The sequence below is a fragment of the Streptomyces sp. 891-h genome (genome assembly GCF_022760275.1).
GTDB classification, from domain to species: Bacteria; Actinomycetota; Actinomycetes; order Streptomycetales; family Streptomycetaceae; genus Streptomyces; species Streptomyces spirodelae.
In genome coordinates this window covers 4320188-4377858 of sequence record NZ_CP050693.1, presented here as the reverse complement: position 1 = coordinate 4377858, position 57671 = coordinate 4320188, and the positions used below count along the sequence as shown (strand labels likewise).

The window sequence follows — 57671 nt, the reverse complement described above, 5'->3', positions numbered from 1 at the left end:
GGGATGACCGGACACCCCGAGGCGATACTCGCCCGTGAACTGGAGCTGTGCTACTCCTCGCTGGCCCTGGTCACGGACCTGGACGCGGGCGCGGAGGCCGGCGAGGGCGTCTCCCACGAGGAGGTGCTGCGGGTCTTCGGCGAGAACATCGGCCGACTGCGCGAGGTCCTCTTCGACGCCGTACGGGAACTGCCCGCCCTGGACGAACGCAAGTGCGAGTGCGGGTCGGCGCTGGGCGGGCTGGAGCCCGGGATCACCCTGCCCTGACCGGGCCGGTCACCCTTCCGGGTGGCGGAGTTTTCCACAACTGCCCAGTCATCCACAGATTTCCGGGCGTCTCAGCGGGATTCCGCGACGGAGTTCACCGTAGTCATCGAAGGCCGCGACCAGGCGGTTCTTCTCCCTGTGATGGCTGGTGGTGAACGTCGTGGACCGATCCCGGAACCCGGTTCCCGAGGAGTTTCCTTCTCGGATGCGTTTGCGCTCCGCTGTTCCCGACTTCCCCCCGGTGCGTGCCGGAGGCGGCCGCCGACGACTGCGGCGGGGAGCTCCCGGGCGGCGCAGGGTCCTCTCTGTCGCGCTGGCCGTCTGCGCCGCCGGGCTCGCTGTCGCCGCCCCGGACAGCGGGGCGACAGCCGGAGGCGATGCCGCCTCGGGCGGCGGGGGCGGCAGGACCTCCGGGGCGGCGTCGGGCGGGCGAGGCGTTGAGAGATCCGTCACGCAAGAGGGTGCTCCGACGGCTCCCGTCTCCGCGCCCGTTCGGATCGCCGACCCCGCGACTGTCCGGCTGCTGAGCCCTGGCGACCGGATCGATGTCCTGGCGAGCACGTCCAAGACCGCTTCCGCCCGGGTCGTGGCCGCAGGTGTCCGAGTGGCCCATGTGCCGAAGTACCGCGACACTGTCTCGGGCGACGGAGCCGAGGGCGCGCTGATCGTTGTCGTTGTGCCCCGGCGGACGGCGGCGGCGCTGGCGGGCGCGGCGGCGAAGTCCCGGCTGGCGGTGACGCTGTGCTGAACCGCCTTCTGTCTCCGCCACGCCGGGGGCGCGGCGTTCCTGTGCACACGGAACCCGGTGGTCCGGGGCAGGTGAGCCGCCGGTCCCGGCCGTGGAGGCGCTGGGCAGTCCCCTGTGCCCTCGGTGTCCCGCTCGCAGTCAGCATCGTCACCTGGTTCTGGAAGAGGAAGTCCGTTGAGCAACGACGCGTCCCAAGTCGAGAAGAAGGGCGTCCTGGCCGGCTTCAAGGAATTCCTGATGCGCGGCAACGTGGTCGAACTGGCCGTCGCCGTGGTCGTCGGAGCAGCCTTCAGCAAGATCGTCGACGCCGTCGTCAACGGATTCATCAACCCGCTGGTGGGCGCCATCGGGACGAAGGACCTGGACAGGTACCGCTACTGCCTCAAGGACCCCTGCACCGTCGGTTCCACAGGCGAGGTGACCGGCGTCGCGATCAAGTGGGGCCCGGTGCTCAGCGCCACGCTCACCTTCGTCATCACAGCGGCGGTCGTCTACTTCCTGATGATCCTGCCGATGAACAAGTACAAGGAGCGCCAGCAGGCCAAGGCGGGCCCGGTGGAGGTGCCCAAGACGGAGGTCGAGCTGCTCACCGAGATCCGCGATGTACTGCTCGCGCAGCGCGCGGACGGGCACGGCTCCCCCGTCCCGGGTGGCTCCGCGCCGGGCGGCTCCGCACCGGGCGGCCCGGACGGATCGGTGGGGCCGCAGCGCGGCGGCGTCAGCACCAACGGCTGACGAGCCGGTCTCCAGGAGCAGGGGCCGGCCCGGGACCCGCACCTGCCGGAGGAGGCCGGGGGCGGGCGTGGCCGGGGCTGCCGGGTCGGCCTCAGATGTGGTGGGGCGGCTTCTCATCGAGGAAGCGCGCGAGGTCTGCGTCTCCTCCGCCGGAGGTGCCGCCCGCTCCCTCGCCCCAGCCCCAATCGGTGTCGTCGGAGGACGGGCGGCTCAGCGGGTCGTCGAAGACCAGCGAGGCCGCCACGTCACGCGGGGTGTCCGGCCGGGCGGAGGGCTGCGGGTCGACGCTCATGGCTCAAGCGTACGGCCGCCTCACGCGGCTGCTGGTATTGATGCCCCATGGACAATCACGACGCCCAGGAACCCCGCCCACCGCAGGGGCCGCCGCCGACCGGTACGCGGGACGCGCTGACCGATGTGCCTGGTCTGCGCGTGGGCCACGCGCAGCGGACCGAGAACGGCTGGCTGACCGGAACGACCGTGGTCCTGCCGCCGGCGGAGGGCGCCGTCCCGGGGGTGGACGCGCGAGGCGGAGCCCCGGGGACCCGCGAGACGGACGCTCTGGACCCGCGGAATCTGGTGGAGCGCGTCCACGCCGTCGTCCTCAGCGGCGGCAGCGCGTTCGGCCTGGACGCGGCCTCGGGCGTGATGAGCTGGCTCGAGGAGCAGGGCCGAGGCGTGCAGGCGGGCCCCGACCCCTCGCAGGTGGTGCCGGTGGTCCCCGCAGCGGTCATCTTCGACCTGGGGCGCGGGGGACGCTGGACGGCCAGACCGGATGCGGCGCTGGGGCGCGAAGCGGTGGAAGCGGCGGCTGCGACGGAACCGGGCGCACCGGTTGCGGAAGGCAGTGTCGGTGCCGGAACGGGTGCTGTTGTCGGCGGCCTCAAGGGCGGTATAGGCACGGCGAGCACCCGGCTGGCTTCGGGAGCGGTGGTCGGCGCGCTGGTGGTCCTGAACGCGGCGGGCTCGGCGACCGACCCGGCGACGGGCGTGCTCTACGGCGAGCTGGCCGACGGCCTGCCGCACATCCCGTCCGAGGACGAGCACGCCGAGGCCGAGATGCTGCGCTCGGAGGCGAAGGAGGAGACCGCCAGACGCACCGCCGGGACGCTGCGGCCCGCACTGAACACCACCCTGGTGGTGGTGGGAACGGACGCGGGGCTCACCCGGCCCCAGGCACAGCGGCTGGCGGGAAGCGCCCACGACGGGCTGGCGAGAGCGGTGCGCCCGGTGCACATGATGCACGACGGGGACACGGCCTTCGCGCTGGCCACGGGCGCAGGGGAGCTGAAGAGCGCCGAGTTCAACGAGGTGCTGGCGGCAGGGGCCGATGTGGTGACCCGGGCCGTGGTCAAGGCGATTCGGGCCGCGGACGGGGTGGACGGTCCCGGTGGGGTCTTTCCCTCCTACAGCGATCTCTACGGCGCCTCACTCTCCGGACGGGAAGGGGACGGCTCTCCGGAGTCGGACCGTGCGGAGGGCCGCGAGGAGGACGGGGAACACGGCGCCGACGGCTGACAGGAACCCCGCTCGCAGGACGGGAGAGGCGACGGCTCCCGAAGCACTCCGGCACGCGGCCTCGGCGGCACACAGGAGCGGAGCTCCGGGAGCGCACGGCACCGGCAGGCCCGGCAGGCCCGGCAGGCCCGGCAGGCCCGGCAGGCCCGGCAGGCCCGGCGGCGGACCGTGGAACGGTGCCGCCGCCGGGAGTTCCGCGGGGAAGTGCCGGCTCAGACGCCTGCCGGGACGCGCTCCTCGACGCCGTCCGCCACCGGGGCGCCTTCCGCCTTCGGCGCCTGCTTACGGGCGCCCTTCAGCAGCAGGGTCGTACCGGCTGTGACGGCGGTCCCGGCCGCGATCGCCACCAGGTAGAGCAGCGGGGACCCGATCAGCGGCACGACGAAGATGCCGCCATGGGGCGCTCGCAGCGTGCTGCCGAAGGCCATCGAGAGCGCGCCGGTGACAGCTCCGCCGGCCATCGAGGCGGGGATCACGCGCAGCGGGTCGGCAGCGGCGAACGGAATCGCTCCCTCACTGATGAAGGAGGCGCCGAGCACCCAGGCGGCCTTGCCGTTCTCCCGTTCGGTCTTGGTGAAGAGGGCGCCGCGCACGGTGGTGGCGAGCGCCATGCCCAGCGGCGGCACCATTCCGGACGCCATGGCGGCTGCCATCACCATCAGACTGCCGTTGCCGGGGTCGGCGCTGGCGATGCCTCCGGTGGCGAAGGTGTAGGCGACCTTGTTGACGGGGCCGCCCAGGTCGAAGCACATCATCAGACCGATGAGCAGCCCCAGCAGGACGGCGTTGGTGCCGGTCAGCCCGCCCAGCCAGTCCGTCATGGCCTTCTGCGCGGTGGCGATCGGCTTGCCGACGACGACGAACATCAGCGCGCCGACGATTGCCGAGGAGATCAGCGGGATGACGACAACCGGCATGATGCCGCGCAGCACGGCCGGGATGTCGACCTTCTGAATGGCCATCACAAGGGCACCGGCGAGCAGACCTGCCACCAGGCCGCCGAGGAAGCCGGCCTGGATCTCCACGGCGACGGCGCCGCCGACGAAACCTGGTACGAGGCCGGGCCGGTCGGCCATGCCGTAGGCGATGTAGCCGGCGAGAACGGGGACGAGGAAGCCGAAGGCGAGCACGCCGATCTGGTTGAGCAGCGCGGCCCAGCTGTGGGCCTCGGTCCACACGAAGTGGTCGGCGACGGACTTGGCGTTGGCGATCTCGTACCCGCCGATGGCGAAGGACAGGGCGATCAGCAGCCCGCCCGAGGCGACGAACGGAACCATGTAGCTGACGCCGGTCATCAGCCACTTGCGCAGCCTGGTTCCGAACCCGTCCCCGTCCTCTGCCCCCTTGTCCATGGGGGCGGCGGCCGACGGCTTGGAGGTGATCTCACCGCGCTCGGCCTTGGCCCGTGCTTCCTCGATGAGTTCGGCGGGGCGGTTGATGGCCGCCTTGACCCCGACATCGACGGTGGGCTTGCCGGAGAAGCGGTCCCTCTCCCGTACTTCGACATCGTGGGCGAAGATCACGGCATCGGCGGCGGCGATCACCGAGGGGTCGAGCCGCTGGAATCCGGCAGAGCCCTGGGTCTCGACGGTGATCTCGGTGTTCGTCGCGCCCTCTTCGGCCGCTCTCTCGAGGGATTCAGCGGCCATGTAGGTGTGGGCGATGCCGGTGGGGCAGGAGGTGACGGCCACGATCCGGAAGGGCTCACCGGCCGCCGCCCCGGGGCCTCCGGTACGGGATTCCCGCGAGGGGGCCGATGGTCCGCTCGCCTGGGCGCTCTCCGGCTCCGTCTGCTGCGGCTGTGGCCTGTCGTCGCCGTCCGCCGGGCCGTCGGCCGCCTCTCCGGACGTCTCGGACTGCTGGGCCGACGAGGAGGTGTCGGCCTCGGCGTCCCCGCGTATGAGCGCCGCCGCACGGTCCGGGTCCGACACGGAGCGGAGGGCCGCGGCGAACTCGGGGTCGGCCAGATGGCGCGCGAGCGAGGACAGGATGGACAAGTGGTCGCTGTCCGCGCCGTCGGGGGCGGCGATCAGGAAGATGAGGTCTGCCGGACCGTCTGTGGCACCGAAGTCGACGGGCGAGCTGGGACGGCCGAACGCGAGCGTGGGTTCGGTGACGTGAGTGCTGCGGCAGTGGGGTATGCCGATGCCTCCTTCGAGGCCTGTCGGCATTTGTGCCTCGCGGGTCTCGACATCGGCGAGAAAACCTTCGAGGTCGGTGACGCGGCCCAGCGCCACCATCCGCTCGGCGAGCGAACGGGCGGCGTCGGCCTTTGTGGTGGCGGACAGATCGAGATCGACCAGCTCGGCTGTAATCAACTGGCTCATCGGACGGCTCCGTTGACATCGGGGAGAAGGGGGAGGTCCAAGGGGACGTCGGTGGTCACGGTGACCGATTCCGGACGGATGTCGTCCGGGGTGGGCATCTGGCTGCCGGGCAGCTGGACGGCGGCAGCGCCGTGCGCCACGGCCGAGACGAGCGCCTGGGCCCGGGCGCCGCCGGCCGTCAGAAAGCCCGCCAGTGAGGCGTCGCCCGCGCCCACATCACTGCGGACGGTGGCGACGGGGGCGGTTGCGAAATAGGTGCCAGTGGCGTCCACGAGGAGTTGCCCCGTGGCGCCGAGGCTGGCCAGTACCGCTCCCGCTCCCGCGCCCCGTACCTCGTCGGCCGCCTTGACGGCGTCTCCGACGGTGGTGAGGGGGCGGCCGACGACCTCGGCGAGCTCGTAGGCGTTGGGCTTGACCACGTCGGGCTGCGCGGGGAGAGCTGCGGCGAGAGCGGGTCCTGAGGTGTCCAGCGCGACACGGACACCGTTCTCCCGGGCACGGGCGACAACCGACGCGTACCACTCGTGGGAGAGGCCACGCGGCAGGCTGCCGCAGCACACCAGCCAGCGGGCGTGGCCCCTGGCGGCTTCGGCGGCGAGCGTGTCCAGGAGTGCCTGGGACTCCTCGGCGCCGATGTCGGGCCCGGCGGCATTGATCTTTGTCAGGGTGCCGTCCGGTTCGGCCAGGGAGATGTTGACCCGGGTCGAGCCCCGAACCGGCACCCCGGCCACCGCGACACCGAGATCGCTGAGCAGCTGCGAGAGGAGAGCGCCTTCGGGGCCGCCGACGGGGAGCACGGCAACCGTGGGGTGTCCCGCCGCGGCCACCGCGCGGGAGACGTTGACGCCCTTGCCACCGGGGTCGACACGGTCGGCACCGGCCCGCAGCACGGCCCCTCGGTCGAGGCCCGGGATCTCGTATGTGCGGTCGAGGCTGGGGTTGGGGGTGACGGTGAGGACGGTCATAGGGGTTCCAGGTCGTTGCGGTACGTGCGCCGGAGCGACGGCGGGACGGAGGGGGGACGCGGTCGGGGAGCGGGGTGAGGCGGGAGCGGGCGGGCTCGGGGTCCGAGGGGGGAGCGGAGCGGGGGTGGAGGGGGTGGGGGGCAGGGGGCCGGGAGGGGAAGCCGGGGCCGGGCTGTCAGACGCGTTTGACGTTGGTGCCCAGGGCCTCGATGGCGCGCGTCTCGTCCGGGCTCAGGCCGGTGTCGGTGATCAGGAGGTCGACTTGTGAGAGGTCGCCGAAGCGGGCGAAGTGGTCCTGTCCCGCTTTGGTGGAGTCAGCGAGAAGGACCACGTGCCGGGCCGCCGCCATGATCGTGCGCTTGACGGCAGCTTCGGCGAGGTCGGGGGTGGTGAGTCCGCCGTCGACGGAGAAACCGTTGGTGGCGAGGAAGAGGACGTCGGCCTTGATCTCGCCGTAGGTCCGCAGGGCCCACGCGTCGACGGCAGCACGGGTGCGGTGACGTACTCGCCCACCGACGATGTGCAGCTCGATGCCGGAATGATCCGCCAGACGAGCCGCGGTGGGAAGGGCGTGCGTCACGACCGTCAGCGAGGCATCCACGGGGATGGCCGAGGCGAGCCGGGCGGTGGTGCTGCCGGCGTCGAGCACCACGCTTCCCTCGGGGGGCAGCTCCGCGAGGGCGGCCTGCGCGATGCGCTCCTTCTCCTCCGTCGCCGCGGACTCCCGGGCAGCCAGGTCCGGCTCGAAGTCGAGGCGCCCTGCGGGAATGGCACCGCCGTGGACGCGCCGCACGAGTCCGGCCCGGTCAAGGGCCTTGAGGTCACGGCGCACCGTCTCGGCGGTGACGTCGAACTCGGTGGCCAGGGACAGCACATCCACGCGGCCGTGTTCCTCCGCCATGCGGAGGATGGCCTGCTGGCGCTCCGGTGCGTACATGTGGGTTCAGGTCCGTTCCATGCCCGGTCGTGTGGGTTCTCCGTGAGACTACGACCGAGTGTCCGGAAAGTAAACACGTTCGGGCATCACATCGGGCACGAACAGACAACGGACGGAACGGGGGCGGTGGGGAGAGGGAGAAGGCCCTGGAGGAAGCCCCCTGGAAAGACTCCAGTAGGGAGCCCCGCACCCCCGGGCCCGCGGAAGGAAGCAGACAGCAAAGAGCCCCGGCGCTCGGGGGAAGGCACCGGGGCTCGTCTATGGGGGACGACGACGGGGCGGGCGCTGGGCGCCGGCCGTGCGGGTGTTACGCCGCTTCGTCGAAGCCCGTGTCATGGGCCATCTTCTTCAGCTCCAGGAGGGCGTGCTTCTCGATCTGGCGGATGCGCTCGCGTGTCAGCCCGTGCTGCTTGCCGACCTCGGTAAGCGTGCGCTCACGCCCGTCGACCATGCCGTAGCGGGCCTTGATGATCGAGGCCGTGCGGTCGTCGAGCCTGCCGATCAGGTCGTCGAGCTCTTCCCGGCGCAGCACCGTGAGCACGGACTGCTCGGGGGAGGCGGCCGAGGTGTCCTCCAGCAGATCCCCGAACTGGGTCTCTCCCTCGTCGTCCACCGACATGTTCAGGCTGACCGGGTCGCGCGCCCAGTCGAGCACGTCCGTGACCCGCTCCGGGGTGGAGTTGAGCTCTGCGGCGACCTCCGCCGGCTCCGGGTCGCGGCCGTGTTCGCGGTTGAACTCGCGCTGCACTCGGCGGATGCGGCCCAGCTCCTCCACCAGGTGGACGGGGAGCCGGATGGTGCGGGACTGGTCGGCGATGGAGCGGGTGATGGCCTGGCGGATCCACCACGTGGCGTAGGTGGAGAACTTGAAGCCCTTTGTGTAGTCGAACTTCTCCACAGCGCGCACGAGTCCGGCGTTGCCCTCCTGGATCAGGTCCAGCAGGGGCAGGCCGCTGCGCGGGTAGCGGCGAGCGACAGCCACCACGAGGCGCAGGTTGGAGCGGATGAAGATGTCCTTGGCCCGTTCGCCCTCGGCGACGATGGCCTCCAGTTCCTCACGGCTCGCGGCCGCGCTGGGCGAGTCGCTGGAAACCGGCTTCTCGAGGCCGTCGAGGATACGCTGGGCGTAGACGCCCGCTTCTATCGCGAGCGACAGCTCGACTTCCTTGGCGGCGTCCAGCAGCGGAGTGCGGGCGATCTCGTCGAGATACATGCCGACCAGGTCGCGGTCCGCGACTTCGCTGCCAGCGGCGCGAACACTGCTTGCCGTGTCGGAGACACCGGTCGTGTTCTCCTGACGACGGGCGACGGCACGGGTTGCCATGCGTGCTCCCTTGCGAGTGGTCTGAAACTTTGGCCTGGTGGCTGACTCGGACACTTCACGAGTGCCCGCCTTGCGTAGATGTCAACGGCTGGAATCCGGACTAAATTCCCAACACGCGCAACATTTTTCCGATCATGCAGTAGACTGCGCGGCTACCCATGCGGGCAGGACGGTGACAGCACGCACTCAGGTGCTGGTCGGAGCGGTGTGGAGCTGCTCTGAGCAGTCTCCCGGCCCCCTCTGCGGCTGCCGGACGGGCGTCGCCCTCGTCGCCCTTCACCCGTCTAGACGGCTGGCGTTTCCACTTGGTTGCGTGAGCGTTGAGTGAGCCCTTCCGGCACCGCGTTGCGGAGCGGCTCCGGAACGAAGCGGCTCGGGCCGCCCGAGGCCCGACAGGAGCCCCGTAACCCCAGCAGCACGAGAGCGGCCCCCGTACCCCTGCGGAAGGGGTACGGGGGCCGCCAGTGGCCCGGCCCCGTGACCGGGCCGTCATCGGGCCGCCGGCCGGGCCACTGGCCAGGCCGCTGTCCGTGCCGTCAGTGCATGGCCGCCAGGACCGGCTCCGGCTCGCCGCCGGGCGCGTCGCCGTCCGTCTCGCCGTCCAGCGTCTTGCCGGGGGCCTGGTTGCCGCCTCGGGCGTTCACCAGCACCGTCACGAGCGTGGCCGAGACGAGCAGGATGCCCACCGCCCACCAGATCGCCGAGGTGTAGCCGTGCACCATCGCCTGCAGCTTCAGCATCTGCTGTGCGGGCTTGCTGGTGGCCTCGGCCGCGTGCGAGGTGACGTACGAGGTGGTGGCGCTGGCCGCGATGGTGTTCAGCAGCGCCGTACCGATGGCGCCGCCGACCTGCTGCGAGGTGTTGACCATCGCGGAGGCGACACCGGCGTCACTCGGCTGGACACCGTGCGTGGCCAGGGACATGGCAGGCATGAAGGCCGTACCGAGGCCGAGGCCGAGCATCACCATGGCGGGCAGGATCAGCGCCGGGTAGGAGCTGTCCACCTCGAGCTGCGTCAGCAGCAGCATGCCCAGCGCCGCGAGCAGGAAGCCGGGCGCCATCAGCAGACGGGCCGGGACGCGGGTCATGAGCCGCGCTCCGATCTGCGTGGAGCCGGTGATCATGCCGACCACCATCGGCAGGAAGGCCACCCCGGTACGGACCGGGGAGTAGTCCTTGACCACCTGGAGGTAGTACGTCAGGAACAGGAAGAGGCCGAACATGGCGATGATGGCCAGGCCCAGCGACAGGTAGACCCCGCCCCGGTTCCGGTCGGTGACCACGCGCAGGGGCAGCAGCGGCGCCCGGACCTTGGACTCGACCAGGGCGAACGCGCCCAGCAGCGCGACCGAAGCGACGAACATGGCGATGGTGCCGCCGTCGCTCCAACCGTCCGTCTCCGCACGGGTGAACCCGTACACGAGCGAGACGAGGCCGAGCGTGGAGAGGACGACGCCGGGAATGTCGAGCGCGGAGCGGTTCCGGGTGCCGGACGGCTCACGGATGACGCTGATCGCACCGAGGGCGGCGACCGCCGCGAACGGGACGTTGACGTAGAAGGTCCAGCGCCAGTCCAGGTACTCGGTCAGCAGACCGCCGAGGATCAGGCCGATGGCGCCGCCGCCACCCGCGATGGCGCCGTAGATGCCGAACGCCTTGGCGCGCTCCTTGCCGTCGGTGAACATCACCGCGAGCAGGGACAGTGCGGCCGGCGCCAGCAGTGCGCCGAACGCGCCCTGCAGTGCCCGCGCCGCCAGCATCATGGCCTCTCCGGTCGCGGCGCCGCCGAGTGCCGAGGCTGCCGCGAAGCCGACGAGTCCGGTCACGAAGGCGCGCTTACGGCCCCACATGTCGGCTATCCGGCCGCCGAACAGCAGAAGTCCACCGAAGGCGAGGGCGTAGGCGGTGACGACCCACTGCCGGTTGGCGTCGGATATGCCCAGGTCGGCCTGGGCGGAGGGGAGCGCGATGTTCACGATCGTCGCGTCGAGGACGACCATGAGCTGCGCGATGGCGATGAAGGCCAGCGCCTTCCATCGCCGGGGGTCGAGCCCGGCCTGTGCGTCGGCCGGAGATGGCGTTTCTGGCATGGATGTGCCTACCTCACGGTGCGGAGTACGAAAAAAGGGACGTGGAAGAGACGACGCCGAAGCCGGTGATGTGACGGTCCGGCTCTGGCGGTCTCTACAGCTGGAGAAGTCGGTGGCGGAGGAAGTCTGGGCTCAGGTGCTGCGAGAAGTTGGGCTGGAAGATCTGGGGCGGGAAGGTCTGGGACAGGAAAGGCTGGCTGGGAGGCCTGGAGGCTGCGAAGCCGACAGGTGGCTGAGTCAGTGGCTGGATCAATGGCTGAGTCAGCAGCTGTGCGTCAGGAGTCCGGAAGGAGGGACTCGGGAGAGATGACTCCGCAGGGGCGAAAAACTGAGCGGTGTGACAACCGCTCGGCGCTGCGGTTACGGAGATCAGTTGTCCTGTCGCAGTTCCTCCAGTGTCGCGGCGTGGCCGGGTAGTTCGGATTTGGCGGGGGCGCGCAGCCCGTCCAGGAAGAGCTGCACATGACGCTCGACGAAGCGTTCGATGCGCTGGCAGCCGACGCCCGGCAGCGGCCGGGTGAGCTGGCTGAGCGCGACCATCACGTCGCCGACGTCGATGTCGGTACGCACTTCGCCCGCCTGTTGGGCCCGCCCGATGAGCTCCTGGGTGAGCCATTCGACCCGCGCGCGAGCCGCCAGACACCGCGGCTCCATGGGATCGAAACGCCCCGAGAGCATGGGACAGAGCGCACCGATGCGCTCTTCGACCGCACCGAAGACGAAGCGGCGCAGCGCTTCGAAGGAGTTCTCCTCCTCGGCAAGCGCCTGCTCCGCCCGCTCGGCGATTCGCTCGGTGACGGCATGCATCACTCCGTGCACGAGCGAGTCACGGTCGGGGAAGTGCCGGTAGAGGGTTGCATTTCCGACCCCTGCCGCGCGAGCGATTTCATCCAGGGAGGCGTCGGCCCCGTGGACGACGAACGCCTCGCGGGCAGCGTTGAGGATGCGTTCACGGTTCCGGGCCGCGTCAGCACGCCCCTTGGGCGCAACGCATTCAGCGGCGACGCTCTTGCCGGCGACGCGCTTGGTGGCGGTTGCGCTGCCCATCTGTGTTCCCTCGCTCCCCAGGCCGAACGGGCCGGTACGGCACCTACGCAGTACGGCGGTGCTTGTTGCTGTGGTGCTGTGGTGCTGCGGTTCGCGATCCGGGGAGTTGGTCCCCGTTTCATGAAGACGCATACGTAAACGGGGACGCGCTCCCCGGTTATTTCCCCTGACTGGTGTGACTCACATCACCGGAAACCTCAGTGGTCCCGCGGATAACACAGCCCTCATCCGGTACTCGGCCGACCTGCCGGACCGGGCTACCCGGCCCCACATCCCCGCCCCGCCCCTCACCCACCCGCACCCAGCCCTCACCCAAGAGACCTCACACAAGAGAACGGAGCGGCAATGTCCAACCCCACCCCCGTCAAGGTCGCGGTCATCTACTACTCCGCGACAGGCACTATCGCCGCCCTCGCCAAGGAGATCGCAGCCACGGCCGAGAAGGCGGGTGCAGAGGTCCGGCTGCGCCGCGTACAGGAGCTGGCGCCCCAGTCCGCGATCGACTCCAACCCCGCCTGGACCGCCAACGCCCGTGAGACAGCGGACATCCCCGAGGCCACCCCGGACGACATCGACTGGGCGGACGCGGCGATCCTCGGCACCCCCACCCGCTACGGCAATGTGACCTCGCAGCTCAAGCAGTACCTGGACACCCTGGGCCCGCTGTGGGCGGAAGGACGGCTGGCCGACAAGGTCTACAGCGGCTTCACCTCGTCCTCCACCCCGCACGGCGGCCAGGAGAGCACCCTGCTGGCGCTGTACAACTCGGCCCACCACTTCGGCGGCATCATCGTCCCGCCCGGCTACACGGACGCCTCGAAGTTCGAGGACGGCAATCCGTACGGCACCTCACACGTCGACGCGCAGGGCCAGAAGCCGGTCGACGGCACCGCGCTGAAGGCGGCCCGCGTCCAGGCCGAGCGAGTCGTACGGGTGACACGGGCGCTCAACGCGGGGCTCGCGGAGGAGTAGGCGGAGCCAGGGAGCAGGACCCTCAGGCAGACAGAGCAGGAACCCTGACGCGTCCCGCGCTCCCGCCCGCTCCACCTCCCCAAGGCCCCCAAGGGCCCCAGGGCCCCCAGGGCCCGAGGACCCCAAAGCTCCCAGGAGCCCCAGGGCCCCGAGCGAGTGCGCCGTACGCCACTGGACTGGACCCATGAAGTCCCGCGCGGCGTCTGGTCCGAGCCGTCGCCACGCTGGGACGATGCTGTTGCATCCAGCGGTGACCCCCACATGACCCACGTGCTCCACCCACACATGTGAGGAGCGTTCCGATGCAGCAGCCCTTCTCCGGCGAACCCGCCTCAGGCCAACCCACCTCCCGCAGAAACGTCCTCGCCGCTGCCGCCGGCACTGCGGCAGCGATCGGCGTCACGGCTTCCTCCGCGCCGGGCACCGCGCACGCCGCCCCACCCGAGCCCCGTTCCGGCCCCGGCCTGGAGCCGGGCACTGAGGGGGGCACGCAGGGGAGCGCCCCGGCGACCTCCTCCGCATCCGCCGTCCGCGCCCGGGCGGCAGCCCTGCTGCAGCGGATGAGCCTCGACGAGAAGATCGGACAGCTGTTCGTCATCGAGGTCTACGGCCAGACCGCGGACACGGAGCACGACGGAAACCGCAAGCTGTACGGCGTCCCGACGCCGACGGAGGTGATCCGGAAGTACCGTCCGGGCGGCGTCATCTACTTCGACGCCCGCCGGGGCCCAGACAACGTCCGCGAACCGCGCCAGATCGCACGCCTGTCCAACGGGCTGCAACGCGCCGCCGTACGCACCGGTGCGCGGGTACCGCTGCTGATCTCCATCGACCAGGAGGGCGGCAGCGTCGTCTACCGGATGCTGGAGCCGGCCACCCAGCTCCCCGGCAACATGGCGCTGGCAGCTACGCGCTCCACCCGCGACGTCTACGACAGTGCCGAGATCATCGGTACGGAGCTGGCCGCCGTCGGCATCAACCAGAACTACGCGCCCGTCGCCGACGTCAACATCAACCCCGCCAACCCCGTGATCGGCGTTCGCTCGTTCGGGTCGGACACCAACCTGTGCGCACAGTTCGTCTCCACCGCGGTACGCGGCTACCACCGGGGCGGCGTGGCGAGCGCGGCCAAGCATTTCCCGGGTCACGGTGATACGGACGTCGACAGCCACACAGGGCTGCCGGAGATCAAGCACACACGCACGGAGCTGGACCGCATCGACCTGCCGCCGTTCCGTGCCGCCATCCGGCGCGGTGTGGACACGATCATGACAGCGCATATCGTCGTGCCCTCCCTGGACCCCTCCAGGGTGCCCGCGACCATGTCACGGCCGATCGTCACCGGCCTGCTGCGCGAGGAACTGGGCTTCAAGGGCGTCATCGCGACCGACGCACTGGACATGGGCGGCGCCACCACCGACTTCCCACCCGACGTCGCCCCCGTACGCGCCCTCCAGGCGGGCTGCGACCAACTGGTACTGGCACCGCAGCTGGACAAGGCGTTCGCCGCCGTACGGAACGCCGTACGCTCCGGACAGATCACCGAGGCGCGACTGAACAGCTCCGTGCTGCGCATCCTCGAACACAAGCTGCACAGACGATTGTTCCCGTCCCCGTATGTGAGCGAACGGCGCGCCGCACGGATCGTCGGCAGCAGACGGCACCGGTCGCGGGCCCGGCAGATCACGGAGCGGACGGTCACCCTGATCCGCAACGAGAACGGTGCTCTCCCCCTCCCCCGTACCCCCGCGACCGTCCTCGTCACCGGCTGGGGCACCGGCCCCCTCGCCGCCCTGGCCCGCGCCATCGGCGAACGGCGCGGCCAGCGGACGACCACCCTGGAGACCGGCAGCCGGCCGAACACCGCCAAGATCGCCGAAGCCACGCAGGCCGCCCACAGCCACGACGTCACCGTGGTCCTCGCCAACGCCTCCGCCGCCGGCAAGGAGGACGGCGCCGCCCAGGCCCAGCTGATCGAATCCCTGACCGCCACCGGCCGCCGGGTGATCGTGACGGGCGTACGCCTGCCCTACGACCTCCGCCGCTTCCCCGACGTCCCCGCCTACCTGGCGACCTACAACTACGGCACCCCCTCCATGACCGCCCTGGCCCGGGTCCTCTACGGCGAGGTCGCCCCCCACGGCGAGCTCCCGGTCCCGATCCCCACCCTCGACGACCCCGACCGCCCCCTCTACCCCTTCGGCCACGGCCTGCACTACTGATCCCGACGACGTTGCCGACGGCGATCCCCCATCCGCTAGGCTAGGCGCGCGGATCATCCCGATCCGCGCGCCTCCGTAGCTCAGGGGATAGAGCACCGCTCTCCTAAAGCGGGTGTCGCAGGTTCGAATCCTGCCGGGGGCACCGAGGAGTACCTGGTCAGAGGCCCTGTCGTCCAGCGGACGGCGGGGCCTTTCGGCTGCGGTCGCCGGTCATCGTGAGGGCCGGTGGTGGTTTGACCTTGTCGTTGCGTCAACTTTTAGCGTCAGGGCCATGTCGATCACTGTTCTTGACACCTGCTCTGCCATGCGGCGGATTCTGACGGCCCCGGTCGCGGACCGCGTCGGCCTGCTGCGTTCGATGCTGGAGGCCAACAAGGGCATGTACCGCTATCACCCCCGCGAGGTCGACCTGGTGGCCACGCATCTCGAGACGTCCGGGTTCCCCGTCGACCGGGACGAGGAGCGTTGCCTCGACGCGCTCGACACGCTCGCCGAGGCCGGAGCCTGGGAGCGGATGCGACGTGCACTCGACGACGCGCTCACCGTGCTGCTGGAGGCGACGCCGGGGCTGGAGGTTCCGGACATCACGGTGCTGTTCGTGCTCGGCGACCCGGGTGACGAGCACTTCATGGGTCCCTGTCGAGGAGTCACCGGGTTCGGCGGCATCTCGGGGCACATCTCGATCACGTTCTGGCCCTTCCCCGAGAACGTGGAGCGGCTGGAGGCCACCGCCGTGCACGAGCTCCACCACAACCTGCGGTGGGCTCCGGGTGGGGTGGTGTGGGACCCGATGACCGTCACGGTCGGCGAGCACATCGTCGGCGAGGGCCTGGCCGACGCCTTCGCCCGCCAGCTCTACGGTGACGAGCTCGGCTACGCCCGTATCGGAGTACCGCATCTGCGCGACGACGAGGTCTTCGACAAGGTGCTCACCGGGCTCGATGTGACGGGCATGCAGAACTTCACTGCCTGGGTGCACGGCGACCCCAGCGCCGAGCGCTTCGGTCTCACCCCGGTGGGACTGCCGATGGGCGCCGGATACGCCGCGGGCAACAGGCTGGTCGACACCTACCTGGCGGCGACCGGGCAGACGGCGGCGCAGGCCCTGCATGCCGACAGCTCGGAGATCATCGCCGCCACGCTCGGCCGCGGGTGACACTGGGACGGTGGAGTGGACGATCCAGGAGCTCGCTACGAGGGCCGGCATCACCAGTCGCACCCTGCGTCACTACGACCGTGTCGGGCTCCTGTCCCCGTCCCGGGTCGGTGCGAACGGGTACCGCTACTACGACGCAGGCGCGGTCGCCCGGCTCCAGCGGATCCTGCTCATGCGCCGGCTCGGCATGGGCCTGCCGGCCATCGCCGCGGTCCTGGCCGAGGAGGTGGACACGTGTGACGGGCTACGCGCCCACATCGCCGCGCTGGAAGAGGAACGGGACCGCATCGACCGGCAGATCCGGTCGGTACGTCACACGCTCGAGGCCTTGCAGGCGGGGATGGAGCCTCGGATGGACGTCATGTTGGCGGGGTTCAACGACCACTACAAGGACGAGGTGATCTCGCGCTGGGGCGAGCGCGCGTTCCAGGTGAGCAACGACTGGTGGCACAGCAAGTCCCTTGACCAGCAGCGGGCCTGGAAGAAGGCCGCCGAGGATCTCGTCGCCGCGTGGGTCGAAGCGGCGAAGGGCGGTGTTTCTCCGACATCGGAACAGGCGCAGTCCCTGGCTGCCCGGCACGTCCGTTGGCTGAGCCGGATCCCGGGGACTCCCACGGCCGAGGGCGACCGGGAGTGCTCGATCGAGATGGTGAAAGGGCTGGGGGACATGTACGTCGACGACCCTCGCTTCGCCGGCATGTACGACGACGCCGCGGGGGCCGTGTTCGTCCGCGACGCACTGCAGGCGTATGCGCGGACCCGGATGTAGTTCGTGGGACGCCGACGAGTGCGGTGAACGCCCGGCGAACACCCCCCGGTCCCCCGGGCCCCGGCTTGGGCTGCCGTCCGCCGCTGTCCCTGGAGGACTAGGTGCGTCGTGCGGCAGCCGCGGCGCGGCTCGGATTCATGCGTCCCAGTCCGGGGGCAGGTTCCGCTGCATGAGCACCGTGTCGACCCAACGGCCCTGCTTGTGCCCGACGGCGGTGAGCCGACCGGCGTGAGTGAAGCCGAAGCGCTTGTGCAGCGCGGTCGAGGCGTCGCTTCCGGTGTCCGCGATAACGGCGACCATCTGGCGCATGCCCGCCTGCGCGCACTGGGTCAACACAGCGCCGAGCAGCGCGCTGCCCAGCCCTCTGCCTGTCACATCGGGGACGAGGTAGACCGAGTCCTCCACGGTGTACCGGTAGGCGGGTTTGGGGCGCCACGGAGCCGCGTAGGCGTACCCGGCCACTTCGCCGTTCAGTTCGGCGACCAGGAAGGGCAGGCCCCGGCCGGTGAGGTCGTCGAACCGGTGCCGCCACGTACGCCAGCGAGGGCTCGGAGCCGTGCACGTACTACGTCGCCGCCCTCATCATGCGCCCGCGCGCCGGTCGGCACACCGACGCCTGACGCCTGCCCGGGGGACCGTAACCGGGCCCGGGCCGGGGAGGTGTGGGGCGAGGGGTCACTGTCGTTCTCTCGGTGGCATCGTCCGGCGCGGACGGGGGCCGAGGTTCTGGATGATCGTGGTGTGCAGTGCGGCATGCAGGACGGGCGCGGGTGTCAGCGAGCCGGCCGGTGTGCAGGGCACCGCCCAGTGCGGGCCCGGAGGATGCAGACGGCTGCTGGGCGGTACGGTCACCCAGCTCGCCGTACTCAGCACTTGGACCGCTGCGAACTCGCAGAAGGACCAGCCCTGTGCGCTTCCCGACTCGATGAGCCAGTAGAGCCTGCTGCCGTAGGGGTCGCGGATGACCGCGCCGGACGAGGTGCCGAGCCGGGCCAGTACGCCTTCTCCCAGGTACGCGGGGACCCGTACCGCGTCCCACCACTCGCCGGCGGGTAACAGCACGGCATCCAGACCCTTCGGCAGCGGCCACCACACGGTCACGGCTTCTCCTGTGCGTCTTCTGCGGCGTCTTCTGCGACGCCTTCAGCTGCTTGTCCAGCTGCGTTCTCGGCGTCGTCGGCGGCTTCGGCCGCTCGGGCGCCGGCAGTTCGTGGCGTCGCGCGTCCCCGTGCTGTAGGGCGCATTTCACGGTTCCTCACGCTCTCCGCATGTCATCACCTGTTGGGACGCGACCCACTCTGCCGACAGTGGCAACCAGAAAGTGTCACCAATGTGTGACACCTCCGTCGCACACCGTGATCACCAGTCGTCCGCCTCCCGACGCGGTCCGCCGCACCCACGTCTGGCCGCCCGGGCGGTCACAGGGAGAGCCAGGCCGCCATGTTGTCCAGTGAATCGGGTGTCCGGCGGCGTTGCGCCACCAAGCCGTTGATGGTCTCGCGGGCTCCTGGGTGGTAACGGGTCTGCTCGGGCGCCAGTTTGCGTGCCGTCACAACGGACTCCAGTGCGGCGTCGCAGCGTCCGGTCTCCATCTCGGCCCGTGCCCGGTCGACGTAGAAGTGTGCCCGGCGCGACATCGGCCAGCCGTGCGGAAGGCGCACCCCTCGCGACTTCTCCAGCGCCATGCCGTAGCGCCGCATCTCCACCTGTGCGGACACTTCGTGGACCGCCACATTGGCCGGTCCGAAGCTCAGCCAGTACACCCGTTCCGCCTCACCGGTGCGCTCCGCGTAGGCGGCTGCCTCGCGCAAGTGGCTGTCGACAGCGTCCGCGTCGTGCGCGCGGGCCGCGATGACGCTCGCGCCCAGATGCAGCTGCCCCCGTACGACGAGTGCCGCACGGGCCTCCCGCTCGGCGCTGTCGGTACAGGAGAGCGCCCGGTGCCCCGCGTCGATGAGCCGCAGCCCGATGGTGTGCTCGCCCTCGCGGAAGTAGGTCAGGGCGCGCATGTACTGCCGTACGGCGGCCATCAGCGGGTCGGAACCGCGCTCGGCGGCCCAGCCGAGCCGGTCCAGGGCGATGGTGGCCAGGTCGTAGAAGCCGAGCTTGGTGGCGATGTCGTGGGCCGTGCGGTACGCGGAACCCAGCGTCTGCCACAGCCCGGTCGTCCCGCCGCGGTGGGCAGCCGCCGTGGCCTCGGCGATGAAGGCCGGCAGGGCGTGGGCGGCCTTGCTGAGCTGGGTGGCGCGCACCATGCGGCACAGTTCGTCGGCCTGGGCGGCGAGTTCGGCCGGAGTGCGGGGGCTGCGCTGCGGAGCCTGAGGCGTCGGCGCTGCTTGCGATGCCTCGGGCACCCGGTCGCCCGCCCGGCCCGGGTCGTGGACATGGACGTGGACCTGGTCGAGTTCGTACGCCTCGTGCCAGTCGTAGAGGTCGTACAGGTCGAGCGCCTCGCGGATGGGGCGGATGAGGGCGGCCAGCCGGTCCTGCTGGAGCTCGGTGACGTAGGGCTGGCCCGTCAGCACCGTCACATCGATACGCAGCACCCGCGCCACGGCCGAGACCAGATCGGGCGAGGCGTTTTTCCGGCCTTCCTCGACCTGTCGTAACAGGCTGTAGGAATAGGGGATTCTGGCGGCCAGGCCGCGCTGGGTCAGTCCGGCCAGCTTGCGTTGGTGGGCGATGCGGACGCCCGCGTGTTCTTCCTGCATACCGCGCATCCGCGACTCCGTTCCTCGATGCTCGGGCACCGTATGCGCGGTGTACGGCAGCGATGCATTTCGGCCGTGAGTGCCACTCGATCGAGTTCCGCGAGGTTGCGCGGCGGGGCGCCGTATGAGAAGCGACCGCACTGCGCGAGAGGCGGCAGCACTGAGCGCGAGGTGGCGACACGGCGTGCGAGGTGGCGACAGGGCGTGGAAGGTGGCGACGCCGTGAGCGGGGAGCAAAAGCGCCGAACCCTGCCAAGGTGCCCGCGAGGGGACGCGAGGGGCGCGGGCTTCGTGGTGGGATGCCCGTATGGCCTCACGCGTCCTGTATCTGCTCGGTTGCGCGGCACCACCCGTGCTGCGGGTCGCCGATGTCCTCGGCGACGCCCAACGCGCCGGCTGGGACGTGTGTCTGGGGCTCACCCCGACTGCGGCGCACTGGCTGTCCGGCCAGCTTCCCGAACTCGAGCAGCAGACAGGGCATCCGGTGCGCTCGCATTACAAGATGCCCGGCCAGCCGGACGCCTGGCCGCCCGCCACGGCCGCGCTGGTGGCCCCGGCGACGTTCAACACCGTCAACCAGTGGGCGCTCGGGATCACGGAGAAGTTCGTCGTCGGTTTCGCCGCCGAGGCGATCGGCAAGGGCATTCCCCTGGTGACGATGCCGTGTGTGAACGCCGCATTTGCCCGCCACCCTCAGTTCGGCAACTCCCTGGAGACGCTGCGGCGGGCCGGGGTGCGGGTGCTGTACGGGGAGGGCGGTTTCGTGCCCAACGCGCCGGGCCGGGGCCGCCCGGACGCGTTCCCCTGGGAGCTCGCGCTGGCCGCCGCGGAAGAGGCCGCAGGGGACGCCGGTCTCCCGGAGTGACGACCAGGCCGGGCGCGCCCTGACCACCAGGCCCGTCGCACCGTCGGCCACCAGGCCCGTCGCGGCCGGATCACGGCCCAACTTTCCTCTCGCGCTCACAGCGAGGTACCCTTTGGGCGTCCGCCTTGGTCAGTTGCCCAAGGCGGACGCCCAAAGCTATGCGCGCCCAGCCCGCGGGCACCCGGGCGCCCCACCCGAGAACCGCCCCTACGAGGAGGCTCCTCCATGGCCCCACCACCCCCTCCCACGGCTGCGGAGCGCGGCCACGAGGTGCGGCAGCGGCTCTTGCGGGCCGGTGCGGAACTGATCACCGAGCGCGGCTGGTCGGCGGTGAGCACCCGCGCCGTCGCCGAGCGGGCAGAGGCCGGACCGGGCCTGGTGCACTACCACTTCGCCTCGCTCGGCGCGCTGCTGCGGCAGGCGGCGCTGGGGGCCGTCGAGGCACTCCTGCACGAGCTGACGGTGCTGCTGAAGGCCGCCGCCACCCCGCAGGAGGCGCTGGAGCGCATATTGAGCACGCTGGACGCCTATTCGGGCACCGATACGACGTCGCTGCTGTTCACCGAGACCTATCTGGCAGCCACCCGCGACGAGGAACTGAAGAGCGGCCTGGCGCGCCTCCTCGCAGGAGCGCGCGAGGAGTTGGCCGGCCATCTGCGCGAGCAGCGGGTGCCGCAGCCGCAGGAGACCGCCGCCGTGCTGATGGCCGCGGTCGACGGGCTGATGCTGCACAGGCCCTTGTCGCCCTCGCTCAGTTCGGCAGCCGTCGGGCCTGTGCTGCGGCGACTGCTCACCGAGACGAATTCTGGAGGTGAGACAGCGTGAAGGCTGTCATCTGTGGCGCGGGAATCGCCGGACTCGCGCTCGCTCACCAGCTGGCCGCGCACGGCTGGCAGGTGGAGATCGTGGAACACGCACAGGGGCCGCGCGAACAGGGATACATGATCGACTTCTTCGGAGTCGGTTTCGAGGCGGCCGAGGAGATGGGGCTGCTGCCACGTCTGCGGGAGCTCGGGTACCTGATCAGCGAGGCGGCCTTCGTGGACGAGCGGGGGCGCCGTCGGGCCGGTCTGGACTACGGGGAGTTCTCCGCCGCGACCGGCGGAAAGCTGCTCAGCATCATGCGGCCCGACCTCGAACTCGCCCTCCGGGAGAGCCTGCCCGCCGAGGTGGAGCTGCGCTACAGCCTGACCGTCACGGACGCCGACGACCAGGACGACGGTGTCCGCGTCACACTGAGCGACGGCAGCGTGCGGGACGCCGATCTGCTGGTGGGCGCCGACGGCATCCACTCCACGGTACGCTCCCTGGCGTTCGGCCAGGAGGGGACCGACGAGCACTGCCTGCGCCAGTTGGGCTTCCATACGGCGGCGTTCGTCTTCGACGACCCGCAGGTGTACGAACAGGTCGAGGGGCGCTTCTGTCTGACGGACACGGTCGGCCGCCAGATGGGCTTCTACGCGCTGCGCAGCGGCAAGGTCGCCGCCTTCACCGTGCACCGGGTGGACGACCCGTCCGCACCGCTCCCCCAGGACACGCGCAGCGCCGTACGGGAGATCTACGGCTCGCTGGGCTGGGTGGTGCCGCGCGCGCTGGCGGCCTGTCCCCCCTCCGAGGAGATCTACTACGACCATGTGGCCCAGACGGTGCTGCCCCGTTGGAGCCGTGGCAGGACGGTGCTGGTCGGTGACGCCTGCTACGCCGTCTCCCTGCTGGCGGGCCAGGGCGCGTCCCTGGGCGTCGCGGGCGCCCATGTACTGGCCGCGCAACTGGCCGCCGCGGACGGCGACGTACGTGCCGGGCTGGAGCGGTACGAGCAGCTGTGGCGCCCGGTGGCCGAGGACAAGCAACGCGTGGCCAACCAGGGAACGCGCTGGTTCCTGCCCAACAGCGCGGCGCGGTTGCGGCTGCGCAGGGCTGCGATGCGGCTCACCGGGCTGCCCGGAGTCAACCGGCTGATCGCCTCGACGGTGACGGGGAAGCCGGCGGAGCTGTCGCAACTGACGAAGTGAAGCGACCTCCGGGACCGCCGGGTCCCCCGGTGGCGGCCCATGCGAGGTCCGCCGAAAATTCTTCCGGGGCAGCGATGAGTTCCGCCACCGGGCCCGGTCTACCCCTGCGAAGAGCTTTTCCGCCCCCGTAGGGAGCTTTCCGCGCCGCTACGGGAGCCATCAGCAGTCCCAGCAGAGCGAAGCGCAGCAGAGCGCAGAGAAGAGGCACACCATGTCCCGGAAGATCTTCGTCAACCTGCCGGTGAAGGACCTGGACCGCAGCGTCGACTTCTTCACCAAGTGCGGCTTCTCGTTCAACCCGCAGTTCACTGACGAGAACGCCACCTGCATGGTGGTCAGCGAGGACATATACGTGATGCTGCTGGTCGAGCCGTTCTTCAAGTCCTTCTCGCAGCGGGAGATCCCCGACACCGCCCGGACCAGCGAGGTGCTGGTGTGTCTGTCGGCCGACAGCCGCGAGGAGGTCGACGAACTGGTCGACGCCGCGCTGACCGCCGGGGCGGCGGCGCACGGCGACCCGCAGGAGGAGGGCCCGATGTACGGGCGCTCCTTCGCCGACCCGGACGGCCACATCTGGGAGGTCATGTGGATGGACCCGGCGGCCATCGAGGGCTGACCGGGCAGCCGCCCGCCGACGGGCCCGCAGCCGCCCACCGGGCCACCCACGGACCACCTGTGGACCACCCGCAAGCGGTCCAAGAGCCCGCCCAAGAGCCCACCGACGGGCAACTGCCGTCACGACTCCTCAGCGGAAGTCCTCCGCGTGGTCGCGGGCCCACTGGGCGAAGGTGCGGGCGGGCCTGCCGGTGAGTTCCTCGACTCCCGGGGAGACCTCGGCGGGAGTGTCGACGGAGCGGGCGGCCATGTCGAGCAGTACGTCGGCGATCCCGGCGGGGGTGCCGTCGGCGACCATGCCCGCGCGGGCCTCCTCCTGTGGGATCTCCTCGAACCGCAGGTTCCGTCCTGTCGCTTCGGCGATGAGGCGGAGCTGGTCGGCCTGGGTCAGCGACTCGGGGCCTGTCAGCACGGGTGTCGCACCGCTGCCGCCGAGCGCGCCGGTCAGCGCCAGGACGGCGACGGCGGCGATGTCGTCCTCGTGTATCGGCGTGGCGTGTGCCCGGGGGTGGGCGGCGCGCACCACACCGTCCCGCCGTACGCCCTCGGCCCACGCGAGGGTGTTGGTGGCGAACATGCCGGGTCGCACATGCGTCCACTCCATACCGGCCGCGGCCGCGGCGGTCTCCACCGCGTTCTCCAGCGACCGGTGATGCTCCGCGATGGGGTTGTGGGGGTCCACGGTCGGGATCGCCTGGACGACCGAGGACGACGAGAGGGTCACCATCCGCTTCACCCCGCGTTCGGCGGCGAGTTGCAGGAGGTCGCCGGGTCCGTGCCAGAAGGCGGCGGGGTTCAGGAAGACGGCGGAAGCGCCGTCCAGCGCGGCGCCCAGGTCGTCCGCCGCGACCGGTGTCGCGCCCTCGGGCAGCCGGGCGCGGTCGGGGTTCCGCGTCAGACCGCGGACCTCGTGGCCCTCGGCGGTCAGCCGGGCGACAAGCGGGCGGCCGACGTTTCCGGTCGCTCCGGTCACCAGAATCATGTTGTTCTCCCTCGTTGTGCGTACGTGCTGTGTTGTGACGGTGTGCTGTGTCGTGCGGGTGTGCGTGCCGTCGGAAAGGCCGTACGGGGCTGTTCGACGCGCGGCGCACCGGTTTCCGGCGTACGGCAGGACAGCCGGGCGCCGGGAGCGGCCAGATGCGAAGGACCAGATGCCGGAAGGACCAGACCGCATCTTTCAACCAGTTGGATGAAGAAGTCAACCGGATAGTTGAACCTGCCTTGCGGCAGCTACGCTGGGCACCGTGAGCGACAAACCCGCCCCCTCGCCCAGCACACGCTGCCCGCGCCGTACGCCCGGTCCCAAGGAGCGCAAACTCGACCCGGAGCGCTCCTGCCGCCTCCTGCTCGAGGCGGCGCTGGACGAGTTCGCCGCCAAGGGGTTCGCCGGGGCGCGGGTACAGGACATCGCCGACCGCGCGGGGCTCAACAAGCAGCTGATCGCCTACTACTTCGGCGGCAAGGAAGGGCTGTGGAACGAGCTGAGCCGCCGTTGGACCGAGAGCGAGGAGTCGTTCAACGAGCCGGGCGTGCCACTGGACGAGGTCGTGGCGCGCTATCTGACCCAGGCACTGGACGATCCCCGTGGCCCCCGGCTGAACGCCTGGGCAGGGCTCACAGGGGCCGGGCAGGAGGGTGACCGCGAGGATCTCTCGGACATGGAGCGCCGCAAGGAGGCGGGGGAGATCGCGGCTGAGCTCGACCCGGGCGCCGTCCTCCTGCTGCTGATGAGCGCGGTCGCCACCCCTGTGGTGATGCCGCACGCGGTCCGCTCGGTCCTCGGCCTGGACCCGGAGTCGCCCGAGTTCCGGGAGTTCTACACCGAACAGCTGCGCCGGATCGTCCGCCGCCTGGGCTGACGGCTGACGGCAGACGGCAGACGGCAGACGCGGCGGTCACCGACCGGTTCTGCGGTCGAACCGTCTGTGGCCGGGTCGTCTGTGGCCGGGTCGTCGGCCCTACGACCAAGGTCCCGACCCGAACCCGGCATTCCTCCCGCTGTCCGGTCGTTGTGCTGAACGAGCCGGGCCGGCCCCGGAGTCGGCCCGGATCCGGAGTAGAGCTCACATCCGGAGTCGAGCTCAGATCCAAGTTCAGAGTCGAGGGGACAGCGATGTCGATCCAGCTCAACCACACGATCGTGTACGCCAGCGACAAGAAGCGCTCAGCCGAGTTCCTCGCCGAGCTGCTGGGCCTGGAGGTCAGGCCGCAGTACGGCCCGTTTCTGCCGGTCGTCACCGAGAACGACGTGGCGCTCGACTTCGCGGACGCCGGGGAGAACCCGATCACGCCCCAGCACTACGCGTTCCTCGTCTCGGAGGAGGAGTTCGACGCCGTCTTCGCCCGGATCAAGGAGGCGCGGCTCACCTACTGGGCCGACCCGATGCGCACCCGCCCCGGCGAGATCAACCACAACGACGGTGGCCGCGGTGTCTACTGGGCCGACCCGGACGGGCACATGCTGGAGATCATCACCCGCCACTACGGCGGGTGAAGAGGGCGCCTGAGCGGTTGTGGGGGCGGGCGGCTCCTCAGCCGTCCGAGTCGTCCTCCTCCTCGGGGCAGGGCGTGCCGCGCGGCAGCTTGTAGGGAGCCGCGATCCGGTAGACGCCCGGGCGCGGCGCGTCCAGGACCGTCCAGGTGTCCAGGACCGGCTTGTCCTTCCCCTCCGGCGGCGGGCCGCCGAACGTGGGCTCCGCCTTGCGCAGACAGCCGTTGATGTTGCCGCTCTCGGCGGAGGGGGGCGCCACCCGGTCGCCGTCCTTGTCGACCAGCCCGAGCCACGGCGAGTACGGCACCCGCACCAGCACCCGTCCGCTCTCGCGTACGCGTACGGTCACGCTCTCGGCGTCGGCGCGCTCCACGGACGCCGAGGCGTCGACCAGCGGCACCGGGTCCTTGACCCGGAACAGCCGCCAGCTGTCGTCGGACCAGATCTCCTTCAGATAGGGCTGGCCCTCCCCCACCAGCTTGGCCTCGGCGACGCCGCCCGCGAGGTCGGGCGGGTCGGCGGGGAGGACGACGTAGTGCACGGCCCAGCGGCGCAGCCACGCGTGGTAGCGCTCGGGGCTGAGGTTCTCCTCGTAGAAGAGCGGATTGCGCTCCAGGTCGGCCTGCCGGTTCCAGCCCCGGGCCAGATTGACGTACGGAGCCAGCGCCGAAGCCTCCCGGTGGCTGTTGACGGGGACGACCTCCACCCGCGCCCGGTCCGCGTCGACTTTCCTCAGCTGGGCGAGCAGCGGCTTCAGTTCGCCGGCCCAGTTGGTGTCCGGCGTGGTGTGCAGCACGTCCCAGGTGGGCTTGCCGATCTGCCAGCCGAAGGTCACCAGCAGCGCCAGCGCCATGGCCAGACCACGGCGCGACTTCCAGGGCCGCCATCCGTGCCCCACCGCGATCGGCACGGCCGCCAGCAGCGCCACCCCGCCGAACAGCAGTCCGAGCCGTTCCACATTGGAGCCGACCTGCGAGGGGATCGCCCAGGTCAGCACGATGCCCAGGGCGTAGATGGCACCACCCACCCGGACGGCCATCCAGGACTTGGGGACCAGCAGTACGACCGCAACCGCGCCCAGCACCGGGAAGACCAGCGACCAGAACGGCATCGGCTGCACCCCCGTGAACGGGAAGAGCAGCGCCGAGGCGGCCACGACCACCGGCGGCGGGAGGGCGACGGCGAACATCGCGGCGGGCCTGCGTGCCAGCAGCAGCGAGGCCGCGACGACTTCCAGGAACAGCCCGGCGACGGGGCTGGCGGCCGTCGCCAGCGCGGCCAGCAGCACCGCGAGCGCCGCCCGCGTATACCGCGCGAGCCGGCTGGCGCGCCCCCCGCGCCAGCGCGCGGGCCAGGTCCAGACGACGGCGACGGCGCCCAGCCCGAAGAGCACGCCCAGCGCAAAGGTAACGCGCCCCGAGGCGGCGTTGCACGCGAAGGCGAAGGCCCCCCACAGCGAGGGCAGCAGGGGCTTGGGCACCGTCCGCGCCAGGAGCAGCGACAGCAGCCCCGCGGAGAGCACCCCGGAGACGATCAGCGTCGTGCGGACACCGATCACGGCCATCAGATACGGCGAGATGACGCTGTAGGAGAACGGGTGCAGCCCGCCGTACCAGGCGAGGTTGTAGGCCGAGCCGGGATGCTCGCCCGCGAACTCGGCCCAGGCGTCCTGCGCGGCCAGGTCCCCGCCGCCGCTGGCGAGGAACCACAGCCAGAGCAGGTGGAGCAGCGAAGCGACGGCCAGGGTGATGCCGACGACGGGGAGCGGCTTGGAGACCGCGCGCCGCAGCCGCGCCCGGCCCTCGGCATCCGCCGAGGCCCCGCTCCCGGCGGCGCCACTCTTGCCGGCCCCGTCCCTGGCGGCCCCGCTCTCGGCGGCCCCGCCCTTGCCGGCCCTCGTCGACTCCGGGCGCTGTCCGGGTACAGGTGTGCGAACGGCGCCCGTGGCGTCGTCCACGCCAGGACTTCCAGCTATCTCACCGGCGCCGGGGTCAGGGTCCGACTCCGGCGTCCGCGGTGGGTGCACAGTGGCCACTGCGCTCTCTCCCCGTCCTCCCCGTACGAATGTGCGGCTCAGATCCGCACGACGTTACCGGACGACACCACCGGACCCCCCACCACCCCGCGGGCCGGGCCGCCCGTGGGACGGGCGAGGCGCGCGGGGCGGGGCGTGAGCCGTGAACCGGACATGCCGACCGGGACGGTGGACGCACTGGGGCACGGAATGGTTCAGCCGACGCGGGTCAGCTTGGCCCCGAACCCGGGCTCGGTCAGATCGCTCTGGAGGGCGACCGGGACCTTCACCTGGCCAGGACCGTCACCCACCGTGAGGCTGCCGACCTTGGTGCCGGGCCCGGCCTCGTGCGGGATGGTCTTGCCGCTGTCGGTCAGCTTCAGCTTCACCTTCAGACCCGGCCAGCCCACTGCCGTCACGTCCTTGGTGGCCACGACGGGCGTCTTCCCGCCCAGCTTGTCGTCGACATAGCCGACGACCTGGCCCTTCTTGACCACCTTCGTGGCCTCGAGCGCGTCCTGGCCGGCGTCGATCAGCTTCTTGCTGGCGGCCAGCACGGTGTCCAGGATCGACGGCTGGTACTGCCCGAGGACGGCACCGATGATGAGCTGCTTCGTACCGGCGATCTCCTTCTCGGCAGCGAACAGCAGGTTGCCACCCGCCTTGGTCGTCGTGCCCGTCTTGATGCCGACCACGCCGTCCATCGGAACCAGCCTGTTCCAGTTGGACTGCTTCTTGCCGTTGGTGTCCACGTACTGCGGCTGCCGCACGACCTCGCGGAACAGCGGGCTCTCCATCACCTTCTTGCCCAGCTTGACCTGGTCGGCCGCGGTGCTGACGGTCGAGGCCGTCAGACCGCTGGGGTCGGTGTAGTGGGTGTTGGTCATGCCCAGGTCCTTGGCGGCTGCGTTCATCTTCTTCACGAACGCCTTCTCCGAGCCCGCGTCCCAGCGGGCCAGCAGCCGTGCCACGTTGTTCGCGGATGCGATCATGATCGCATCCATCGCCTCCCGCTGCGAGATCTTCTGGCCCGCCTTGACCTTGACGGTCGACTCGTTCTGCGCGCTCAGCCCGGCCTCGTCCTCCGCCTTCTGGTCGACGGGGATCATCTCGCCCTTCGTCCCCTTCTTCACGGGGTGATCCCGCAGGATGACGTAGGCCGTCATCACCTTCGCGACGCTGGCGATCGGCACCGGCTTCTGCTTGCCGTAGGAGCCGAAGGAGCCCAGCCCGTCCACGTCGATCACGGCCTGCCCCTCGGAGGGCCAGGGCATGGACGGCTTGTCGCCCTCGAAGGTGTACGTGCCGGCCGCCGTCATGGACAGTTCGGGGTCTGGCAGCGGACGCAGCGCCTGCACCACCACGAAGATCACCGCGAGCAGCAGCACCAGCGGCGTCCAGATCTTCACCCGGCGGGCTGCCGTACGCAGCGGCGTCTCGGGCGGCGGCGGGCTGTTGGTGAGCTGCGCCAGCAGATCCAGCGGCTGCGGCTGCGAGCCGCCCGCCTCCGGGCTGCCCGGCATCGGCTGCTGCCGCGTACGCTCCGGCTCGCTCTCGGCGGGGCTCGGCGCCGATGCCGGTGCCGATGCCGGTGCCGATGCCGACGGAGCAGCCGCTCCGGCCGACGCGCCCGGCGCGTTACCCGTTGCCGCCGACGACTCGGGGGCGCCAGTGGGGCGTGTCGGGGCCGCCGACCACGGGTTGGCGGTGGGCGCCGACGGGGACGACGACGCGGGCTTGCCGGGCGCCGCCGGGGGCGCGGCGGCCGCGCCCGTCGCGCCCGCTGCCGTGGACGGCGTCGACTTGGCGGGGGTGCGGGGCTCGTCGGCGGAGCGGAGCGGGACGAACTGGCTGGTCCGCTCGGCCTCCGACTCCTCGCTGCCCCCCTTGCCGCGGCCGCCCTTGACCTGGCCACCCTTGTCGCGGCCGTCCCACTTCCGGGGGTCGGGGGCGCCCGAGGGATCGGCTGAACCCTTTCTGCCGGACTTCTCCGGCTCGTCGCCGTCCTCCGGCTTCGCCGGTCCCTCCGCCTTGCCCGGCTTCTGCGGGCTCTGCGGGCCTTGCGGGCTCTTCGCCTGGTCCCGCTTGATGTCGGGCGTACGGAAGATCGCCGTCGGCTGGTCCGTGGCCTCGCCGTTCCTGCCGCTCTTGTCGCTCTTGTCACCCTTGTCGCTCTCGTCACCCTCGCCGGGGCTCTTCGCGTCCTTGGGTGCGCCGAAGAACGCCGAGGTCAGCCGCTCGGCGCGGTCGGCCGCCGCGACGTCGTCCTCCTTGCGGGAACGGTCGCTCCCGGGCCGTACGATCCCGAACATCGCGGTCGGCGCGTCGCCCTGCGGCGCCGAGTCGGCGTCGGGGCCGGCAGCGGCATCAGCTTCGGAGTCGGCGTCGGCCCGGGCGTCCTCCGGCTTGGGCCGCACAGGGAGATCCGAGGAAGCGGCGCCGTCGCCGTTCTTCCCGGCGCGCGCGTCCGCACCGGCACCGTGGGCACCGTTCGCGGGGGTCTTCGGCCCCTCGGCGCCGTCCGCGTCGGCAGGAGCGCCGTCGGGAGCGCCGTCGCCCGCGACCCAGGCGGCCACGGCCGACTTCAGGCGCGCGTCGCCCTCGTCCGCCGTCGCGGGCTCGTCGGCCGCTGCGGCCTCGTCCCGCTCCGCCGTGCCCTCCGGGTCAGCCGTCCTGCCACCCGTCTCGTCGTCCGGCTCCCCGGCCGGGGACGTGGGTGCGGGGATCTTCGACGGAGCGGTGTCCCGGGTCGCCGTACCGGCGCCGTTCTCCGCTCCGGAGCTCTTCGGCTGCTTCTTTTCGGCCGTCTCGTCGGGCCGTGCAACCGTCCCGCCGCTCCCCGTCGTCTCCCCCGACGACCTCTCCCGCTCCGACCTGTCGGGGGATTCGCCCGCCACCGATGCCTCCTGATGCTGCTGCTCGCCGCTCGCCATACCAGTTAACAGTGTCCTATGCACCGAGGGCGCCACCGGCGTGGCGGTGCTCCCCCGGAGGGCTGCCCGTGTGGCCTCCCCCAGCGCCAGACGAGAACGACATACCTGCTGGTTCCCACCCATAAGGTCCGGGCGCTCTCGACAGACCATTGTGAGAGGGGTCACCCTGTCATTCATCCACGCGGGGAGGCATGGATGGGCAGGAGCCGCAGAACAATTCCCGAGGAGCTGCTGTTGCTCGCCTTGGACCCGGCAACGGGCACCACGGCGCAGCCGCAGTCGCTTGACCTCGGCCTGGCCGGAGCACAGCTAGTAGAGCTGGCTCTGGCAGGACGGATAGCCCCTGATGGGGATCGTATCGCCGTGGTGCTGCCACGGCCGACCGGAGATCCGACCCTGGACTCCGCATTGGAACTGCTGCGCAGGCGCGGCAGCCCGGTGCGCGCTGTCCACTGGATCGGCGGGCCCCGGTTGGGGCTGCGCCAAACCTATCTCACACATCTGGAACGGTGCGGCATGGTGCACGCCGTTTCCGGCCAGATGTGCGGAGTTCTGCCGACGACGCGCTATCAAGCGACGGAGACGGCCATCAGCCGGGAGATCAGGGCCCGGCTGGACACCGCGATCCGCACCGGAGTCCCGCCGGACCCGCGGACCGCGGCGCTCGCCGCGCTGGCCCACGCGGTCGGTCTCGGCAAGCACCTCTACCCGGGCAACGAGGGGCGGTCCTGCCGTTCCCGGCTGCGGGACCTGATCAGGCACGACCCGATGGGCGGACTCGTCGCGCACGCGGTGATGGACGTCCAGAACGGCGTCGGGGCGCAGCCGAGGCGGGCCCAGGCCGGCACGGCGAACGGACCGCCCTCGGGCCGTTCGACCGCGCGGGCGACGGCGTCGGCCGCCGGTCCGACCCGGCATCTGCCGGAGCAGGCCCGGCATCTGGCGGGTGGCATGGTCCGGGCGGGAGCACGCTGAGGTCACGCACGCGTCCGCCGCGTCCGCCGCGAGCGGCGCGCGCAGGGCCTCACCGGATACGGGCCGGACCCGCCGCCCACGCGGGCTGAGGATCGGGCACGTACGCGCAGGACGCTACGCGCGTGGCCGACTGCCGCGGTGGTGTCGGTACGGCGACTGCTACGCCGCACCGAACACCACCCGGAGTCGGCCGCTGCGTGGCGGCCGCTCGCCGTACGTCGGCTCCCACAGCCCTGCGACTGCTGCGCCGCGCCGGTCGCCGTGGGACACCGACTGCCGGAGCACGTCTTCCACCGCCGCAACACAGCCGAACCCGAGCACAGCGGCAACTACGCCGCGACGGCATCCGCAGCGCCACGCCCGAAGCGCGGCCGTGGCCGCAGGGTTCGAGGCGTAGCAAGTGAGCGAGGCCAGCCGTTGGTGGGCGGATTTGGGGCTCGCTCGTGTGGTTTTCCTCGACTGCTGTACTCAACCCCGCACTCTCTGTTGCCATTTTCCAGCGCGAGCGCACATGTTGGTGGCAACCTGCTTGAGTAGTCGTACTTACACGGAGGTGCGGTCCCGTGGCGTCGAACGTCAACCCCACAGTCCGGCGTCGCCGACTGGGCCAGGAGTTGCGCCGTCTGCGCGAGCAGCGGGGCATGACGGCCGAGGAGGTCGCGGACCGGCTGCTGGTCTCCCAGTCGAAGATCAGCAGATTGGAGAACGGCCGGCGCAGCATCAGCCAGCGGGATGTGCGCGACCTGTGCGGGGTCTACGAGGTCGAGGACCGCCGGATAGTCGACTCGCTGATGCAGATGGCCAAGGAGTCGCGCCAGCAGGGCTGGTGGCACGCCTTCGGCGACATCCCCTACAGCGTCTACATCGGCCTGGAGACGGACGCCGCCTCGCTGCGCGTCTACGAGCCGCAGGTGGTGCCGGGGCTGCTGCAGACACGGCCGTACGCGGAGGCCGTCGTCGCCGGAGCGCTGCCGGAGGCCACGGCCGCGGACATCGAGCGCCGGGTGCAGGTGCGGATGCGCCGCCAGGACCGCATCAAGGACGAGCGCAACCCGCTGCGGCTGTGGGCGGTGCTGGACGAGTCGGTGCTGCGCCGCGAGGTGGGCGGCAAGCACACGATGGCCGAGCAGCTGGAATACCTCAACGAGATGTCGCAGCAGCCCCATGTGACGCTCCAGGTGATGCCGTTCTCGATGGGCGCGCACCCGGGCGTGAACGGGCAGTACGCCATCCTCGAGTTCCCCGAGGCCTCGGACTCGACCGTCATCTACCTCGAGGGCGTCACCAGCGATCTGTACCTGGAGAAGGCGAACGACGTGCAGAACTACAGCGTCATGTACGAGCATCTGCGCGCCCAGGCGCTGAATCCGGACCAGACGCGCGAGTTCATCGAGAAGGTCGCCAAGGAGTACGCCCGGGGCTGAGCACCCGGGAGCGGAGAACAGACCGCCACAAGAAGGCAGAACAGGACAGGACGGCCCGGCAGTTGCCGGGCCGTCTGGCATGTGCCGGAGGGCGATGCCGCAAAAGGCGGGAAGGCTACACCGCAGCGCACCGCGATGTGAAGAGCTGCTTGGAATATGCCATCCGGTTGAGTGAACGGGCACTTCCTGCGCCCGAATCGCCGCGTAATCTCGTTCGCACGTCAGGAACAACCCGGAACAACCGGAGCAGACATGCCGATTCAGCAAGGAAAAGCCCACACGTGGACCAAGTCCAGCTACTCGACCGGCAACGGTGCCTGCGTCGAGGTCAAATCACCGGCTGTGCGCACGGTGGCGGTGCGTGACTCCAAAGATCCGCAGGGTCCCGCGCTGAGCTTCCGGCCGGAGGCGTGGGGCGCGTTCGTGGCCCGCGTGGGCGCCGGGGACTCCGGTACCTGCGCGGTAGCCTGAGGCCCGGCGCGCGAAGCGGGACGCCCGTACGCAGCAGTGACGTAAGAGCCCTCTCGACTGGCCGCCGTCCCGGCCGAGGGGGCTCGGCGCTGTCCGGCCCCGCCTCACCCCAGGGGACCCGACAAAACCCCGTCAGCCCCTGTCAACCCATGTCAGCCCCCGTCAGCTCCCTTCAGCGCAGCTGGTCCACATAGGTGTCCGTTCCCGGGATCGTCGGGACGAAGGGGGCGACCAGTTCCGTTCTCCCCAGACCGGAGTCCGCGACGGCTTCGTCCAGGCCCGTGAAACATGCCTCCCAGCGTTCACGCGGGTCCTCCTGGAGGAACCACAGCAGAGTCAGCCGGGTGTCGACGCCCTCGACCTGCTTCACATACGACATCCGGTCGACGGGCAGCGGAGTGGGGCGGAAAACGGTGACCATGGCGGCGGGTGAACCCTTGAGGCGGGCCGGGAGATGGCGGGTGCGCAGCCACTCCAGCAGTGCGGCCCGCTCGCCGGAGCCGCCCGCGTCGACGACCTGGAGCAGCAGGCCCCGATAGGGGTGGTCGAGCGCGTGGTGGTCGCGGGGCCCGGCGGCACCGTCGCGGTAGACGGTCGTCTCGTGGTTCTGGAAGCTCGTGAAGACATGGGTGCGGTCGCGGTGGACGCGGCCGTCGTGGTTGAGCCGCTTGTTGATCGCGACTGTCCACCGCATGTGCTCCTCGTAGCGGCCCTCGGTGATCCAGTAGGTGGACAGATAGCAGCCTGTGGTGACCGGCTGCGCGACGGCGGACTCGGCTGGGTAGCGCAGCAGTTGGAGATCCCGGGTGGCCACCCAGCGGCGCCCGGCGTAGATCCAGGGCATGGCCATGGCGCCCGCGATGTAGTGGTCGTCCTCGTACCAGCGGTTGTAGGCGTACTCATGGCCCGGATGCGGCTCCACCATCGTGATCAGCGCGTGCCCGGGGCGCACGCCGTAGGGACCGACGGAGGCCAGTCGCGCGTAGGCGGCGGACGCGTCAGCCGTCACCTCGGCCGTCACCTGGGCCGGTGGCTCGACCGGTGGCTCGACCGGTTGTTCAGCCGCTCGCCCGGCCGCTCGCTCGGCCGGTGGTTCAGTCGGCCTCTCCATCGGGGTTCCTCCGGCTCCTCGGCTCCCGTACGGTGTCCCGGACCGGTTTAACTGACTGGGCGTCAGAAATCGAGACCTCGGGCGGTGCCGGCGCAGACGGCGTGCGGAACCGTACGGGAGGCGATCTGTCGTGCTGCTCGCGGACAGGACCGTGGTGGTGTCGGGAGTCGGCGCGGGGCTCGGCCACGAGGTGGCCGCCGCCTGCGTCCGGGAGGGCGCCAGTGTCGCGCTCGGCGCCCGTACGGAGGCGAACCTGGCCGCGTGCGCCGAGGCGGTCGACCCCGACGGGGCACACAGCGCCTACCGCGTCTGCGACATCCGGGACGAGGGGCAGTGCGCTGCGCTGGCCGCGCTGGCCCGCGAGCGCTTCGGCGGTATCGACGCGGTGGTGCATGTCGCGGCACTCGACACCGTCATGGGCGGCCTGGAGGACGCCGACCTCGCGGAGTGGCAGCGCGTACTGGACGTCAATCTGCTGGGGACGCTCCGGATGACCCGTGCCTGCCTCCCGGCGCTGAAGGCCGCCGGGGCCGAGCGCGGGGACGGTTCCGTCGTGATGATCGGCACCCAGTCCTCCGTCGCCCCACCCACCCAGGTCCGGCAGACCGCCTACGCCGCGTCCAAGGGCGCCCTCGTCTCGGCCATGTACTCCCTCGCCCGGGAACTGGGTCCGTACGGGATACGGGTCAACACCGTGCAGCCCGGCTGGATGTGGGGGCCGATGGTGGAGGCGTACGTGGCGTGGACGGCGGAGTCCGAGGGGGTGGCGCCGGAGGTGGTGCGCGGCCGGATGGAGGAGCGGATGGCGCTGCCACGGCTGGCCGAGGACGGGGATGTGGCCGAGACGGCAGTGTTCTTCGCCTCCGGCCGGGCGCGCGGGATCACGGGCCAGTGCCTGCTGGTGAACGCGGGCGAGCTGATGCGGTAGCCGGTGCGCGCGGGGTGTGCGGGCGCCGGTGACGGGGCGTGGGCGGGGCGTACGCGTGCGAGTGCGGGTGCACCTGACACATCGGCCTGGACGCCACGCCTCAGTCCGGGTCCTCGCCGGCCTCGCGGAAGTGCCGTACGACCTGGGCCGCGACCGCCTGGGCCGCACGGGAGGGCCGGCGGCGCCGGTGGTGTGCCAGGTGGACGGAGACGTGCGGCAGGGCGGGACCGCGCACCGCCGCGAGGCGGCCGTCGCCCAGCGCTTCGGCCACATTGGCGTGTGGCAGGACGGTCAGCCCGAGCCCGGCCGCGACACAGGAACGGGCCGCCTCGATGCTGCCGAACCGGGTCAGCCGGGGCCGGGCACCGGGGACCGCCCGTAGCCGTTCGGCCAGCCAGTCGCTGTAGGAGCAGCCCTGCTCGTGGAGGAAGAAGCTCTCCCGCGCCAGTTCGGGCCACTCCACCGGCCGTTCGCAGCCGGCGAAGGGGTGGTCAGCGGCGCACAGCAGCACCAGGGACTGACCGGCGACCCGCTCGGCCGCGATGCCGGAGAAGTCGGCCTGTTCCTCCAGCAGGAGAGCGCAGTCGAGCCTGCCGGCCCGCAGTCCTTCCACGGCACCGGCGGTTCCGCACGGTTCCAGGTGCACCTCCACACCGGGGTGGCTGCCGCGCAGCGCGGCGATCACACCGGGGAGGTGGGCCGAGCAGAGCGTCTCCCCCGCGCCCACCACCACCCTCCCGCTGACCGGGCCGTCCTCGGTGGCCGCCTCGAACAGCCGCGCCTCGGCCACCAGGACTTCCTCGGCGACGCCGAGCAGCCGCGCTCCCGCCTCGGTGAGCAGCGCCCCTCTGGCGAGCCGGTCGAAGAGCCGGGTGCCCAGCGCCTTCTCCAGCGCTCTGATCTGCACGGTGACCGTGGACTGTGCGAGTCGCAGTTCGGCGGCGGCCGCGGTGAAGCTCTCCGTTCTGGCAAGTGCGGTAAAGGTCTGGAGCAGCCTGGTGTCCATGCCAGGACCCTAACAACCCATCGAAAGCCATGATGAGTCTCATGCATAACAATCGTTGGTAATAATGCCGCGAGGGTGGAAAGGTGAAGCCATGACTTCCTCAGCGGCCGAAACGCCTACCCCAGCCACCACAGCGGCACCGGTTGCCGATGCCGAGATCCTCCGCTACACCGCCTTCACCTCCGACCCCGACGGCGGCAACCCGGCCGGTGTCGTACTCGACGCCACGCGGCTCGACGACCAGCAGATGCTGGCGATCGCCGCCGAGGTCGGATACTCCGAGACGGCGTTCGTCACCGCCGGGGACGAGCAGCAGCGCCGGTTCACCCTGCGGTACTTCAGCCCGCTGGCCGAGGTGGCCTTCTGCGGGCACGCCACGGTCGCCACGTCGGTGGCGCTCGCCGAGCGCATCGGCCCGGGCGCGCTGCTCTTCGACACTCCTGCAGGGGAGATCAGCGTCGCGACCGAGACCGACGACAAGGGCGCCGTGCGGGCGACGCTCACCAGCGTTCCCACCCGGTCCCGCGCCGCAGAGGACGCCGAGGTGGACGCCACGCTCTCCGCGCTGGGATGGGCGCGCGCCGACCTGGACGCGGCGCTGCCGCCGCACGTCGCCTTCGGCGGCAACGAGCACCTGGTGCTGGCGGCCGGTTCCCGGGCCCGGCTGGCCGACCTCGACTACGACTTCCAGGCGCTGGCCGACGTCATGAACCGGTACGGCTGGACGACGGTACACCTGGTCTGGCGCGAGAGCGACGACCGCTACCACGCACGCGACCCGTTCCCCGTCGGCGGCGTCGTCGAGGACCCGGCAACCGGGGCGGCAGCCGCCGCGTTCGGAGGCTATCTGCGTACGCTCGGACTGCTGCCCCCGTCAGGCGTGGTCGCCATCCGGCAGGGCGAGGACATGGGGCGGCCGAGCGATCTGCGCATCGAGGCGGAGCCCGGCGACGCGCGAATCCACGTCACGGGCCACGCCGTCCCGATCGCCGACCACTAGGGCCGGCCCAGTCACAGAAAACCCGCAGCCCGCCAACGACCGGCAGCGGCCGGCAACGGCCGGCAGCGGCCGGCAGCGGCCGGCAGCGGCACCCTCTACCCGGCCAAGCCCTCCAACCGCCGCTCGAACAACACCGGCACCGGCATCGAGGGCACGACCGCCACATGGCTGGTGGACCGGTGGTTCGCGGCCTGTGGGAGGTGAGGCAACTTGACGGCCTCGAGCGGGAGACGGGGTGAGGTGCGCTCGTGCCAGAGGCCGGGCACGAACAGACCTCGGCCTGCTCGGGAGCGGGCCGCCCTGCTCACCAGCGGCGTCGCGCCGAGCTGAGCTGCCGCCTCCTTGAAACGCGCCGGCTTCCAGCCGGTCCACTCCTTCACCTTCCGGTCCGTCGGATCCGGAAGGGCCAGCAGCATCAGGTGGAGCGCCGCCGCGTCCTCGCTCAGGCCGTACTGCTCCGCGCACCGGGTCACCAACCGCGGGGCCGAGCGGGCCGGGTGCTGCTCCCAGCCTGCGGGCACCTCGGCGTCGGCGGCCAGATGGGCGCCCAGCGCGGCGAAGTCCTCGCTGAGCAGCAGCCGCAGATCCGCCAGCGCCGGCAGGCCGGAGGGAGTGGGGAGCCACTGGGAGGGCAGGACGGAGTCCAGGTAGGTGTCCAGCGCTTCGAGCACCGGATCGTCCGCACCGGACAGCCGGTCCGGGTCCACGGACACATGGCGGACGTCGTGGTTGTCGTCCTCCGTCACCGTCACGGCCGGGTGCGCGGTGAGTCCGTCGGGGGACGGCGGGGCGCCCATCAGATAGTTGCTCTGCAGGGAGAAGACCCGCAGCGGACCGGGTCCCGCCGCCAGTTCCCGACGCAGCCGCGAGATGGCCGCTCCGAGTACCGGGCGCAGCGGATCGCCCGCGGGTGTGCGGTAGGCGGCCCAGGTGGCGAGGCGGGGCAGCGCCAGCAGTTCGGGCTCGGGGCTCAGTGGTATGCCGGGCTGCAGGCAGTCGGCACCGGCGGCGAGCCGCCCCAGGAGCGCGGATCGCCGCAGTGGCGGCCACCACAGCCGGTCGGCGGTCCCGGTGCGGGGCTCGTTCTCATGCCGACGGCGCGGTGTTGCCGACTCCCCGGTGGGCTGTGCCACTTCCTTGTGGGCCAGTGCCGTCAGCCCGGGCGGCGCGGGCAGCGGTCTGCCGATCTCGCGCAGCCACCACTCGGCGGCCCTCGGCACGTCCGGGCCCTGGGTCCACAGCAGTTCGGGGTCGTCGGGCAGCAGCCTGTCGTAGAGGGCTGCCAGCTGCCCGGGGGTGAGGAAGTGATGGAGCCCGTCCAGGGCCCGCTCGTGCTCCTTCTCCGTCACCTCCCAGCTCTTGAGGCCGTAGGAGCCCGCGGTCGAAAGGAGGCTCTGCGCGGCGCCCTGGTGCGGTGCGCAGGGCAGCACGCCACGCAGCAGGATCACCGCCTCGGGGAGCGAGAGGTCGAGCCGTCCGGCGAGGTCTGCGGCCAGTTCGGGGCGGGCGGGGGCCGCGCCGTGCTGCTGGTACGACTGGGCGAAGCGCGTGAACCAGCTGGCGGGACGCGCGGGCTCCAGCACATCGGCCCTGACTGGTTCGAGGCCCGCGGCGGCGAGCGGACCGGCCGCCGGGAAGTCGCCACCGGGTGCGTACTCCAGCACGCGCAGCGGAACCAGCTTCCGGACCGCCGAGCCGGTTCTGCGCTCCCTGAGCACCAGGGCGGCAGAGGTCCCGGTGCGGATCGGCCACGTGTACAGCGCGGGCAACTGCCGCTCCGTCGCGGTGGGCAGCGCGTACTCCACGATCCGCCACTCGCCCGAGGCGAAGGGGCAGTCCGCGTACTGGGCCAGTTCAGCCACCGTCTTGGAGGCGTCGCGGGTGAGGCCCATCGCGGCGCGGAGGGCCTCCAGCAGGGCGTACCCGTGGACGGGCGCGACCCGGAGCCGCTGCCAGGCGTGGTCCCGCTCCTGACTGCCCTTGCGGAGGTCGCCGTCCCAGGGCGGGGTCTCGGAGACCGCCAGCCGCATCAGCCGTTGGGCGAGGGACCGCCAGGAGGTTTCCTCTTCCGGGGCGGGCGCCGGGGCGGGGGCCCGCTCGGCGTCCGGGGTGAAGCGGCGCACCAGGCGGGCCTGGCCTTCGAGGCAGTTGGCGGCCATCACCAGCAGGTGGGTGACCCGGTGGAAGCTCAGGCCCGCTTCCTGCCAGGTGGTGCCCTGGGCGAGCTCGGGCAGTTCGTCGCGGAGCAGGACGAAGTTGTCGCCTCGTGCTCCGTCGCCCGGACTGAGGTGTTCGGGCTTCACCTTGGCGACGATCTTCTCGATCCGTTCGCGGTCCAGCTGAGGCGGCAGTTCGCGCATCAGCAGCCCGATGACGTCGACCGCGGCGAACTCGCGGGCCGCCTCGGGGTCCTGGAGCAGCTGGTCCACCACCCCGCCGACGTGCACGAACCGGCCGAGGATCAGCACCAGCCCGTCGAAGTCGACCCCGGCGCGCAGCAGCGCCCGCTCTCGCGCACACCAGGCCCGCAGTTCCTCGTGGCCGACCCAGGTGGCGTACAGATGGTCGATCCGGCCCCAGCCCTTGGTCTGATGCGGGTTGTACCAGCGGTTGGACGACATGGCGTCAGCCGCTTTGTCGCCCTCCACCGTCATATCGAGGTCGGCGCGCATCCACGCTCGCACCTCGCGCTCGAAGCGCGCGTCGGCCAGCAGGTGGCGCAGCTCGGGGCGGCGCGAGACCAGCAGGTCGTACGGGCGCGCTGTGGCCAGCCGTTCCGGTGGGTCGCTGACTGCGACGCCGTGCTCCAGGAGCAGGTCCATCAGATCGAGGGGGATGCGCTTGCGCTCTCTCCAGTTGCGGTACGTCCAGTGCCGGAACTCGACCGGGACGCCGTCGGCGGCTGCCCTCGGGGCGACGCGCTCGGCCAGCTCGTACACCATCGGCCACGGGCCGCTGTCCCGGACCGGAGCCGTGTTGACGCAGTCGGTCAGCCAGGCGGCGGCCGCTCCCCGCTCGAGCCCGGGGAGCTCTCCGGTGAGCTGGGCGAGCGCCCCGGTGCGCTCCAGCAGGGTGCGCCACAGCTCGGCCCGTCCCTCTGAGGCGTAGCCGCGGGGGCGCAGCCGCAGGACGGCTTCGCGTACGGCCTCCGCGCGGCGCCCGACCAGGATGTCGATGGCGCGGCCCTTGCAGCAGCGGGTCCAGAACTCGGTGTCGTCGAGCGAGAGCGCGCCGTCCTCGATCAGCTCCGCCATCATGGTGGCCAGCTCTTCGTCCGGGTCCTGTCCGGCCGCCTTGGCGAGCTTGCGGATGTCGGCCGCCAACTGCGGGTGGAGTTCGCCGTGACCGCGGAGCCTGGCCCGCACCACCTCGCGGAAGCGGGCCAGGTGCTCACCTGATCCGCTGCCCCCGGTGGCCAGTTCGTTCACCCACGCCCGCAGCACCGTCGCGGAGAGGGCTCCTGCCGCGGCGTAGCGCAGCTGGCGGGAGTGCAGCCAGGCGTGGTCGGGTGTGCGGCCGAGGTTGCGCTCGGTCTTGCGGGCCCGGCCGAACCAGGCGGCCGCCTCCGCCTCGCTGCCCTGCTGGAGGGCGAAGTCGGCCATCTCGTCCAGCAACGTGACCGCCAGTGCGGGGGCGGTCTCCTCCAGCCCGGCCAGCACGCGGTCCATGTCCTTCTTGAAGACGTACTCCCAGTCCAGGGTCTCGTGCTGGAGGGCGCGGATCTTCTCCAGGGCGAGGCGCTGCTGCTGCGGGTGGGCCGCCAGCACCCGTTCGGGGAACGGCAGCTGTCCGTCGTGATCCGGTGCCCCGTGCGGAATACCGGTGGTGAAGAGGCCGTCCGGCAGCCAGGCGTCCTCGCCCATCAGCAGGTCGCGGTAGGGGACCACGTCCTCGGGCAGCAGCTGGGTCAGGGTGAGCCCGTGCGGGCCCGCGTAGGTGCGGGCGAACAGGCCGTCCTCGCCGCGCTCCTCGGTCAGCGCCACGCAGGCGTCCTCCAGCGCGCGCCGCCACTCGGGGTCGGCTTCGGCCAGCGCGCGCGGGGCGCCTGTTCCTGCTTCGGCCCACGCCTGCGCGTACTCCTGGCAGGCCTTACGGTGTGCGCGCAGCGCCTTTCCCATGGCGATCAGTGAGATCAGCCCGGGGTCGCCGGCGAGCTGGGCCGGGACCGTCTTCAGCTTGCGGCCCTTCGGGTTGCGGTAGACCAGCTCCAGGCCGTCCTCCGTCAACTCGGCCGTGTAGCCGTCCTTCTCCACGCTCGCGGCCATGTGTTGCTGCCTTCCGTCGTCCCCGTTGCCCCGTTCGTCCCCGCACGGACCGCTGCCGCCATGGCACAGCTGTTCCCTGGGCGATCTGCCGTGCGGGGATCTTGCAAAACACCTTATGCGCGGCCACCGACAGCCGCGGAGCCCTGTGGAAAACCCGGTGCGGGCCAGGGCTTGCCCGGCGACGAGCGACCAGCGGCCGGCGACCGGCGACCGGCGACCATCTTGCGTGCCCCGCGCGGGGCTGCGCTCACGCCCGCGGGTAGCGGGCCAGCCACGCGGGAGACGCCGTGCCGGGGCCGTGCAGGGCGGGGCCCTGTGTCATCTCCATGGCGAAGTCGTCGGCCAGTTCCAGGATCGTCGCGCGGCCTTCCAGCTCGGCCACCCAGCCGGGCGGCAGCGAGGTCTCACCGTGCATTGCGCCCAGCAGATTGCCGCAGACGGAGCCGGTCGAGTCGCTGTCCCCGCTGTGGTTGACGGCGAGCAGCAGGCCGTGCCGGACGTCTTCGGCGACCAGCGCGCAGTAGACGCCGATGGACAGCGCCTCCTCGGCCGTCCAGCCCTCCCCCAGCGCCGCCACCCGTTCCGGTGAGGGCATGCCCTGGCGGACGGCGCCCAGGGCACGCTTGAGCGCTTCGGTGGTCTCCTGATGCCCCGGGCGGGTGGCCAGTTGCACCAGGGTGCGCTGGACGGCGGTGTCCAGGTCGTCGCCCCGGGCGAGCGTGTGGACGATGGCGGCGAACGCGCCTGCCGCCAGGTAGCCGGTGGGGTGGCCGTGTGTCTGCGCGGCACACTCCACGGCGAGTTGGAAGACAAGCCCCGGTTCCCAGCCCACCAGCAGCCCGAAGGGCGCCGACCGCATGACGGTGCCGCAGCCCTTGGAGTCGGGGTTCTTCGGCTGCTCGACGGTGCCCATCCGGGGGTCGGCCAGTCCGCTCAGGCACGCGTTCCCGGGAGCGCGGCGGGCGTAGAGCCACTCCTCGCGGGCGAGCCAGCCGTCGTTCTCCCGCCGCTCGTCGGGCCCCCAGTCGCGCTGTGTTGCCGCCCAGCGGAGGTAGGCGGCGTGCACATCGGTGGGCGGGTGCCAGGCGCCGGTGTCGCGGCGTACATGGGCGCGGATGAGGCCGTCCACGGTGAACAGCGTCATCTGGGTGTCGTCGGTGACCGCGCCCCTGCGGCCGTATGCGGGTACGTAGTCCGTGACCCCCTGCGGCCCCCACTTCTCGCGGATGGCGGCCAGCGAGTCGAACTCGACGCCGGCACCGAGAGCGTCACCGATCGCGCCGCCCAGCAGGCAGCCGCGCACCCTGCTGCGGAAGTCCTGCTGCTCGGCCCGTCCCCATATGGCCGTCGCGCCGCCGTCCCCGCCGCCCGCACCTGTCACGATTCGCTGCCCTTCCTTGCCTCCCTAGTGGCTCCCGCACTGTATTAAAGATCCGCCCGCGCGTAGCGGGGTCTGCGGGAGCCGTCGGGCCACAGGCGGCAGGATCGCGCCACGGGCGCCGGGGATCACACCACGGGCAGCAGATCCGGCAGGTGGCCGTCGGAGGCGTGCGCCACCTCGACGCGCTCCGGCGGAACCTCGCCGTAGCGCGTCGTACGCGGTCGTGCGGGGCGCCCCGCGGCCTCCGCGATGGCGACCAGGTCCTTGATGGAGCGGTAGGACCCGTAGGAGGAGCCCGCCATACGAGAAATCGTCTCCTCCATGAGGGTGCCGCCCAGGTCGTTGGCGCCCGAGCGGAGCATTTCGGCGGCCCCTTCGGTGCCCAGTTTCACCCAGCTGGTCTGGATGTTGGGGACCCACGGGTGGAGCAGCAGCCGGGCCATGGCGGTGACGGCCCGGTTCTCGCGGGCCGTGGGCCCCGGGCGGGCGATACCGGCGAGGTAGACGGGCGCGTTGGTGTGGATGAAGGGCAGCGTCACGAACTCGCTGAAGCCGGGCACCCCCTTCTCCAGTGCCGACCGCTGGATGTCGGCCAGCAGCCGCAGATGGCCCAGCCAGTGGCGGGGCTGGTCGACGTGGCCGTACATCATCGTGGACGTCGAGCCCAGGCCCACCTCGTGCGCCGTCTTGACGACCTCGACCCAGGTGGCCGTCGGGAGCTTGCCCTTGGTGAGGATCCAGCGGACCTCGTCGTCCAGGATCTCGGCCGCCGTGCCGGGGATGGAGTCCAGCCCGGCCTCCTTGGCCGCGGTCAGCCACTCGCGGATGGACATTCCGGTGCGGGTGGCGCCGTTGACCACCTCCATGGGCGAGAAGGCGTGCACATGGATGCCCGGCACCCGCTCCTTGACGGCGCGCGCGATGTCGAAGTAGGCGCTGCCCGGCAGGTCCGGGTGGATGCCACCCTGCATGCACACCTCGACAGCGCCCACCTCCCACGCCTGCTGCGCCCGGTCGGCGACCTGCTCCAGGGAGAGCGTGAAGGCGTCGGCGTCGGTGCGGCGCTGTGCGAAGGCACAGAAACGGCAACCCGTGTAGCAGACGTTGGTGAAGTTGATGTTGCGGGTGACGATGTAGGTGACGTCGTCGCCGACCGCGTCCCGGCGGACGTCGTCCGCCGTTCGGCACAGCGCGTCCAGTGCGGGGCCGTCGGCGTGCAGCAGGGCGAGTGCCTGCTCGTCGGTGAGCCGGGTGGGGTCGTCGGCGGCCTGGTCGAGCGCCTGGCGCACATCGGAGTCGACGCGCTGGGGCGCCATTCCCGGCGCCGCGCGCTCGCGCAGCTCGTCCCAGTCGCCGTACACCTCGTCGAAGTCGTCGCGGCGGTCGGCGGTGCGGCCCTCGGTGTCGATGGTGCGGTGCAGATCGGTGCGGCCCATGGGCGTGAAGCCCTCGTCGGGCTCCTGCCAGGGGCGCCCCTCGGGCCGTACGTCCTCGCGGGCCAGCCCCGTGGCCGGGTCGGCCAGCGCCCTCACGTGCGGCAGGACGCGCGGGTCCAGCCACGGTTCGCCGCGCCGCACGAACTCCGGGTAGACGGCGAGGCGCTCGCGCAGCTGGAAGCCGGCGGTCCGGCTCTTCCCGGCCAGCTCGTCGATGTGCGGCCAGGGGCGCTCGGGGTTGACGTGGTCGGGGGTGAGCGGGGAGACGCCGCCCCAGTCGTCGATCCCCGCCTCGATCAGCCGTACGTACTCGGCGTCCACCAGGTTCGGCGGGGCCTGCAGACAGCCGGAAGGGCCCATGATGTGCCGCGCGACGGCGACCGTGGCGACCAGGTCGTCCAGTTCGGCGTCGGGCATACCGCGCATCGCCGTGTCCGGCTTGGCGCGGAAGTTCTGGATGATCAGCTCCTGGACGCCGTGGTAGGCGCGCTGCACACGGCGCAGCGCGAACAGCGACTCGGCACGCTCCTCGTACGTCTCACCGATACCGATCAGCAGACCGCTGGTGAAGGGCACATTGGAGCGCCCCGCGTCCTCCAGCACCCGCAGCCGCACCGCGGGCTCCTTGTCGGGCGAGCCGTAGTGCGGGCCTCCCGGCTCGCTCCACAGCCGCTCGGAGGTGGTCTCCAGCATCATGCCCATGGAGGGCGCGACGGGCTTGAGCCGCTGGAAGTCGGTCCAGGACAGCACCCCGGGGTTGAGGTGCGGCAGCAGCCCGGTCTCCTCCAGGATGCGGATGGCCACGGCGCGGACGTACGCGAGCGTGTCGTCGTAGCCTTCCGCGTCGAGCCAGGCGCGCGCCTCAGGCCAGCGGTCCTCCGGCTTGTCCCCCAGGGTGATCAGCGCTTCCTTGCACCCAAGCTCGGCCCCCCGGCGGGCGATGTCGAGGACTTCGTCCATCGACATGTACATCCCGTGGCCCGCACGGCGCAGCTTGCCGGGGACGGTCACGAACGTGCAGTAGTGGCACTTGTCGCGGCACAGCCGGGTGAGGGGGAGGAAGACGCTCTTGGAGTACGTGATGACACCGGGACGCCCCGCGGCTGCCAGGCCGGCGTCCCTGACTCGGGCCGCCGAAGCGGTCAGGTCCGCCAGGTCCTCGCCCCGCGCCTGGAGCAGCACGGCGGCTTCCGTCACGTCGAGCGCGACCCCGTCCCGCGCCCGCTTCAGGGCCCGCCGCATCGCGTTGGCCGTCGGCGTCTGTCCGTGTGAGGTCATCCCCCGAGCGTAGCCCTCGGCGCGGGCGGCGCAGGTGGGGCGGGGTAGCGGTAACCATTGGCGGGCGCGCCACCGCGGGGACTTCTCGCGCTCACCGACCGCGCGTACAACTCCCCCATGGACTCCTCCAAGGACACGCATATGGGCAGACGTGACGCACTGCGGCTCTCGCTGGCCGCCGGAGCCGCGAGCGCGGTGACGCTTTCCGGAGTGAGGTTCGCCCGCGCCGAGGACGGTGCCGCAGTGAGCCGGAAACTGCGAGGGCACCTGCCCACCGGTGCTCCCGATTTCGTGTATCTGCCGGTGGAGATCCCCGCCGGGGTGCGGGAGATCGCGGTCTCCTACAGCTACGACAAGCCGGACGTGCCGAAGGGCACTCCGGGCAACGCGCTCGACATCGGCATCTTCGACCAGCGCGGCACGGCACTGGGCGGACGGGGTTTCCGCGGCTGGTCCGGCGGCTTCCGGGACTCCTTCGCCATCAGCGCCGAGAAGGCGACCCCCGGCTATCTGGCCGGCCCGGTCGAGGCGGGCACCTGGCATGTGGTGCTGGGCCCGTACACGGTGGCACCGCAGGGCATGGACTACGAGGTGACGGTCACCCTGCGGCACGGTGAGCCCGGCCGTACGCCGCGGCCCGGCTATCCGCCCGAGCGTGCCAAGGGGCGCGGCCGGGCCTGGTACCGGGGCGACTGCCATCTGCACACGGTGCACTCGGACGGGCGCCGTACGCCCGAGGAGGTGGCGGCCGCCGCGCGCGCCGCCGGGCTGGACTTCATCACCACGACCGAGCACAACACCACCTCCGGGCACGCCGCGTGGGAGGGGCTGTGGGGGGACGATCTGCTGGTGCTGTGCGGTGAGGAGATCACCACCCGCAACGGCCACTGGCTGGCGCTGGGCACCGATCCCGGCACCTTCCTCGACTGGCGCTACCGGGCCCGGGACGACGCCTACCCGAGGTTCGCCCGTGCCGTGCACCGGGCCGGCGGTCTGGTGGTGCCCGCGCATCCCAACTGTCCGTTCGTGGGCTGCCAGTGGAAGTTCGGCTACCGGCACGCCGACGCGGTGGAGGTGTGGAACGGCCCGTGGACGGCCGACGACGAGCTGGCGCTGGCCGCCTGGGACAACATGCTCGTCAGCGGCGACAGCCGGCTGCCCGCCATGGGCAACAGCGACGCGCACCGGGAGGGCCAGGACGTGGGGCTGCCGCAGACGGTGGTGCACGCGGACGACCTGGCGCGCCGCCCTGTGCTGGAGGCGATCGCCGCAGGGCGGTCGTATCTGGCCGAGTCGTCGAAGCTCTCGCTGCGGCTGAAGGCGACCACCCCGGGCGGCGGATACGCGACGCTCGGCCAGACGCTGCGGGCCGAGCCCGACACCCCGGTGGACGTCTCCCTCACCCTGCGGGGCGCGCCCGAGGGGGCCACGCTGCACCTGGTGACGGACCAGGGCACCATGCGCACCGGTACCGGCTCACGGCTCACCTGGCGCACCACGCCCTCGCTGGCCGCCTATGTACGAGCCGAGGTGCGGCACCCCGCGCAGGAGGGCTCCGGGCTGCCCGGCGCGATGGCGGCGATGACGAACCCGGTCTGGCTGGGCAGTGCCCCGGAAAGGGGCGGGCGGGGTCAGTGAGGGGCCGACGCGGTGGGCGTGCGGTCGGCGAGCCACCGCAGTGCTGCCTCGGAGGGGGAGCCGGGTTCGACGGTGTAGGTGCACAGCGTCTGGTGGTGGTCGACGGTGAGCTGGAACGTCTCGTAGGACACCTCCAGCTCGCCCGCCTCCGGGTGGTGTATGCGCTTGCGGCCGGAGAATTTTTCGCGCACCTGGTGGTCCTCCCACAGTTCACGGAACCGCGGGCTGCCCTCGAGCAGTTCGGTCAGCACGGCTTTGGCCCGCGGGTGGCACGGGTGGCGTGCGCAGTCGGCGCGCAGCGCGGCGACCGTCTCGGCGGCCATCTCCTCCCAGCCGGGGTGCAGGGTGCGGCTGTCGGGGTGGCGGAAGACCAGCAGAGGCGCGTTGCGCCAGCGGGGCGGCAGGGCCTCCAGATCGAAGGCGACACGGGCGCCGATCCGGTTCCAGGCCAGGAAGTCCAGACCGGGCCCGTAGACGAAGGCGGGGATGTACGGGTCCATGGAGTCCAGCAGCCGCTGGATCTCCGGCCGTACGGCGGTGCGGACCGAGGAGGCGTCGCGGAACTGCGGGTCGGCGAGGTTGCGCAGATAGGTGTGTTCGTCGGCCGTCAGCCGCAGGGCGCGCGCCAGCGCGTCGAGCACCGGGGCGGAGATGCTCTGCGCACGCCCCTGTTCGATGCGGATGTAGTAGTCGACGCTGATACCGGCGAGCTGGGCGACCTCCTCGCGGCGCAGTCCGGGTACCCGGCGCCGGTTGTGGACGGGCGGCAGCCCCACCTCGTCGGGGTCGAGCGCTGCCCTGCGGGACTTGAGGAAGGCGCCGATCTCCAGCGTCTCCTTCTTCTCCGTGACCGTCATACGCCCAGTATCCGCAAAGGGTGGTACTGCCGGACCCAGGTTGGGTCTGATCTGGTTGGGGTGCGCGGCCTGGACGAGGCTTGTCCCCAACACGAAGACAGCAGGACACGACACACAGGAGCGCAACTGTGCAACGGCGCATTCTCGGCGGAACCGGCATCTCGGTCAGCGACCACGCCCTCGGCGCCATGATGCTCGGCACCGCCAACACCGACGTCGACGACTGCGTCCGCATCGTCCACCGCGCCCTCGACGCGGGCATCAACCTGGTGGACACCGCCGACGTGTACGGCAACGGCGCGAGCGAGGAGGTCGTGGGGCGGGCGCTCAAGGGCCGCAGGGACGAGGTCGTACTGGCCACCAAGGGGCACATGCCGATGGGTGAGGACCCCAATCGGAGCGGCAACAGCCGCCGCTGGCTGACCCGGGCGCTGGATGACAGCCTGCGTCGGCTCGGCACCGACCATGTGGACCTCTACCAGCTGCACCGCCCCGATCCGCACACCGACATCGACGAGACGCTGGGGGCGCTGTCCGACTTCGTACGCGCGGGCAAGGTGCGTGCCGTGGGCACCTCCACGTTCCCCGCCGAGCTCCAGGTGGAGGCCCAGTGGGCGGCGCAGCGGGGCGGTCATGTACGGCCGCGCACCGAGCAGCCGCCGTACTCGATCCTGGCGCGTGGTGTCGAGGCCGCGCTGCTGCCCACCGCGCAGCGCTACGGTCTGGGCGTCCTGGTGTGGGGGCCGCTGTCCGCCGGCTGGCTGTCGGGGCGCATCCGCTCGGCCGACGACATCGACCTGAGCGCGGGCCGCACGGCAATCGAGCGGCACAAGTTCGATGTGAGCCTGCCCGGCAACGCGCGCAAGCTGGAGGCCGTGCTGGCGCTGAGCGAGCTGGCTGAGGAGGCCGGGATCGAGCTGCGGCACATGGCCACCGCTTTCGTCCGCAACCACCCGGCCGTCACCTCGGTGCTGCTGGGCCCCCGCACGATGGAGCATCTGGAGTCGCTGCTGACGGGTGCCGAGGTGACGCTCAGCACCGAGGTGCTGGACCGGATCGACGAGATCGTGCCCCCGGGTACGGATCTGAACCCGGACGACTTCTACTACACGCCGCCCGCGCTGGCGGACGCCGCACTGCGGCGGCGATGACGGGCCCGCCGGGGAGGGGAGCGCGCTACCGGGTGGAGACCGTCTCGGTGTCGCGGCCGGAGCGCAGGATCTTCCCCGGTACCGCGCCGGTCACCTTGTCGTCGCGGATGGTCTCCACCCCGTTGACCCATACGCCGACGACTCCGACAGCACGCGAGTCGAGCCGTGGACTGTCGCCGGGCAGGTCGTGTACGAGGGTCGCCTGGCCGGCGTCGATCCGCTCCGGGTCGAAGAGGACCAGGTCCGCGTGCCAGCCCTCGCGCACCCGACCGCGTTCGCGCAGTCCGAACAGCCGGGCCGGTTCGTCGGTGAGCATCCGCACGGCACGCTCCAGACCGACCAGCTTCCGGCCGCGCAGACAGTCGCCCAGAAAGCGGGTGGTGTACGGAGCCCCGCACATGCGGTCCAGATGGGCCCCCGCGTCCGAGCCGCCCAGCAGCACGTCCTCGTGCTCCCAGGTCTGCCTGCGCAGCTCCCAGCTCGCCGGGTCGTTGTCGGTGGGCATCGGCCACAGCACGGTGCGCAGTTCGTCGTTGGCGCAGATGTCCACCAGGCAGCCGAAGGGGTCCTGGCCCCGTTCGGCCGCGATATCGGCCACCACGCGGCCCGTCAGCCCCTCGTTGGCGGCCGAGTAGGTGTCGCCTATGACGTACCGGTCGAAGCGGGCCAGCCGGCGGAAGACGCCCGCCTCCTTGCTGTCCGCACGGCGCAGCATTTCGGCGCGTACGTCCGCGTCCCGCAGCCTGGTGATGCGTTCGGGCACCGGCAGCGCGAGGATCTCGCCCCAGCCGGGGATGAGGTTGAGCGCGCAGAAGGTGCCCAGCGACATGTTCATCGGCGTGAGGATGGGCATGGTGAGCGCGACGACGCGGCCGCCCTCCTTGCGTGCCTGCTCGCCGGCCGCCAGTTGCCGTGGCACCCGGTCGGGCACGGCGGCGTCGATGGTGAGCACATTCCAGTTGAGCGGCCGCCCGGCAGCCGCCGACATGTGTGCCAGCAGATCGATCTCCTCGTCGGAGAACTGGTCGAGGCAGCCGGCGACGATGGCCTCGATCTGGGTGCCCTCGTGGTCGGCGACGGCGCGGCAGAGCGCCAGCAGTTCCTCGGGCCGGGCGTGCCGGGAGGCGACGGGGTTGCCGTCGCCGTCGGAGTGGGTGGCGGACTGGGTGGTGGAAAGGCCCCAGGCGCCCGCCTCCATGGCCTCGTGGAGAAGCCGCAGCATCCGGGCGAGCTGTGCCTCGTCGGGCCGGCCGCCGATGGCGCCGGGGCCCATCACATGCCGTCGCAGTGCGCAGTGGCCCACCATGAAGCCCGCGTTGACGGCGATGCGGCCTTCCAGCGCGTTCAGATAGTCGCCGAAGGAGTGCCAGTCCCAGGGTGCGCCCTCCTCCAGCGCCACCAGGGACATGCCCTCCACCTTGGACATCATCCGCCGCGTGTAGTCGGCGTCCTGTGGGCGTGAGGGGTTGAGCGGGGCCAGGGTGAAGCCGCAGTTGCCGCCGGCGACGGTGGTGACGCCGTGGTTCATGGAGGGGGTGGCGTACGGGTCCCAGAACAGCTGGGCGTCGTAGTGGGTGTGCGGGTCGACGAAGCCGGGGGCCAGGACCAGGCCGGTGGCGTCCTGGCTGCTGCGGGCCTCCTCGCGGAGCGTCCCCGGCTCGGCGATACGGGCGATCCGGCCGTCCCTGATGCCCACGTCGGCCCGGTAGGAGGGTGCCCCGGTGCCGTCGACGACGGTGGCGCCCGTGATGAGGTGGTCGAGCATGCTGGGTGTCCTCCTTCGCGGAGCCTGCTCGCTCGCGAGCCTGCGGGGTGCTGGTCGGCGGTGCGGGCCGGGGCTGCCCGGCGGTCGTGTCCGGCGGTGCGGACCGGTGTCCGGCCGACGGGTCGGACAGTCAGCCGTTGCGTGCCGCGTCGCGGAAGCGGGTGGTGCGGTGCACCGGGTCGGTGTCGATCTGCGGGATCACGTGTTCACCGATGAGCTTGATCGTGTTCATGGTGTCCTCGTACGGGATGCCGATGGGCAGTCCGAAGGAGAGCTGGTCGGCGCCCGCCTGCTCCCAGCGCTTGCACTGGCGCAGCACTTCTTCGGGGTTGCCGCAGACCATCAGTTCCTCGGCGATCAGCAGGTCGACGACCTCCGCCGTGTACTCCGGGATCAGTTCGGGCCACTGCGGGATGCCCTCGGGCCGGGGGAAGGTGTCGTGGTAGCGGAAGAGCAGCGACTGCAGGTAGTTGAGGCCGCCGTGCACGGCGATCTGCTTCGCCTTCTCGGTCGTCTCGGCACAGATCGCCGTGGAGGTCACCATGACGTTGTCGTTGACGTAGCCGCCGACCGGCCGGGCGTCCTTGACGGCGCCCTTGTACGACTCGACGACCCACTCCATGTCGGAGACCTTCTGCACGCTGAAGCCCAGCACCCCCAGCCCCTTCTTCGCCGCCATCGCATACGAGGAGGGCGAGCCCGCCGCGTACCACATCGCCGGGTGTGAACCCCCGTACGGCCTGGGGAGGATCTTGCGTGGGGGCAACGACCAGTGCCTCCCCTGAAACCCCTGGTATTCGTCCTGCAGCCACATCTTCGGGAACTCGGCGATGGTCTCCTCCCAGATCTCCTTGGTGTGGTTCATGTCGGTGACACCCGGCAGGAACCCGAGGATCTCGTGGGAGCCGGCGCCCCGCCCGGAGCCGAACTCGAAGCGGCCACCGGTGAGGTGGTCGAGCATGGCGACCTTCTCCGCCACCTTCACCGGGTGGTTGACCTGCGGCAGCGGGTTGAAGATGCCGGAGCCGAGGTGGATGCGCTCGGTGGCGTGCGCGAGGTAGCCGAGGAAGACGTCGTTGGCCGACAGGTGGCTGTACTCCTCCAGGAAGTGGTGCTCGGAGGCCCAGGCGTATTTGAAGCCCGACTTGTCCGCCTGGATGACGTACTCGGTCTCCTCGACCAGCGCCTTGTGCTCGGCCTGCGGATCGGCCTGGGCCCGCGCGGCCGGCACGTACCCCTGAACAAAGAGCCCGAATTCCACGGTGTCATCTCCTTGGGCGGCTGTTTCCGGCTGTTTCCGGCTGGCCCGGCTGCTCCCGGCTGCCTCCGACGACCGTTTCTGACGGCCCGTCAGTTCACGCTGGGACCGACTGTGGCACCGCCTGGTGGGGCCGTCAATACGGCGGATACCCCCTGCCGCGGGCACCGGAGGGACCGGCGCACAGGTGAAGGAAGAGTGAAGAGTTGATCATGAATTGCTGGAGGACTTGCAAAGTCTTCCTGACGGAAATCAGCGCCCCCTCCCGCACGCCGGCGCTCTCGTCCCACAAGCGAAGGAGCAAACGCCGCGGCGACCCCGCCCGGGAGCGGCTCACAGCACAGGGACGCCCGCCAGCCAGCCGCCGTCGATGACGAACGGCTGACCGGTGACGTACGAGGAGTCCGCACAGCTGAGGAACAACGCCAGCCGCGCGACCTCCTCCGGGCGGCCCATCCTGCCCTGCGGGACGAGCTTGGCGTAAAAGGCGTCCAGGCCGCTCTCCCCGGCCCCGGCACCGGCACCGGCCCCGGCACCGGCCCCGGCCCCGCCCCCCGAGGCGCCGGACGCCTCTCCCTCGGGCCCCTCCTCGGGCGCCCCCGCCACATCCAGCCTGAGGCCGTTCTCCGCCGCCTGAGCGGGGTTCGACATCGGGGTGTCGATCGCGCCGGGGCACATCGCGTTGACGCGGACGCCCCGGCTCGCGAGCTCCATCGACGCGACGCGGGTCATCCCGACGATCGCGGCCTTGGTCGCCGCGTACGCGGTCAGAAACGCCATCCCGGCCAGCGCGGCGTACGAGGCCGTGTTGACGATGGTGCCGCCGCCGGCCGCCTCGATGCGTGGCGCGAGGGTCTTCATGCCGAGGAAGCAGCCCGTCTGGTTGACGTCGACCACCTCGCGGAACTCGGCGACGGGGGTGGCCGCCAGCTCGTTGAAGCGGAGGATGCCCGCGTTGTTGATGAGGCCGTCCACCTTCCCGAAGCTCTCCTCGGCGAGGTCGGCGGCCGACTGCCAGCCGGTCTCGTCCCGTACGTCCAGATGGACGTAGCGCGCCCGGTCGGCACCGAGCTGTGCCGCCACCCGTTCGCCTTCCTCGTCGAGCACGTCGCAGAGCACCACCTTGCCGCCCTCGGCGGCGAACAGCCGTGCCTCCGCCGCACCCTGGCCGCGTGCCGCACCACTGATCAGCACGACCCTGCCGTCGAGCTTCCCCATGTGTGCCTCCTTCTGCGGGGCCCTCCGGGGAGCCCCGCCCGTCCCCGCGAGCAGCAGCCCTACGCGTCGGCCAGGCGCGGGGCGACCTCGGCCATGAAGAGGGTCAGTTGGTCCACCAGTTCCGCCGCCGACCGGGCGCGGAAGCGCAGCTGGAGCTGGCCGACGCCCATGTCGCGGTAGGGGCGCAGCGCGTCGGCCAGCGACTCGGGCGTGCCCCGCAGGGTGCGGCGGCCCACGTCCCAGGTGGGGCGGCCCACATGGAGCGGTTCCGCGATGGCACCGACGGTGAAGGGTGTGTCCGCGAGTCCGGCCGACTCCCGCAGGCGGTGGATGCGCTCGATCTTGGGCGGCAGTGCGTCGCGGGGGTCGCCCTGGGGGAGCCATCCGTCACCGCGCAGGGCCGCACGGCGTACCGCGGGGGGCGAGGAGCCGCCGACCCACAGGGGTGGCCGTGGCCGCTGCGCGGGGCGTGGACGCTGTCCCAGACCGGCGAAGGAGTAGCGGTCTCCGGTGAAGGCGGGGAACTCCTCCTCGCCCAAGGCGGCCTTGAGCGCGTCGAGGGTCTCGTCCAGTACGGCGCCGCGGGCGCGGAAGTCCGCTCCGAGGGCGTCGAATTCCTCGCGCAGGTGTCCTGCTCCCACGCCCAGTACGAGCCGGCCCGCGGAGAGGTGGTCGAGTGTGGCGTACTGCTTGGCGGTGACCAGCGGGTGTCTCAGGCCGACGACGGCGACGTGGCTGAGCAGCGCGACGCGTTCGGTGGCGGCTGCCAGGAAGGACAGGGTGGCCACCGGGTCGTACCAGACGGTGCTCATGGTGCCGGCCAGCCGTCGCGGCACGGCCACGTGGTCGCAGCAGCCGATGTAGGCGTAGCCGTTCCGGTCGGCGGCGCGGGCCACGGCCAGCAGCTCCGCGGGCCCCGCTGCGGCTTCCCACGGTTCGGCGTAGAGGGTGCTCTGTGACTGGACCGGTAGCTGGATTCCATAGGCGAGCTGTCCGGGAGGGAAAGTCAGCACGGGCCCATGCTCGTACCTGACGCTCCGTCAGACAAGAGGGCGTCGACGACCCGGAGGTCGGCCCGGAGGTCGGCCCGGGCATCGGCCCGGACACCGCCGACGGCGAGCCGGGCGAACCACCCACCGCCCCGCATCCCCACCTGTCCGCACGGTGGCCCCCTCGGCTGACCCGTACTCAGGAGTGCTAGCCTCAGCGCCGCACCCGGCGCGTTTGCTCCCGGCAACCAGGAGCACGGATTCCGCATCCGGCTGCGCGCACGGCGCCACTGAGGGAACATGGCGGCACTGCTGTTTCCTGATCAGTTCGCGATCAGTCCGCGGACCGAACCAGACCGCACGACAATCCAATCGCTCAAGGACGCCGATGACCGAGATACCGGTGGCGCTGACCGTCATCCTGTCCGTGGGGACGGCGGCCGCCGTGGCACTCGCCCTCCTGCTGGCGCGTTCGGCGCGGGAGGCGAAGCGGTTGCGACAGCGCTCCGCCGCCACCGAGAAGGACTTGCAGGAGGCCCTGCGCCAGCAGGCGGCACTCGCCCAGCGCGCGCAGGCGACCGAGGCCGAGGTCCGGCACCTGGCGGGCGCCCGCGTCCCGGACCTGACGGCGGCGCTCGCCCATCCCAACGTCCCCGTACGCGGACTGCTCGACCCGGCGTTCCGTGGCACCGAGCTGGACCGTGCGCTCACCACGGTGCTGGAGCAGGTCAGCGACGCCGTCACCAAGGAGCGGCTGCGGGTGGACGGTGCGGCGCAGGCCGCCATGCGCGGTGCGACGACCACCATCCAGGCGCTGCTCTACCAGCTGCAGACGCGGCTGCAGACCATGCAGGAACGTTACGACGACCCGTTCGTCGCCGAGGACCTGCTGGCCGCCGACTTCCTCAACGAGCAGGCGCTGCGCCGTATCCAGTCCACCGCGATCGTCTGCGGTGCCTGGCCCGGACTGACCCGGCAGAACTCGCACCTGGGCGACATCGTCGTCGGCGCGATGTCCCGGCTCAGCGGCTACGAGCGCGTCCAGGTCACCAACCAGCTCCGCGACCCGGTGGGCGTGGTGGCGCGGGCGGTGGAGCCCGCGGCTGTGGTACTCACCGAGCTGCTCGCCAACGCGCTCCACTACTCGCACCCCGAACTCCCCGTGGCCGTCACGATCCAGCAGGGCAACCGCGGCGCCTCGGTGATCATCGATGACGCCGGCGTCGGCATGCACGCCGAGGAGGTGGAACGCGCCCAGCGGTTGATGGGAGGCCAGGACAACGTGCTCCTGACCGAGCTGGGCGACCCGCCCAGGACAGGTTTCGCGACGGTGGGGCAGCTCGCCAGGCAGTACGGCTTCACGACGTCCGTCGAGGCATCACCGTACGGCGGCGTGCGAGCCATCGTCCACATCCCCGGCGAACCGCTGCTGACGCTGCTCGACGAGGAGGAGCAGCCGATGTCCCCCATGGCCCCGGTGCCGCGGTCCACCGCGAGTGCAGCCGCGGTCCCCTCCACGATGCCAGGGCACGCGGCGACCCAGCGCCCGCCCCAGCCCCGGTCCGAGCCGGCCCGCAACGACACCGTCCACCTGGGCACAGGCGCCGGCCGTACGGCCGAGCGGCCGCGCTCCGAGCCGGCCGGTGACCCGCAGGCGCAGCCCCAGTCCGCCGAGGAGGAGCTGCCGCGCCGCCGGCGCCGCCGTCCGGGGCCGTATGTGGACCTGGGAACCTCCGGGGAGGCTGCGGCCCCCGCCCAGGGTGCGGACTCCGCCGCACCGACCGCCGAGCCCCCGCAGACGCCGGCCGCGTCACCGGAGGAGAGCGCCCAGCGCTGGGCCGCCTTCCAGCGCGGCACCAACTCGGGCCGCGCGGCGGTCGACGAGGCCGCAGAGACGGGCACGCTGCCCCGAGTGACGCCCGCGGCGCCGGGTTCCGACACCGATCACGGCAACGCGGTCGCCGACGACCAGCACGCCGATTTCCGTTCCGCTGAAGGGAATCCGCAGGCATGACAATCCCCGCACGCAGGTCGCTCCGGGACGACACCTCATGGGTGCTGGGCCCCCTCCTGGAGCTGCCGCACGTCATCCACGCGGCCGTCATCTCCGGCGACGGCCTCATCGAGGGGCGTTCGCCCAATCTGGAGCGGGACGCGGCAGAGGGTGTGGCCGCGATGCTCTCCGCGCTCCAGGGCGCGGCGCGCACGACCACGGCGGCGTTCGCCGGGACGTTCGAGGCGCGGCTGCGGCAGACCGTGGTGGAGTCCGACCACGGCTGGGTCTTCGCGATCCCCGCGGGCGAGAACACCACGCTGGCCGTGTTCGCGGGTCCCGACGTGAACATGGGCGTGGTCACCCACCAGATGCAGGTACAGGTCGCGTCGCTGGGTGCGAAGACCATGAGCACCCCGGCGAGGAACGACACGACCACATGACTCCGCCGCCCCGTGACGGCAGGCGCCTGGTGCCTGCGTATCTGGCGACGACCGGACGAGCACGGCCCAGCCGCAACACGCTCGACCGCCTCACCGTGCTGCACGGTGCCGCGGACCCCTCGACGGTCTCCGGGCTGCGCCCGGAGGAGATCCGGCTGTTGGAGCTGCTGCGCGGCGGTGCGCTGTCGCTCGCCGAGGCCGCCGCGCACCTGCGGCTTCCGGTCAGTGTGGTCAAGGTCCTGGTGGCCGACCTGGTGGACGCGGGCCGACTGATGGCCCGCGCCCCGATCCCCGACGCCGAACTGCCGGAGCGGCAGATTCTGGAGAAAGTTCTCAATGGACTCCGCACTCTCAAGTCCTCCTAGT

The 57671-nt window shown here is 71.4% G+C and carries 45 protein-coding genes, 1 tRNA gene and 2 pseudogenes (1 of these 48 cut by a window edge); 25 read left to right on the top strand and 23 right to left on the bottom strand.

Annotated elements, in window-relative coordinates; genetic code table 11:
• From HC362_RS19145 to mscL, 3 genes are all read left to right on the top strand, one after another.
• Positions 1-267, top strand: partial view of an S-methyl-5'-thioadenosine phosphorylase gene (locus tag HC362_RS19145; protein ID WP_243085217.1) — the final stretch only. The gene continues 570 nt to the left of window position 1, outside the view; the window shows 267 of its 837 coding nt (coding positions 571-837); its start codon lies beyond the left edge, outside the window; its stop codon occupies positions 265-267.
• A 205-nt stretch (positions 268-472) separates the two neighbouring features.
• Positions 473-1015: a hypothetical protein gene (locus HC362_RS19140; RefSeq protein WP_243085216.1), complete on the top strand. Its 543-nt coding sequence runs from the start codon at positions 473-475 to the stop codon at positions 1013-1015.
• Between the two features lie 174 nt (positions 1016-1189).
• Positions 1190-1750: a large conductance mechanosensitive channel protein MscL gene (gene mscL, locus HC362_RS19135; RefSeq protein ID WP_279240121.1), complete on the top strand. Its 561-nt coding sequence runs from the start codon at positions 1190-1192 to the stop codon at positions 1748-1750.
• A 91-nt stretch (positions 1751-1841) separates the two neighbouring features.
• Here the strand turns inward: mscL and HC362_RS19130 are convergent, their stop codons facing one another.
• Positions 1842-2042 (bottom strand): hypothetical protein, encoded by a 201-nt coding sequence (locus tag HC362_RS19130; RefSeq protein WP_243085214.1) that lies wholly within the window; start codon positions 2040-2042, stop codon positions 1842-1844.
• A gap of 47 nt (positions 2043-2089) precedes the next feature.
• Here HC362_RS19130 and HC362_RS19125 point away from each other — a divergent pair, with 47 nt between their 5' ends.
• Positions 2090-3268, top strand: a complete 1179-nt coding sequence (locus HC362_RS19125) for a P1 family peptidase (protein ID WP_243085213.1) — start codon at positions 2090-2092, stop codon at positions 3266-3268.
• A 212-nt stretch (positions 3269-3480) separates the two neighbouring features.
• Here the strand turns inward: HC362_RS19125 and HC362_RS19120 are convergent, their stop codons facing one another.
• The 6 genes from HC362_RS19120 to HC362_RS19095 form a co-directional block, all read right to left on the bottom strand.
• The gene (locus HC362_RS19120) at positions 3481-5595 is read right to left on the bottom strand and encodes a fructose-specific PTS transporter subunit EIIC (protein ID WP_243085211.1); all 2115 of its coding nucleotides are present in this window, start codon (positions 5593-5595) and stop codon (positions 3481-3483) included.
• Entirely contained in the window at positions 5592-6560 is a 969-nt protein-coding gene (pfkB, locus tag HC362_RS19115; protein ID WP_243085209.1) for a 1-phosphofructokinase, read from the bottom strand. The genes HC362_RS19120 and pfkB overlap by 4 nt, the downstream gene beginning before the upstream one ends.
• A gap of 175 nt (positions 6561-6735) precedes the next feature.
• A complete protein-coding gene (locus tag HC362_RS19110; protein WP_243085208.1) occupies positions 6736-7497 on the bottom strand; it encodes a DeoR/GlpR family DNA-binding transcription regulator in 762 nt (253 codons plus the stop codon).
• A gap of 307 nt (positions 7498-7804) precedes the next feature.
• Complete coding sequence (locus HC362_RS19105; protein WP_243085207.1) at positions 7805-8821, bottom strand: sigma-70 family RNA polymerase sigma factor; 1017 nt, start codon at positions 8819-8821, stop codon at positions 7805-7807.
• Between the two features lie 536 nt (positions 8822-9357).
• Positions 9358-10911, bottom strand: coding sequence for an MFS transporter (locus tag HC362_RS19100; protein ID WP_243085205.1), 1554 nt, complete (start codon positions 10909-10911; stop codon positions 9358-9360).
• Positions 10912-11280: 369 nt separating this feature from the next.
• Positions 11281-11958: a TetR/AcrR family transcriptional regulator gene (locus tag HC362_RS19095; protein ID WP_243085203.1), complete on the bottom strand. Its 678-nt coding sequence runs from the start codon at positions 11956-11958 to the stop codon at positions 11281-11283.
• A gap of 345 nt (positions 11959-12303) precedes the next feature.
• Between HC362_RS19095 and wrbA the strand changes: the two genes are divergently transcribed.
• The 5 genes from wrbA to HC362_RS19070 all read left to right on the top strand — a co-directional run bounded on the left by wrbA (position 12304) and on the right by HC362_RS19070 (position 17077).
• Positions 12304-12930, top strand: coding sequence for an NAD(P)H:quinone oxidoreductase (wrbA, locus tag HC362_RS19090; protein ID WP_243085202.1), 627 nt, complete (start codon positions 12304-12306; stop codon positions 12928-12930).
• Positions 12931-13232: 302 nt separating this feature from the next.
• Positions 13233-15152 carry a glycoside hydrolase family 3 protein gene (locus tag HC362_RS19085; RefSeq protein ID WP_243085200.1) on the top strand — a complete coding sequence of 640 codons (1920 nt, stop codon included), beginning with the start codon at positions 13233-13235 and terminating at the stop codon, positions 15150-15152.
• A 69-nt stretch (positions 15153-15221) separates the two neighbouring features.
• Positions 15222-15294 (top strand) — tRNA-Arg (locus HC362_RS19080).
• A 129-nt stretch (positions 15295-15423) separates the two neighbouring features.
• Positions 15424-16308, top strand: coding sequence for a DUF2268 domain-containing putative Zn-dependent protease (locus HC362_RS19075; RefSeq protein ID WP_243085198.1), 885 nt, complete (start codon positions 15424-15426; stop codon positions 16306-16308).
• A gap of 10 nt (positions 16309-16318) precedes the next feature.
• On the top strand, positions 16319-17077 hold the full coding sequence (locus tag HC362_RS19070) for a MerR family transcriptional regulator (RefSeq protein WP_243085196.1): 759 nt from the start codon (positions 16319-16321) through the stop codon (positions 17075-17077).
• A 135-nt stretch (positions 17078-17212) separates the two neighbouring features.
• Here the strand turns inward: HC362_RS19070 and HC362_RS19065 are convergent.
• The 3 genes and pseudogenes from HC362_RS19065 to HC362_RS19055 form a co-directional block, all read right to left on the bottom strand.
• Positions 17213-17599: pseudogene (locus HC362_RS19065) on the bottom strand (N-acetyltransferase family protein); the annotation flags it as partial.
• A 153-nt stretch (positions 17600-17752) separates the two neighbouring features.
• On the bottom strand, positions 17753-18178 hold the full coding sequence (locus HC362_RS19060; RefSeq protein ID WP_243085195.1) for a hypothetical protein: 426 nt from the start codon (positions 18176-18178) through the stop codon (positions 17753-17755).
• Between the two features lie 317 nt (positions 18179-18495).
• Entirely contained in the window at positions 18496-19797 is a 1302-nt protein-coding gene (locus tag HC362_RS19055) for a helix-turn-helix transcriptional regulator (protein ID WP_243085193.1), read from the bottom strand.
• A 298-nt stretch (positions 19798-20095) separates the two neighbouring features.
• Between HC362_RS19055 and HC362_RS19050 the strand changes: the two genes are divergently transcribed.
• From HC362_RS19050 to HC362_RS19035, 4 genes are all read left to right on the top strand, one after another.
• Entirely contained in the window at positions 20096-20653 is a 558-nt protein-coding gene (locus HC362_RS19050) for a flavoprotein (RefSeq protein WP_243085191.1), read from the top strand.
• A gap of 225 nt (positions 20654-20878) precedes the next feature.
• Entirely contained in the window at positions 20879-21478 is a 600-nt protein-coding gene (locus tag HC362_RS19045; RefSeq protein ID WP_243085190.1) for a TetR/AcrR family transcriptional regulator, read from the top strand.
• Positions 21475-22665, top strand: a complete 1191-nt coding sequence (locus tag HC362_RS19040) for an FAD-dependent monooxygenase (protein ID WP_243085188.1) — start codon at positions 21475-21477, stop codon at positions 22663-22665. Before HC362_RS19045 ends, HC362_RS19040 begins: the two co-directional genes overlap by 4 nt.
• Before the next feature lie 211 nt (positions 22666-22876).
• Positions 22877-23281 (top strand): VOC family protein, encoded by a 405-nt coding sequence (locus HC362_RS19035; protein ID WP_209265338.1) that lies wholly within the window; start codon positions 22877-22879, stop codon positions 23279-23281.
• A gap of 129 nt (positions 23282-23410) precedes the next feature.
• Here the strand turns inward: HC362_RS19035 and HC362_RS19030 are convergent, their stop codons facing one another.
• Positions 23411-24262: an NAD(P)H-binding protein gene (locus HC362_RS19030; protein ID WP_243085187.1), complete on the bottom strand. Its 852-nt coding sequence runs from the start codon at positions 24260-24262 to the stop codon at positions 23411-23413.
• Positions 24263-24524: 262 nt separating this feature from the next.
• Here HC362_RS19030 and HC362_RS19025 point away from each other — a divergent pair, with 262 nt between their 5' ends.
• Together HC362_RS19025 and HC362_RS19020 are read left to right on the top strand one after the other, a co-directional pair.
• The gene (locus tag HC362_RS19025; protein WP_243085185.1) at positions 24525-25139 is read left to right on the top strand and encodes a TetR family transcriptional regulator; all 615 of its coding nucleotides are present in this window, start codon (positions 24525-24527) and stop codon (positions 25137-25139) included.
• A 254-nt stretch (positions 25140-25393) separates the two neighbouring features.
• Positions 25394-25774: a VOC family protein gene (locus HC362_RS19020; RefSeq protein WP_243085183.1), complete on the top strand. Its 381-nt coding sequence runs from the start codon at positions 25394-25396 to the stop codon at positions 25772-25774.
• Between the two features lie 37 nt (positions 25775-25811).
• On the opposite strand, the gene HC362_RS19015 is transcribed toward HC362_RS19020, so the two are convergent.
• Together HC362_RS19015 and HC362_RS19010 are read right to left on the bottom strand one after the other, a co-directional pair.
• A complete protein-coding gene (locus tag HC362_RS19015) occupies positions 25812-27728 on the bottom strand; it encodes an MFS transporter (RefSeq protein ID WP_243085181.1) in 1917 nt (638 codons plus the stop codon).
• 272 nt (positions 27729-28000) lie between these two features.
• Positions 28001-30718: a serine hydrolase gene (locus tag HC362_RS19010; protein WP_243085180.1), complete on the bottom strand. Its 2718-nt coding sequence runs from the start codon at positions 30716-30718 to the stop codon at positions 28001-28003.
• Between the two features lie 195 nt (positions 30719-30913).
• Between HC362_RS19010 and HC362_RS19005 the strand changes: the two genes are divergently transcribed.
• The 3 genes from HC362_RS19005 (at position 30914) to HC362_RS18995 (ending at position 33588) form a co-directional block, all read left to right on the top strand.
• Entirely contained in the window at positions 30914-31693 is a 780-nt protein-coding gene (locus HC362_RS19005) for a GPP34 family phosphoprotein (protein WP_243085178.1), read from the top strand.
• A 563-nt stretch (positions 31694-32256) separates the two neighbouring features.
• On the top strand, positions 32257-33117 hold the full coding sequence (locus tag HC362_RS19000; RefSeq protein ID WP_243085177.1) for a helix-turn-helix transcriptional regulator: 861 nt from the start codon (positions 32257-32259) through the stop codon (positions 33115-33117).
• 252 nt (positions 33118-33369) lie between these two features.
• On the top strand, positions 33370-33588 hold the full coding sequence (locus tag HC362_RS18995; protein ID WP_243085175.1) for a DUF397 domain-containing protein: 219 nt from the start codon (positions 33370-33372) through the stop codon (positions 33586-33588).
• 172 nt (positions 33589-33760) lie between these two features.
• Here the strand turns inward: HC362_RS18995 and HC362_RS18990 are convergent, their stop codons facing one another.
• Positions 33761-34699 (bottom strand): hypothetical protein, encoded by a 939-nt coding sequence (locus HC362_RS18990; RefSeq protein ID WP_243085173.1) that lies wholly within the window; start codon positions 34697-34699, stop codon positions 33761-33763.
• Positions 34700-34829: 130 nt separating this feature from the next.
• Between HC362_RS18990 and HC362_RS18985 the strand changes: the two genes are divergently transcribed.
• Positions 34830-35627: an SDR family oxidoreductase gene (locus HC362_RS18985; protein ID WP_243085170.1), complete on the top strand. Its 798-nt coding sequence runs from the start codon at positions 34830-34832 to the stop codon at positions 35625-35627.
• A 100-nt stretch (positions 35628-35727) separates the two neighbouring features.
• On the opposite strand, the gene HC362_RS18980 is transcribed toward HC362_RS18985, so the two are convergent.
• A complete protein-coding gene (locus tag HC362_RS18980; protein WP_243085169.1) occupies positions 35728-36633 on the bottom strand; it encodes a LysR family transcriptional regulator in 906 nt (301 codons plus the stop codon).
• Positions 36634-36724: 91 nt separating this feature from the next.
• On the opposite strand from HC362_RS18980, the gene HC362_RS18975 reads away from it, so the two are divergent.
• Positions 36725-37633 carry a PhzF family phenazine biosynthesis isomerase gene (locus HC362_RS18975; RefSeq protein WP_243085168.1) on the top strand — a complete coding sequence of 303 codons (909 nt, stop codon included), beginning with the start codon at positions 36725-36727 and terminating at the stop codon, positions 37631-37633.
• A 95-nt stretch (positions 37634-37728) separates the two neighbouring features.
• Here the strand turns inward: HC362_RS18975 and HC362_RS18970 are convergent, their stop codons facing one another.
• From HC362_RS18970 to HC362_RS18960, 3 genes are all read right to left on the bottom strand, one after another.
• Positions 37729-41898, bottom strand: coding sequence for a hypothetical protein (locus tag HC362_RS18970; RefSeq protein ID WP_243085167.1), 4170 nt, complete (start codon positions 41896-41898; stop codon positions 37729-37731).
• A gap of 247 nt (positions 41899-42145) precedes the next feature.
• On the bottom strand, positions 42146-43279 hold the full coding sequence (locus tag HC362_RS18965; protein WP_243085166.1) for an ADP-ribosylglycohydrolase family protein: 1134 nt from the start codon (positions 43277-43279) through the stop codon (positions 42146-42148).
• Positions 43280-43404: 125 nt separating this feature from the next.
• Complete coding sequence (locus HC362_RS18960; RefSeq protein ID WP_243085164.1) at positions 43405-45993, bottom strand: bifunctional FO biosynthesis protein CofGH; 2589 nt, start codon at positions 45991-45993, stop codon at positions 43405-43407.
• Positions 45994-46134: 141 nt separating this feature from the next.
• On the opposite strand from HC362_RS18960, the gene HC362_RS18955 reads away from it, so the two are divergent.
• Positions 46135-47631, top strand: coding sequence for a CehA/McbA family metallohydrolase (locus HC362_RS18955; protein WP_243088699.1), 1497 nt, complete (start codon positions 46135-46137; stop codon positions 47629-47631).
• On the opposite strand, the gene HC362_RS18950 is transcribed toward HC362_RS18955, so the two are convergent.
• Complete coding sequence (locus HC362_RS18950) at positions 47625-48488, bottom strand: helix-turn-helix transcriptional regulator (RefSeq protein WP_243085162.1); 864 nt, start codon at positions 48486-48488, stop codon at positions 47625-47627. The two genes, HC362_RS18955 and HC362_RS18950, sit on opposite strands and share 7 nt — an antisense overlap.
• 128 nt (positions 48489-48616) lie before the next feature.
• On the opposite strand from HC362_RS18950, the gene HC362_RS18945 reads away from it, so the two are divergent.
• Positions 48617-49639 carry an aldo/keto reductase gene (locus tag HC362_RS18945; RefSeq protein WP_243085160.1) on the top strand — a complete coding sequence of 341 codons (1023 nt, stop codon included), beginning with the start codon at positions 48617-48619 and terminating at the stop codon, positions 49637-49639.
• A 25-nt stretch (positions 49640-49664) separates the two neighbouring features.
• On the opposite strand, the pseudogene HC362_RS18940 reads toward HC362_RS18945, so the two are convergent.
• The 4 genes and pseudogenes from HC362_RS18940 to HC362_RS18925 form a co-directional block, all read right to left on the bottom strand.
• Positions 49665-51422 (bottom strand): annotated as a pseudogene (locus tag HC362_RS18940) (D-aminoacylase); the annotation flags it as partial.
• A gap of 112 nt (positions 51423-51534) precedes the next feature.
• Positions 51535-52665 carry an LLM class flavin-dependent oxidoreductase gene (locus HC362_RS18935; protein WP_243085158.1) on the bottom strand — a complete coding sequence of 377 codons (1131 nt, stop codon included), beginning with the start codon at positions 52663-52665 and terminating at the stop codon, positions 51535-51537.
• Positions 52666-52995: 330 nt separating this feature from the next.
• On the bottom strand, positions 52996-53880 hold the full coding sequence (locus HC362_RS18930) for an SDR family NAD(P)-dependent oxidoreductase (protein ID WP_243085157.1): 885 nt from the start codon (positions 53878-53880) through the stop codon (positions 52996-52998).
• A 59-nt stretch (positions 53881-53939) separates the two neighbouring features.
• The gene (locus HC362_RS18925; protein ID WP_243085155.1) at positions 53940-54893 is read right to left on the bottom strand and encodes a TIGR03619 family F420-dependent LLM class oxidoreductase; all 954 of its coding nucleotides are present in this window, start codon (positions 54891-54893) and stop codon (positions 53940-53942) included.
• A 364-nt stretch (positions 54894-55257) separates the two neighbouring features.
• Between HC362_RS18925 and HC362_RS18920 the strand changes: the two genes are divergently transcribed.
• Genes HC362_RS18920 through HC362_RS18910 form a run of 3 tightly spaced genes read left to right on the top strand, consistent with a single transcriptional unit; the run spans position 55258 to position 57670 of the window.
• Positions 55258-56883 carry an ATP-binding protein gene (locus HC362_RS18920; protein ID WP_243085153.1) on the top strand — a complete coding sequence of 542 codons (1626 nt, stop codon included), beginning with the start codon at positions 55258-55260 and terminating at the stop codon, positions 56881-56883.
• A complete protein-coding gene (locus HC362_RS18915) occupies positions 56880-57305 on the top strand; it encodes a roadblock/LC7 domain-containing protein (protein ID WP_243085151.1) in 426 nt (141 codons plus the stop codon). The genes HC362_RS18920 and HC362_RS18915 overlap by 4 nt, the downstream gene beginning before the upstream one ends.
• Complete coding sequence (locus HC362_RS18910; RefSeq protein WP_209265360.1) at positions 57302-57670, top strand: DUF742 domain-containing protein; 369 nt, start codon at positions 57302-57304, stop codon at positions 57668-57670. The genes HC362_RS18915 and HC362_RS18910 overlap by 4 nt, the downstream gene beginning before the upstream one ends.
• Position 57671: the final 1 nt, after the last annotated feature.

Bases quoted from the DNA above. Each gene is read 5' to 3' on its own strand.
- HC362_RS19095 (WP_243085203.1), bottom strand. From the start codon at position 11,958: ATGGGCAGCGCAACCGCCACCAAGCGCGTCGCCGGCAAGAGCGTCGCC.
- HC362_RS18910 (WP_209265360.1), top strand. From the start codon at position 57,302: ATGACTCCGCCGCCCCGTGACGGCAGGCGCCTGGTGCCTGCGTATCTG.
- HC362_RS19105 (WP_243085207.1), bottom strand. From the start codon at position 8,821: ATGGCAACCCGTGCCGTCGCCCGTCGTCAGGAGAACACGACCGGTGTC.
- HC362_RS19125 (WP_243085213.1), top strand. From the start codon at position 2,090: ATGGACAATCACGACGCCCAGGAACCCCGCCCACCGCAGGGGCCGCCG.
- HC362_RS19020 (WP_243085183.1), top strand. From the start codon at position 25,394: ATGTCGATCCAGCTCAACCACACGATCGTGTACGCCAGCGACAAGAAG.
- HC362_RS19055 (WP_243085193.1), bottom strand. From the start codon at position 19,797: ATGCGCGGTATGCAGGAAGAACACGCGGGCGTCCGCATCGCCCACCAA.
- HC362_RS18995 (WP_243085175.1), top strand. From the start codon at position 33,370: ATGCCGATTCAGCAAGGAAAAGCCCACACGTGGACCAAGTCCAGCTAC.
- HC362_RS19050 (WP_243085191.1), top strand. From the start codon at position 20,096: ATGGCCTCACGCGTCCTGTATCTGCTCGGTTGCGCGGCACCACCCGTG.
- HC362_RS19130 (WP_243085214.1), bottom strand. From the start codon at position 2,042: ATGAGCGTCGACCCGCAGCCCTCCGCCCGGCCGGACACCCCGCGTGAC.
- HC362_RS18960 (WP_243085164.1), bottom strand. From the start codon at position 45,993: ATGACCTCACACGGACAGACGCCGACGGCCAACGCGATGCGGCGGGCC.
- HC362_RS18975 (WP_243085168.1), top strand. From the start codon at position 36,725: ATGACTTCCTCAGCGGCCGAAACGCCTACCCCAGCCACCACAGCGGCA.
- wrbA (WP_243085202.1), top strand. From the start codon at position 12,304: ATGTCCAACCCCACCCCCGTCAAGGTCGCGGTCATCTACTACTCCGCG.
- HC362_RS19045 (WP_243085190.1), top strand. From the start codon at position 20,879: ATGGCCCCACCACCCCCTCCCACGGCTGCGGAGCGCGGCCACGAGGTG.
- HC362_RS19110 (WP_243085208.1), bottom strand. From the start codon at position 7,497: ATGTACGCACCGGAGCGCCAGCAGGCCATCCTCCGCATGGCGGAGGAA.
- HC362_RS19005 (WP_243085178.1), top strand. From the start codon at position 30,914: ATGGGCAGGAGCCGCAGAACAATTCCCGAGGAGCTGCTGTTGCTCGCC.
- HC362_RS18920 (WP_243085153.1), top strand. From the start codon at position 55,258: ATGACCGAGATACCGGTGGCGCTGACCGTCATCCTGTCCGTGGGGACG.
- HC362_RS18980 (WP_243085169.1), bottom strand. From the start codon at position 36,633: ATGGACACCAGGCTGCTCCAGACCTTTACCGCACTTGCCAGAACGGAG.
- HC362_RS19010 (WP_243085180.1), bottom strand. From the start codon at position 30,718: ATGGCGAGCGGCGAGCAGCAGCATCAGGAGGCATCGGTGGCGGGCGAA.
- HC362_RS19140 (WP_243085216.1), top strand. From the start codon at position 473: ATGCGTTTGCGCTCCGCTGTTCCCGACTTCCCCCCGGTGCGTGCCGGA.
- HC362_RS18955 (WP_243088699.1), top strand. From the start codon at position 46,135: ATGGGCAGACGTGACGCACTGCGGCTCTCGCTGGCCGCCGGAGCCGCG.
- HC362_RS18990 (WP_243085173.1), bottom strand. From the start codon at position 34,699: ATGGAGAGGCCGACTGAACCACCGGCCGAGCGAGCGGCCGGGCGAGCG.
- HC362_RS18970 (WP_243085167.1), bottom strand. From the start codon at position 41,898: ATGGCCGCGAGCGTGGAGAAGGACGGCTACACGGCCGAGTTGACGGAG.
- pfkB (WP_243085209.1), bottom strand. From the start codon at position 6,560: ATGACCGTCCTCACCGTCACCCCCAACCCCAGCCTCGACCGCACATAC.
- HC362_RS19120 (WP_243085211.1), bottom strand. From the start codon at position 5,595: ATGAGCCAGTTGATTACAGCCGAGCTGGTCGATCTCGATCTGTCCGCC.
- HC362_RS19085 (WP_243085200.1), top strand. From the start codon at position 13,233: ATGCAGCAGCCCTTCTCCGGCGAACCCGCCTCAGGCCAACCCACCTCC.
- HC362_RS18930 (WP_243085157.1), bottom strand. From the start codon at position 53,880: ATGGGGAAGCTCGACGGCAGGGTCGTGCTGATCAGTGGTGCGGCACGC.
- HC362_RS19100 (WP_243085205.1), bottom strand. From the start codon at position 10,911: ATGCCAGAAACGCCATCTCCGGCCGACGCACAGGCCGGGCTCGACCCC.
- HC362_RS18950 (WP_243085162.1), bottom strand. From the start codon at position 48,488: ATGACGGTCACGGAGAAGAAGGAGACGCTGGAGATCGGCGCCTTCCTC.
- HC362_RS19075 (WP_243085198.1), top strand. From the start codon at position 15,424: ATGTCGATCACTGTTCTTGACACCTGCTCTGCCATGCGGCGGATTCTG.
- HC362_RS18915 (WP_243085151.1), top strand. From the start codon at position 56,880: ATGACAATCCCCGCACGCAGGTCGCTCCGGGACGACACCTCATGGGTG.
- HC362_RS19035 (WP_209265338.1), top strand. From the start codon at position 22,877: ATGTCCCGGAAGATCTTCGTCAACCTGCCGGTGAAGGACCTGGACCGC.
- HC362_RS19030 (WP_243085187.1), bottom strand. From the start codon at position 24,262: ATGATTCTGGTGACCGGAGCGACCGGAAACGTCGGCCGCCCGCTTGTC.